Here is a 57671-nt window from a genome sequence, read left to right on the forward strand (position 1 = left end):
GATCGTTGCGCCGCCGAACCACGATGTCACTCCTCCGGCATCTGCTTCATCGAATCCGACACTCCATGAGGCGGCGGCGAGACCGCCGAAAACCCAGGCGGGGATGGCAATAGCTCCCGAGAACAGTGCTTGCTCGGCGCTAATGAAGCCCTTACGCAGAATGAGCGCTCCCGCCGCGATGCTCATCAGAAGGTCGCCCAAAAATTGGGCTCCGAAAAAGGCGCCTTGTGCCCAGGGGCCTCTAGCAACTCCGCCGAACCAGAGCACAACAACGGTGCTCAGGCTCAGTGCCAGTGCGGTCGAAGCGACGACGATAATCGCCGGTACCGTTGCTCGTTCCGCGAGCCCGTGTGCGCGCAACGACCACGCTTCTGCGCGAGAGGGGCGCGTGCGACCGCTGGCATCCGCATGCTCTTCTATGGTGTCGAGCATGAGTTGACCGTTGGTTTGCCGCCACGATGGGGGATACCAGCGCAGCAGTCGCTCATACTGCGAGCGGCGAGTTGCGCTCACGCTGTGACCGCCGACACTGATCCAGGAAGAATCGCTGCGCCGCGCGTGCGCGCAGGTTGGCTGGCCATGCTCGCTTGTGCCACCGCGGCGCGGTGAGCCAGGCGTTCTGCTTCTGTCTCGAGCTGTGCTCGCCCCTCATCGGTGATGTCGTAGTATCGCCGAGCTCGGCCATCGACCACTTCTTCACTCGTGATGCGGATGCGGGACTCACGTTCGAGGCGTTCAAGTGAGGCATACAGCGTGGTGACGCGCAGTACCATCACGCCATTGCTGAGCTCTTTCACATCGCTAAGGATGGCGTAGCCGTGACGAGTGCCCGCCGAGAGGGCAGTTAAGATCCAGAAAGCGGTTTCGGTCATATCGGGAGTATACCTACAGTGGGAATATGAAGCGCAAGTGGCACCCGAGAGCCTGCCAACGATTCTCATCTGCTGCGCTTGCCCCGCGGGCCCAGTCGATAGACTTGCGTGAGAAAACTTCACTCTGATGGGGGCGTCATGGCAGTGGTACGCGAGGAAGCGAAACCAGAGGCGGTCACACCGGCGGCAGCACAACCGATCGCGGTAATCGCCGGGGCGAGCGGCTTTGTCGGGCCAGCGATAGCGCAAGCCTTTCGTGACGACGGCTACGACGTTCGGTTCATCGGTCGTCACGCCGACATCACCTGGAGTGACCCTGAAGCCATCGCCCACGTCATTGACGGCTCAGCGATTGTCGTCAACCTGGCAGGCAAATCCGTGAACTGTCGCTACAACGACGCCAACCGAAACGAGATTCTGCGCTCGCGGGTCGAGACGACTCGGGCTCTGCGAGTTGCGATTGCCGCGGCATCCGCCCCGCCCGCCCTCTGGATGAATGCCTCGACCGCAACGATCTACCGGCACTCAACTGACCGCCCCAATAGCGATGACAACGGAGAGCTCGGCAAGGGCTTCTCGGTGGATGTTGCCCGCAACTGGGAGCGCGAATTCTTCGAAGGCGATCTGCCGCACACTCGCCGCGTCGCACTCCGCATGGCGATTGTGCTCGGTGATGGCCCGGCAACGAAACTGTTGTTCCGGTTGGCACGCGTCGGCCTCGGCGGGCCGCAGATCGACGGCTGGTGGTTCCCCCACAGCAGGTACCGCGGCATTGGACCAACTCCAACGGGCACTGGTCGAGCCGAAGGCCACAAGACGGGCGCGCGCCAAAAGTTCAGTTGGGTGCACCTCGACGACGTGGTCAGCGCGATTCGATTCCTGCGCGACACCGAGGCAATCTCGGGCCCCGTCAACGTCGCAAGCCCCAACCCCTCCGACAACCGCACTCTCATGCGCACACTGCGCCGGGCGGTCGGCGCACCAATCGGGCTGCCAGCCTGGCGATGGATGCTCGAGCCCGCCATGTGGGTGCTCAGAACCGAACCCGAACTCATCCTCAAAAGCCGCTGGGTCGTTCCCAGCACCCTCACCGAGGCGGGCTTCACATTCGAGCACCCTGATCTCGCGGATGCCATCGAAGACATCACGGCAAGCTAGAAACTCCCCAAAATAGGGAGGAGTCTACTGACTCGTCTAGCCCTACCAGTGGGGGGCAAAGTTTTTCGCGCAGGCCAACCGTGACGCCGCGAAGTCTTCTAGTGTGGATTTCAGGCTTCGTGAGTTCTGCTCCAGGAGTTCTGCTCCAGCGTGGCCTGTAATACCCGAAAATTCCTAAACCCGATTTCGCTAGCCCTGCATCGCCGAGACCCGACGGTAGCCAATTCGTTGCGCCTACCTCTCTGTCATGACGGTGCGACGTGAGGTGCCAACTGATGCTGACCCGACGCTCTCATTCGCGCGCGCGCAAGAATGCCGATGCTGGTTTTGCGCCACTGCGCAGAATCATTTCAGGCGGCACAGCGCTTCTCGTCGTCGCAGCGACGCTCATCCCGACTACCGCTGCATTCGCCTATGAGCCAGCGGCTGTTCGGAACGTGAAGTCGGCTAATGCGACTGTCGTCGGTCCTGGTGACACGTTCAACTGGATGATCGAAGTCGGTTGTTCCGTACTCACCGACGAGTGCGTTGATGCGGTCTTGACTGATGAAATACCAGCGGAATTCATCCTTCCCGATGCGTCAGAAATTCTCTTGACGCCGGCGCTCGCCGCCTCGGAGCGCACCATTACTGTGAGCGGGCAAACCGTCACTATTGCTTTTCTGCAGGACTTGTCCATGCCGAGCGGAAAAAAGGGGCTGACGAACGGCACCGTTACGGTGACCATTCCGGTGACTGTGCGTTCAGACTTGGATTACACGCCGAGCCCGCGAACTGTTGAAAATACTTCGCAAATGGTCGCCGAGAATGCTCCGATGAGGCCCAGTACGGCATCGGTTCAGCTCGTTGTCCCTCTGGAACTCGCGACCGAGTCTTCTAAGTCCTTCTCGCCGTCGACGAATATCGCGGTGCCCGGACTTGAAACTCAACTCACTGTCGGGGGCGAGAACGCCTCTAACGCCGCCGTTTCCTCGCTGACGATTCAGGATCCCGTCGACCCGACCGCTGCGGGAAACATCTTTAGCGCGGCGCTTGAAATGAAGAACCTTGACGCAGTGACGTGGCCAACGGGCGCGACCTCTGCCGTTGTATCCCTCTGGGACAGTTCTCTGCCGACCCCGGGCTGGGTGGACTCCGCACCGTTTGGTGTTGGCGACACTGTTGCGTTCCCAGTGGGAGTCGACCCCGTTGCTGCCACAGGAATCCGCATTGTGTTTTCATCGGGCACAACTGCTGAGATTCCTCGACTGGCTACCGCCAGCATGGTGCTTGATCTTGAGAACCGCGCCGGAATAACCGCGAAGACTTATCCGAACACTGCGCAGTCGACCGTCAAGCGCGACGCACTCTCGGCAACGAAGTCAGCAACAGCAAACTACGTAGTAACAGCGGCAACGAGTTCTGTTTCGGCGGGTAAATCGATCACTCCAGACCGCATGTCGACCGTTGCATTCGGTGAGAACGACCTCACGAGCGGCACCGTGACCTTGACCGGAAGCAACTCTGGCTCGGTTCCGCTCACATCGTTGACGATCTCTGAACCCGCTGACCCGACACTGCTTGATAGCACCAATCCGTTCGCGCCGGCGCACACTGGTGGTGGCCTGATCTTTGATGGGTTCACGTCGGGAGTCTCGTGGCCCGCCGGTGCAACAACGGCGACCATCACCTACTACTTTGCCGACGGCACAGTCAGTGAGGCCCTCGAGGCGACCGCACCCGGTCTTCCCGCGGCGGGATCAGCCAAGCGCATTACTGGGTTCAGCGCGACCTTTAACGGAACGATGGCTCAAGGGGTGTCGGCGAAGCTGCCGTTCACGATTTCCTCTAATCCTGTCCAGGCTTCTCCTGACCTCGCTGTGCTGTACACCAACCGAATTATGGTCAGTGCTGTCGATAAGTACAGCCAGGCGGTGCCGCCGAAGTACGCGTCGGATACTGTCACTGTGCTCGCGGAGCAGGTCAATCTAGAGACCTCTAAGTCGCTTTCTCGAGGGTCGTTGCGGGCAGCTCCAGGTCAGTCGACCACGGCGACGCTCACCACCCATGTGCTTGACTACCCCAGCTCCACTCGAGCGCTCGACATCATTGAGATGACGGACCCGTCGGACTCGACCGGTCTCACTGACTGGTACGAGAGCTTCAACGCGACTCGGCTAGTTGCGACTGCGGTTCCGGGGGATGCGACGCTGACCATCCTCTACCGCGACTCAGCGGGAAACTACACGCCTCTCACCGTTCTCGGTCCGGGCGTACAGAACTACGACATCCCCGCCGGCGTTCGTGACGACATCTACGGTCTGAAGTTTCAGTGGGAAAGCACTACGGGTTTCCAACCCGACCAGACGCTGATTGCCAATGTTGAGTACTCGCTTCGATCCACGCTGAGAGGCACCAGCACCGCGTTGCCGAATGCAGCGGCCGAGCTTGAGAACTGCAGCGCGACCTACGGAACGAGTGGCACCGGAACAACAGGTTTGACCTCCAACCGCGCAGTAGCTGACCCCTGCCCTACGGTGAAGTTGGTTCCCTATGACAGCTCGGGCAGCGGCACTGGTGCTGCCAACTTGCTCGATAAGAAGTTCATCACAACGAACAACACAACGAGCCAGGGTGTGATGAACACTCGTAACGGTGAAAGTACTCGGGCGCGACTCTCATGGTCGACCGACGGATACTCCGGTGTGGACTCCATGGTCGTGTACGACGGCGCAGTTGATTCCTCAGGAAACCCGGATCCCGCAGCCTGGGCTAAGGGCATGTACGACGCGTACAACCTCGTTCAGATTCCGCGCCTCAGCACAATCGACCCGCTGGTGAGGTACGACAAAGTTGCGATCGAGTTTTATAGTGCAGCGGCATCTGACTGGGTAACCATTTCTGGGTACTGCACGACGTCGGCACCGTGCGATGGCGGAAACGCTGCCGCCCGCACTCTGACCTCGGCTCAACAGGCTGATTTTGTCGCCATCCGGTTTACGTTCACCGAAGGAACCAACCGCCCAGGTCTAGCTCCAGCCCCCGGTAGCGGAGTCGCAGACTCGCTGGGTAACAACCGTGACATCGACCTCGTATTTCAGATGCGAGACACTCTGCGCAGCAACGCCGCAGCACCCGTTGTGGATGGTTATCGGTACAACGCCGATGTGACCTCCGCGACCCCGCCAGCACTCGGGCACAGCGTCATCCGGAATGATGCCTGGTCACAGGCGACCCTCGCAGTAGGCGGTCCCCTCACAGACCGCGCCTCCGACACCCTCCAGATTCAAAACCCACCACTTGCTGTTGCGGCCAGCAAGTCCTGGGCCGGTGGCCCAATTCCCATTCCGGATGCCTCGGTAACGGAACAGCCGTCAAGCCGAGTGACCTTGACTGCGGTCAATCAGACAGCCGCGAAGGTCGAGGGTCTGAGTATCAGTGAACCCAACACATCGATAGCGACACCGAATGATTCGCCCTTCGAAGACTGGAACCTCACCCGGTTCCAATCGATCACACACCCCTCGGGTGCTACGGGACTGACCGTCACCGTCGTTCGATCGGCTGGGGGAAATCTCACTGCCTCGGGAACAAACTTGGCGAACATCTCTTCGACAGTTCTGGGCTGGACTGCTGCGCAACTTGCCGATGCCACGGCTTTCACCTTCGACTACACCGGCCAGATTAAGGCCAGCAACGGCACAGCAACCATCGTGTTTGACTTGGGGCTGCGCTCAGAAAAACGAAGTGGTGGCGCGGTCGTTGCGGGTACGGACTACAACTCGACACAAGCGACCGTCACTGACACCCGATGGGATGCCTCTAGTCCCACCACCGCTCCAGTGTTCCGCGCTGAGTCGCTCTCTGCACGTAAGGGTGCCAACATCGTTCTCGTGGCGAGCACGATCGGCGTGAACACGACGAAGAAGTTCGCGAAAACGTCGGAGACTGAGCCGAACCGTAGCGCCTTCGCTCTCACTCTCGAAGCAACGCCGAGCGGCAGCGAGCGAGTGAGTTCGCTGACCATTACCGACGACCGTGCCACTTTCTGGAACTCTTTCGACTTTGTCGGGGTCTCGTCAGGCACGCCTACGTTGCCTGTGTTTAGCCCGACCTCCTCCGCTAGCGCGACAGTGATTCAGATCGAAGCGTGCGTGAGCGGTACGTGGACGGATGCTGACGTTGCCGATTCACCTGACGCCAGTTGTGAAGATCGCGGCGGTTCATGGGTCGGTGCGGGAACGTGGAAGACTGCCGCTCAAGCACAGTCCAGCTTCCTGCCTGCCGGTGTGACTGCTAGTGCAGTAGAAGGATTGCGGTTCACGGTGAAACGCCTCGACGGCTCCCAGTGGGAGAATCCGCAGGCGCCGAAGGTGAGTATTCCCGTTCTCGTGCAGCGGCGAGTCGACCTCCGCACGGGCGGACCGGTACTGAGCGATCTTCTGGGCAACGCGGCATCACCTGGTGAAGCGGATGCTGGCACGACAACGAACTCTCTTCGAGCCGACGTCATTGGTATCTGGGGCAAGAGCGCCACCGCGAGCAACTCGGCTAGCTACCAATTCCTTCACGCCACGACTGGGGTCAAGGTTCAAAAGCGCCCCGCGGGCGTCAAGGCACCCGGTCGACTGTTCGATTACACCCTTTCGGTGACTAACACGGGATCGTGGCCGATCATTAACCCGGTAATCACCGACTATCTCCCCAGTGATTCGACGGGTGCACAGCTAGTCTTCGATCCGGACAAGCCGTGGACATACAAGTACGCGCTCACTGGCGCAGCGCCTTCTCCTTCGAGCGGAGCATCGCTTCCGACAGGAACCAGCGGGCCGACTGTAGACGTCACCGCTGACTCCTACGGACCTACTGAAATCGAATTCACCTTCCCCGCTGGTTCAGTGCTGGAAGTTGGACAGGTCTACGTCATCACCATTCCGATGATGTTCCGCCCCGGCCTCAGCAATGATGCGAACGTAACCAACCGCTTCGGAATTACCGGCGATCGTGCCTTCGATACCTGCACGGCGCCCGCGGGTTTCACCGCCAGTTACGAAAGCGCGACGGGCGAATGCTCCACGGAGACCACCGTGCGGCCATCGGAGCAAGCAGCTCTGCGCGCCTTGATGACGGTGCGTGCGGAACTTGATGCCGATTTCCCTGTTGACCAGGGCTTCATCGGCGGAACGCTTGCCGACTGTACAGCGGCTAAGGACAGCGACGGTTTCTCACGCAATCCGTGCGTCCCCGTGACACTGCCTGGCCAGAAAGAAACATGGCGACTGACTGCCCAAAACACCGGCACGACCAACATGCCGCGACTGGTGTTGTCTACACGCCTTCCCGCTCTCGGCGATCAAACAATCCTTGACGCCTTCGTACGAGATTCGAGTTGGAACGCCAGCTTTGCCGATGAGATCACTTCAAAGATCGGGATGCCCGGCGCGACGCTGACCGCCTACTACACGACAGCAGAAACCCCGTGTAAGGCAGTTCTGCAGACGCCAGCCAATCTGGATGCCTGTGGCAGCGATCCCGCAACGGGATGGGCGGTGTGGACGGCAGGGGAACTCGCCGACTCAACCGTCATCACGGGACTTCAATTTGTTATTGACTTCCCTGACAGCGCACTGTTTAAGCCCGCAGACGTCGTGAGCATCGACATCATCACTCGTACTGCGGCGTTGTCAGCCACACCCGGAGCGAACACGACAGCGCGTAACTCTTTGTCGGCTTCAGCTATTACAAGGACGGGAGCGAGAGACACGGCCGTTACGGCACTGGACTACTCAGATGTTTCCGTTGCATTGGCAACAGGCAGCCTCCGTCTGGAGAAAGAGATCACCGGGCCCGCTGCATCGTTCATCCCCAACGGGCAGACCTTCGCAGGAAAGCTGGTGTGCACGTCGTTAGGCGAGACGATCGAGCGTGACTTCACGATGACTCTCGACACAACAACCACGCCGGCCACGGTTCCGGTTGTGACCTTTGATGACCTTCCCGGCGGCGCGAGCTGCACGGTCACCGAGACCGCTGCGAGCGGCCAGTCGAGCTATACCGCGACTACGGTCACGGTCGATCCGCAGATCACCGACCCCGCTTTGCTGCCCACAGTGACCTTGACCAATGACTATCAGCTGACTGGTTTGACGGTCTCGAAGACTGTGACGACAACAGCATCCGTCGTTCCCACGGAATTCGAGTTTGCAGTGAGCTGCACGTTCCTAGGCGTTGCGGTGCCTCTTGCAGCGGCGGATGCATCCTTCACTCTCGACGCCGATGAATCTCGCACGATCACTGGGTTGCCGGTCAACTCGAACTGTGTCGTTACCGAAACTGACCCGAAGAGTGCCGACACGACGATCATGACGGCGAGCACGGACTCCACGCGCACAGGAACGAGTGTCGCTGTGGATAACACAGCTCGCACGACTACCTTCACTCGGTTGAGCCCAAACACTGCCGCTGGTGTGGTGACGAACACGACTAATGCCAACAACCGATTCGATGCTCCCGCAGCGCTCATTGTCACCAAGAAACTGCTCGGTGATGGTGCTGCACAGTTCGGCGAGGACAAGACCTTCACCGTTGCTGTACTCTGCACGTTCGGCGCAACTACTCAATACGACGGTTCAGTGTCGCTCAATGAAGGCAACGCTTGGCAAGCTGTGCTTGAGAACATCATCGCTGACTCGGACTGCACCTTCAGTGAACCGAGCCTTCAGGGTGCGGATGCTGTAGTGATCACACCTAACGACGGCAGCGATACGACGCTGGGTCGGCTCACGGTTCCTGGACCCACTGTCGCCGAGCCTTCTCCGGTCGTCAATATTGACGTCACCAACTGGTACCTCACGGGTTCCGTCGAGGTCACGAAGACCTTCGCGGGAGACTCCGGTGCGATTGATAAGTTCGCTCGCAATCCCGTACCTGAGGTTGAGTTTGAATTCAGCCTTCAGTGTGTTCGGGATGGCGAAGACGTCAGCATTCCCGGTGGTGCCATTCGCACCGTGACGGCAGCGTCTCCTGTCGCCGACTACACGGGCATTGCCTCCGGAGCCGAGTGTGCGCTCTCAGAAACGCGAGACGGCGGAGCGAGCATGACACGGATCCTGGATGAGCGATCCGACGAGGTCGTGGATGGTGAGTTTACGATTTCTGTCGACAGCACCGTGCTTTCAGCGGATGATCAAGCGCAGCCTGATCTCTCCATCGAAAACACGTACCGCTTTGCAGAGGTCGTAGCGGCTAAGAAGGTCATTGACGGGGGATCGCAGGCCAGGGGACCGTTCGAACTGACACTCACCTGCACGCTTGACGACCGATCAATCAGTGCCGCGGAGGATTCCGCACGAGCGATTCGCGGCGGTGACACTGTTGTGTGGACAGAGCTGGCCGAAGGCGCAGATTGCACGATTGTCGAGACGAAAACGGGAGGGGCCACTCAGACGACGTCGACCCTGACGGCAGCAGACGGCAGTGCTGGCGCTTCTGTTATCGGCACGTCAGTGACCATGCTTCCATTGCGTTGGACTGGCGCGGATGCTGCGAACTCGATCACCTTCACGAACTCGTTCCGTCTTGCCTTCACTGGCGCGGCGTCTGGCTCGAACATTCTGCTTCTGCCCATCGGACTTATCGTGGTCGGAGGAATGCTGTTTGGATTCGTCGCTCTGAAGCGTCGTCGTCAGCGTCAATCGTGACAAACCGGTAGCGGCAGCCTCGGTGTCGAGGCTGCCGCTCTACTGCAGTCCATCGCGGAGATCTACTGATAGGTCTTAACCGTGTTGAGCCGTTGAAAAGTGCAGACGATACAGCGCAGGATGCGGCGCAACGCGGTGCTGTCGGAAGGTTTCAAGCACGAAGCTCGTGAAGCTCCGTTTGGCGATCAATGAGGGCACAACGTCGATCAGATGATCCCAGCGACAGTGGTTGACGAGAACAAATGGGGAATTGTTGCTGAGGTCGCCGAGCACGGTTGAGTTATCGAGGTTGGTCTCGTCTTGGAACCACCCCGCGGTGTATTGCCAGGCGTGAAGATTGTGTTCCTGATCGTCAGCGGTAAAGAAGTTGAACAAGAAAACTCCCTGCCGTTGGTGATTGACGTCAGCGATACGCCGCACGTTTCGGCCAGCTGTGGCAAGTACGTTGGGTACGCTTTCGGACACTTCTCGCACGCGCTCGTCGTCGAGGAGCGCCCGTGCTGCTTGCGGAGTCGATGTTCGCACCAACATCACGGCGTCATACTCGACAGGGCCGCTCCACTGCCCGGCAAGTGAACGGTTTCCGGGAGGTCGCAATGTTCCTTCGAAGACAGAACTCTCTTCAACTTCAGGCTGTGCTTCGAGAGCAATCGCGAGCTGGCGCAATTGAGCGAGAACCTTTCGGCGCCGCGGTCGGGGTAGGGCGGGCGGCACGCGCCACGGACCCGTGCTGATGGCCACAAGAAGGAAGCCGTCTGGTGTCGGCTCGATCAGTCGAACGGGCATCCACTTCGTTGCGGTGGCGGGGTTAGGGGTGTCCGATGATGTCATGGTGGGTCTCCTTTGGTTACGGAACGAGTGTGTTCTCTGACGCTGGCACTCGCCACCGTGAGGAATTTCTTGGAGGTTAGGCTGGCACGAGCGGTGAAAGGCAACGAGATCTCAATGAACCGAAAACCAGGTCGTCCCATCGGCGGCAGCAGCGAAGCACGCGGACGGATACTCACGGAAGCACGGACTCGATTTCACACACTGGGGTATGCGAAAACCACGATGCGGGGAATTGCCAACGCGAGTGACGTTGATCCCGCGTTGGTGCGTTATCACTTCGGTACGAAGAAGCAGTTGTTCGCACTTGTGCTTGGCCTCGCGGTTGCTCCGGCCGACGTGCTCGAGCGAGCATTAGATTCTGGATCGCCAGAGAGAATGCCGGAGCGCCTTGTCGCGCTCGTGATCCGCAGTTGGGAAAACCGCACCGCGATAGAACCATTGATGAACCTTGCGGGTGCAGCGCTGCGCGATGCGGAGACCATGACACTATTCCGTGGATACATTGACGAGGAAATAGTGGCCACGCTCGAGTCTCGACTGACCGGCCCCGGTCGAGCGGATCGCGCCGCTGCCGCAATCGAAGTCGTCGTCGGACTGGTCTTTTCTCGCTACATTCTGCAGATACCTTCCATCGCACAGGTCTCAGCGCAAGACGCCTACCGCAGAACCTTGCCGCCGATGCGTGCAGCTCTTCTCCATCGCCTGCCGAGGAGCTAGGGTTCCGGATGCCGAACCCTCGGCGGGCTAAAGGTGGTCGTCGAGAATAACCGCCCGCACTGGCGCACCGTCGGCATCGATGGGCAGTGGGAAGAAGCCGACGCGAACGCGCTCAGACAGGTCAGCGAGACCCGTGACGTTTTCGATGATGAGTCCGTCATTTCCCAATACGACCTCATGCACGGGGAACTCGGTTGAGCCTTCCCCCGTGGGGTCGGGGCTGAGGGTGTCGACGGCGAGCACGTGCATTCCGCGGCGCATCAGTTCTGCTGTGGCATCCGCATCAATGGCGGGATGATTTAACGCCTCGACTGATCCGAAGTGCTGAGCCCACCCAGTGTTGATGATCACGATGCTGGGCACGGCGATCGGAAGCTCGTCGGCGAGAGCGTCGATGATGTCATCGATGCCGTACACGGCGTTGGCTGCTTGCGGGGCGAGGTGCACAACGAGAGCATCACCGACGAGTTCGTCAAGAGCAATCGAGCCAGTGGTGCGGCCACCAGTGACGGTATGAGAGGGGGCATCGAGGTGGGTGCCCGTGTGTGACCCCAGGTGGAGCAGGCTGACGTCGACGCCATCCCGCTCCACGCTGAGTGCGCTTTCGACTGAGACCGCAGGGTCACCGGGGTAAACCTGCATTCCATTGGTGATGAGGTGACTCAGTTCGCGCATTGGGGTACCTGATTCCTGGTGAGGCTTAAGGCGAGTTAGGCAACGGGACTAGCCGCGTTGTCAGCACCGGCAGCATCGGCATCCGTAGAGTCCGCGAGGTGCTGGCTGCGAACGGCTTCGTGACGCTTTCGTTCGGGAAGCATGACTGCAAGATAGAGCACGAAGGTGAGAACGAATGCGGGAATCGTGGCACCGATCGGCAGCGGCCACACGTAGGCCCAGACGTACGACATGGTGGCGCCGATGACCCAGATGGCGACAGCAAACCAGTTGATGCCGGCCCTGTACCAGTAGCGACCGCCGCGGGCTTCGAGGATGTCCTTTGTGTAGGCGCCGCGCTTCACGATGTAGTAGTCGACAATCATGATCGCGAACACCGGAACGAAGAAGGCGCCGATGACGACAAGGAAGTCGGTGAATTGGTTGAGCAACTGCAGCCAGGTCGAGCCGATAATCGAGATGCCGCCCAGGATGAGCGCGGTCGGCAAGAACTTCGCCTTGCTGTTGACCTTGGCGTTGACGACCGAGGTCACCATTCCGTAGACAACCATCGTGTTTGTGGCCATCACCGAGAGGAAGATGATGATGGCGAGCGGTGCACCGAAGGCGCCGACAATCGTGGTGGGGTCGAACGCGGCCGCTTCGTCGCCTTTGAGAACCACGTAGACGAAGGCGGTGAGGCCGAGCGTCATCGCAACAACAGTCGAGACGGTGTAACCGATGCCCGAGCCGATCACGCCAGCCTTGGTGGTGCGAGCGAAACGGTTGAAGTCAGCGGACAGCACCGTCCAAGAGACGGCAGTGGCAATCACGATGTCGAGCACAATGATCGGCGTGAAGCCGAGGCTCTCATCAGGCGCAACAGTCTGGAAATCGCCAAGGTCGAACGCGGTGAATGCGGTGATGAAGACCCACGCAATGATGCCGAGGATCAGAACGGCAAGCCACGGCTCAATCTTGGAGATACCTTCGTGGCCCAAGATCGCGAGAATTACGACGATGCTCTGGCAGAGCACGGAGAAGAGGATGGGGTTGGAGTACCCCGTAGCGCTCTCCACCAAGAAGTTCACGGTGACGCCCGCCAACATCGCCTGCACCCAGCTCCAGCCCATGAGTACGATCACGTTGGCAGCGACGGGCAGCAGGCTGCCGCGCGTTCCGAAGGCGCCGCGGGTGATTGCCATGGTTGGCAATCCCGTGCGGGTGCCAATAGCGCCGATGGCGGTGAGCACGATGGCTCCACCGAGGGTTCCCAGCACGATCATGAGGAACGCGGTGGCGAAGTCGACGCCGGGAACGAAGAGCGTTCCCGTGAGCAGGGTCGTGACGACAAGGTTGGCTGCGAGCCAGATCATTCCGATACGCAGCAGTGAGTAGGTGCCCTTGACGGGCTTGCCGCCATCGGACTGATCTTGGGTGTGTTTGCTTAGACGGGAATAGAGCGACATTGCTGCAGTCTCCTCAGTAGGGTGCGGTTTGGGGTGCGTGATCGGGTAGTCAGTGAGCTATTCCGCGGCAGAGGCGGCGTCGTCGGGCACGGGCGACAAGTGCTCGTGCACGGCTACTAGCCGGTCGTTGTCGAGGCGGAACACGATGGTTTCGCGCTCGCGATAGGAGTCTTCGCCGTCGCCGGTGTCGACGCGAGTGAAAACGTTGTGGCTGAACACCGCGCCGCCGGGGAACGACTGCACTGCGGCATCCGAAGATTCGCACTCAAGCACTCTCCAGCCGCCCTCAACCCAGCTGGCCCACAGGCGCTCGTACTCGGCGCGGTCGTTCAGGCGAGCGGGTTCGGTGTGAAAAATGAAGGTCGCTTCGGGGGCAAAGCCGCGAAAATAGCGATCGCCGTCGGTGGCTGCGAAGGCATCGACGATGGCGGATGCTGCGCTGAGCACGTCATCCTCGTGCGGTGTTGTCATGCTCATGGTGTACTCCTCTAGCTCTCGGGCTGTTCGGTCGGCTGCTGATTGTCGCGGGGAACCATCGCGCTGAGCAGCTCGTACGCGACGTGGCTCGCGGCGACGGCGGTGAGCTGGGCGTGGTCGTAGGCGGGAGCGACTTCGACGACGTCGGCGCCCACAATGTTCTTGTCGGCCAGCGCGCGCAGCATCCGCAAGAGCTCACGGCTGGTGAGACCGCCGGCTTCGGGCGTGCCGGTGCCTGGCGCATGCGCGGGGTCGAGCACGTCAATGTCGATGGAGATGTACAGCGGCTTGTCGCCGATACGGTCGCGGATGCGTTCTATGGCGACGGCAACGCCTTCTTCTTCGATGTTCTCGCTCGTGACGACCGCGAAACCGAGGCGGCTGTCGTCGGTGAGGTCTTCTGCGCTGTAGAGCGGCCCACGGGTGCCGACGTGCATGCTTGCAGTGAGGTCGATGAGTCCCTCTTCGGATGCCCGGCGAAACGGTGTGCCGTGCGTGACGGGTGCGCCGAAGTAGGTGTCCCACGTGTCGAGGTGGGCATCGAAGTGGAGTACGGCGACGGGGCCGTGTTTTTTGGTGACGGCGCGCAAGAGGGGCAGTGCGATGGTGTGGTCGCCGCCGATGGTGAGGATGCGGTCAGCGCGGGTTGCGAGGTCGAGTGCAGCAGCTTCGATTTCGAGGATTGCGTCGTCGATGCTGAAGGGGTTTGCGGCGATGTCGCCCGCGTCGGAGACTTGCTGCGCGGCGAAGGGCGAGACATCTTGCGCCGGGTTGTAGGGGCGCAAGAGGCGCGAGGCTTCACGTACGTGGGACGGACCGAAGCGGGCTCCTGGGCGGTAGCTCACTCCGCTATCGAAGGGGATTCCCACGACGGCGATGTCGGTGTGTTCGACATCTTCGATGCGCGGCAGACGAGCGAATGTGGCGATACCGGCAAAGCGCGGGACAATACTTGCATCGATCGGCCCAACAATAGGTTTCGTCATAGTAAACTTTCGATATTCAGCAGTAAACGTGAACTCACAGTAAACCGGCTCATCCCAATCGGGGGTGTAGGAGTTGGGGTCTGAAGCCGCCGGTCTCGAGCAGGCTTCGGGCGATGTAGTTGGTCAGGTTGCGGAACCCGAGTGCGGAGCCGCGCAGGTGTTCGAGCCGTCCGTTGAGTGCCTCGGTCGGCCCGTTGCTGGTGCCGGGTCGTTCGAAGTAGGCGATCACGTCGGCGGCTCGCTTCTTCAGGGTCCGGCCCAGGGTGGTGAGCTCGGTGAGCACCTTGGGGACGCCGGCGCTGAGGTCGGTGATCAGCTTCTCCATGAGCTCGCGGCCACGTTGCCGGTCCTCGTGGCGATAGGCGGCGATCATCCGCTGGTAGACACCCCAGGTCGCCTCGACCTCGACGTGAGCGTCATCAACGAACAGCGCGCGTAGCCTGTCGCTCTGCTTGTCGGTGAGCAGGTCCGAGCCGGTGTGCAGCGTGCGCCGCGACTTGTAGAGCGGGTCGTCCCTGAACCCACGGTGCCCGTGGATCGCGAGTTGGACCCGGCGCCGGCACCTGTCGAGGGCGTCACCGGCCAGGCGCACGACGTGGAAGGGATCCATCACCGTGACCGCGTCCGGGATCTCCTCTGCAGCGGCGGTCTTGAACCCGGTGAAGCCGTCCATCGCGACCACCTCGACCGCGTCACGGAAGGCGTCGTCGCGGTCGGCGAGCCAGGTCTTGAACGCCGCCTTCGACCGGCCCTCGACCATGTCCAGCAGCCTTGCTGGGCCGGCGCCATCGCGGACCGGGGTGAGGTCAATGATCACGGTGACGTACTTGTCGCCACGCCTGGTGTGGCGCCAGACGTGCTCATCGACGCCAATCACCTTCACGCCCTCGAACCGCTTGGGGTCGTTGATCAGCAGCCGCTTGCCTTCGGCCAGGACCGCGTTGTTGGCGGTGTCCCACGCGACCCCGAGTCCCTCGGCGACACGGGCGACGGTGAGGTGTGCGACCACGATCCCTTCCAGCGCCCACCGCAGCCCGGTGCGCGAGAGCTTCGCGCGTGGCTCCGCCGCGGCGTTGGTGTCTTGGCGCCACACGTGTCCGCAGTCGGCACAGCGGTAGCGGCGCACTACAACTTCCAGCACGGTCGGTCGCCAGCCCAGCGGCTCGTGGGCCAACCGCCGGATCACGGTGTCACGAGCGGCGCCTTCGCTGCCGCACCGTCGGCACCACTGATCTGGTTCCACCACGCGGCACGCGAGGACCGCACGATCCGGTTCAAGTCGTTGCCCGATCACGCTCAGACCGAGGCCGTCGAGTCGAGCGAAGGCGGTCAGGTCAGGGCGGCCGAAGCCGGCCGGCGGGGTAGCGACGGACACGTCGAGGTCTTTCCGATGGATGGCGTAGGAGCCTCCATCGTCGGGAGATCTCGACGTCTATCTGCGGACCGACTCGGCGGGCCCGATCGTCTCGTGCGTTGGCGGACTACGGGAGCTTGGACGCGAGGACGTCGGCCGCCAGGATCTCGGGTGCTGCGCCGAGGAGGTGCTGGTTGGCCATCAGGGCTGCGACGATGGCGCCGTTGGCGTGGGCGTCGCGAGCGGCTTCGTCGGGGAATGCATCGAAGATCCAGAAGGTGTCGGCGTGGGTCCTGACCGCGAACCAGACAATCGTTCCTACTTCTTCGTTGGCGAGTGCGACAGCGCCGGCGAGCAGATCGGCGAGCGCGTCGTGCTGTCCATCGGCCGCGACGATCTTGGCGACGAAGGCATACGGAAGTGATGCGGGTGTGGACATGAGGGGTTCTCCTTGACGTCAGGGTTCTTCGTGGGACGAGTTCAGCGTATGACGAGCGAGGGCCGGTGGGTAGTGGCGTATACGGCAGTATTGCTATTGTTTACGTCATGCGTATTGGACTGATCGCGATCGACGGCTGCTTCGGTTCGGCTATCGCGTCGATCATCGACATCGTGCGGGTGGCCGACGGAGCCCGCGGCGATGTCGACCCGCGGATCGACCCGATCGAACTCGCCATCCTCGGACCGAAACGGCGAGTGACCACGACGGCATCGATGACCCTGTCGGTGGACCACCCGCTGCCGGAGTCCGGAGAGTTCGACGTGGTCGTCGTCCCTGCGCTTGGAACCCTCACGGCCGCCGCGACCCACGACGCCCTCCAGAGTCGAGATGCTCGTTCGGTCATCGCCTCACTCGGGCGCCTCGACGACGCGACCACCCGGATCGCCGCGGCGTGCACCGGCGTGTTCGCCGTCGCCGAGACAGGACGGATGCATCATCGGCGGGCGACGACCAGCTGGTTCCTGGGGCCGGAGTTCCGGAAGCGCTATCCGACCGTCGCCCTCGATCTCGACACCATGGTCGTGGTCGACGGGAACCTCATCACCGCCGGCGCCGCCTTCGCCCACATCGACCTCGCGCTCTCACTCGTGCGATCGATCAGCCCCGACCTGGCCCAACATGTCGCCAAGCTCCTCATCATCGACGAGCGCCCGTCGCAGGCGGCTTTCGTCGCCTACGAACATCTCCGGCACGAGGACCCGATCGTCGTCGAGTTCGAACGCTTCGTGCGCGCCCGCCTGGACGAACCGTTCAACGTCGCCTTCGTCGCGCAGTCGCTCGGCACCAGCCGGCGCACCCTCGAACGACGAGTCCGTGCGGCGCTCAACCTCACTCCGCTCGGCTTCGTCCAACGGCTTCGCACCGAACGAGCTCGACACCTCTCAGCAACCACGGACCTCACCTCCGCCGAGATCGCGCTACGGGTCGGCTACGCAAACGCCGAGACTCTGCGCTCCCTCCTGCGCAGGGAGCGACGCCGTTCCTGACCTATCGCCATGCCTGTAGCTTGTGTCCTAGCGCTCGGTTGGAACCACCTCTCAGCACGTCGCGTCGACGCTCCTGCGTCGCCCCTGGACTACCCACTCGACACGCCCGCGGCACAGCCCATGTGACGTGCCCCGGCTTCCCGGACGGTCGGGGTTGGGTGGCTGTGATGTCGCTGCGTTCTCGTCGAGAGGGTCAGCAGACCCGATCAGAGCCGATTGGGATGAGCCGCGAAGGCGGTTAGGTCAGGGCGGCCGAAGCCGGCCGGCGGGGTAGCGTCGGGCACGTCGAGGTCTTTCGGATGGATGGCGTAGGAACCTCCATCGTCGGGAGACCTCGACGTCTATCTGCGGACCGACTCGCCCGGCCGACCTACACCTTCATCTGGGAAGAGCCAGTAAACCCCGAGGTCCGCCTCGTCAACCCCGGTTAGTGATGGAGTAGAGCCATGAGACCGTTGTCGCCGTCACCCAGCGCAGAAGCGCTCGCTATCGGAGCGCGCATCCGCAGTGCTCGCAAAGCTCAAGGATTCACACTCGAGCAGATCGCGACATCCGCGGGGCTTACTAAGGGTTTTCTGAGTCGTCTTGAACGCGATGAGACCTCGCCGAGCGTCGCCACCCTGGTGCAACTCTGCCAAGTGCTATCGCTCGAAATCGGCTCGCTCTTCGCCGAACCCGAAGCAGTAAAAATTTCTTTAGCGGATGCTCCGCACATCAATCTCGGCGGCCAAGGAGTGGATGAGCGCCTCATCTCGCCGCGCAACGAATCTCGGGTTCAAGTCATTCGCACCCACATGCAGCCCGGCGCCAACGGTGGCGATGCGTTCTACACGATCAGTTGCGAAGTGGAAGTACTGCATGTCATTTCGGGCGCGGTCACCGCACGCTTCGTGGATCGCGAGATCCCTCTCGCGGCCGGTGACTCCCTCACGTTCCCGGGCCGAGAACCGCACAACTGGGAAGCGGATGCCGCGCTCGGCGCCGAAGTCATTTGGACGATCGTGCCGGCAACCTGGCGTGGAGAGTAGAACTCCTCATTAGAGCCCAAATGCGCCCGCGCCGATGGTGTTCCCCTATTGATCAGTCGACGAACTCAGTTTGAGTCGCGATGTAGTCGCGTTGGTCGTCGCTGAGGCGTCGAGGGGCGGTGAGCGAATCGCTGCCAGAAATGCCTGAGATCTCGTTGAGCACAGACGCACTGAGTTCGCCGCGGGGATCCCTGTAGATCGAGTGCTTTGCCGAGATGCTCAGCTCAGGCCACCAGCGTTCGATGGGAGGAAGGGTATTGGATGAATCCATGAGGGTTCCTTTCCGCTATCGGTGCCCACATTCTGCACAACCAAGTTGAGTCTTTCATGGTTGCGGGACTATTTGCCCGAGGGCTCAAACGCTGAAGTGTCAGTGGCTGTGGGTATATTTGAAGAAAGTTGGCCGACACGCCGAGACACTACATCTTGTGTAATGACATGGGTGTCATTACCCGTATATAGTGAAATCTCCGACAAACCGTCGGCAAACTTCGAGAAGACTTTTAAGGAGGATCGTATGGATAACGAAAACGACACTGTTGGCGGATACGCAATTCCCGTCGACCCAATGGATCTTCTGCAGTGCGACAGCTGCCAGTAAAAATTTACTGAGCTAACGCCTCACAAGATTCCTGAAGCCCCGGCAGACCACAGGTCACCGGGGCTTCACCCATTAACGTGCAGAACTCATAAGACTGCCTAAACTGGTACCCGTGCCAGTGAATCCAGAACTAGAAGGCCGGGTCTTCCCGCCCACCACCCCCTACCTCGTCGGGCGCGAAAAGGTACGCGAATTTGCTCGCGCCGTCTTCGCCCAAAGCCCCCTCAACCACGACCCCGAAGCGGCACGCGCCGCAGGCTACGCCGACGTCGTCGCACCGCCCACCTTCGCCGTCGTCATCCAAGAAGCAGGCCTCGCCCTCCTCCTTGCCGCCCCAGACACCGGCATCGACTTCTCCCGCATCGTGCACGGAGAACAAAAGTTCAGCTACACGCGGCCCATCGTCGCCGGAGACGAACTCACCGCCATCCTCACCGTCACCAGCATCAAATCCCTCGGCGGCAACGACATGATCACCGCCGAAACCGCTATCAGTGACGCCGAAGGCAACCACGTCGTCACCGCAACCTCCGTACTCGTCATGAGAGGCACAGAATGAGCGACCTTACCGTCGGACAAGAACTCATCACCGGCAAAGTCACCCTCACCCGTTTCTCCCTCGTGCGCTACGCCGGAGCATCCGGAGACTTCAACCCCATCCACTACCGCGACGACGTCGCACAGTCAGTAGGGCTGCCCGGCGTACTCGCCCACGGCATGCTCACCATGGGCCTCGCCGTTCAACCCGTCATCGACTGGATGGATGGCCGCGGTGAAGTCGTCGAATACGGCGTGCGCTTCACCCGCCCCGTTGTCGTCGACGGCAACGGCGGAATCACCGTCAGCGTCACAGCCAAAGTCGGTGCCATCGAAGATGACGTGACCCGCATCGACCTCACCGTCAGCGCCGCCAACCAAACCGTGCTCGGCAAATCACAAGTCAGGGTCAAGCTTTACAAATGACCGACACCGCCCCCAGCGACCGCGCAGCACCACAACACAACGTGATGCTCGCCGACCTCACCACCATCCGGGTAGGTGGGCCAGCACACACCCTGCTGCGCCCCACCACCGAGCAAGAACTCCTCGCGAGTGTGCATGATGTGTGGCAACGAGGCGACGAATGGCTGCTCATCGGGGGCGGCTCCAACATGGTTATCAGTGATGAAGGCTTCGACGGAACCGTCATCCACATCGCCACAAAGGGCATCCACGTCACTGACCAGAGTGACACCACTCTCAGCGTGCGCGTTCAAGCCGGAGAATCCTGGGATGGCCTTGTCGCGCGTCTCGTCGCGCGCGGTTGGGGAGGCCTCGAAGCGCTCAGTGGTATCCCCGGATCCGTGGGCGCAGCTCCCATCCAAAACATTGGCGCCTACGGTCAAGAAGTGGCCAGCGCGCTCACCGGCATCGACTTTCTTGACTACGACAGCGGCGAACTCGTTCATCTCACCACCGAAGAGCTCGAACTGGGCTACCGCAGCTCCGTCATCAAGAGTGGTCGCACCGGAGTCGTCGTCGCCGTGCACTTCACCCTCACCGCCTCACCCACCAGCACGGTTCAGTACCAACAGCTCGCTACCGCGCTGGGGGTAAACGTTGGGGACAACGTGCCCCTGCAGCAGATCCGCGACACCGTGCTCGCCCTCCGGGCATCCAAAGCTATGGTGCTCGACCCCAACGAGCCCGACTCCGCGAGCTGTGGCTCCTTCTTCACGAACCCCATCGTTCCCGAGCACATTGCTCGTGCTTTGCCGGCGGATGCCCCACGCTGGGTCATCGACGATGACCCCGTCGCCGACGTTGTCGTTCCCCTCGGCGAAACTCCCGCCCCGCCGCCACCGCCGAAACCACGCCTCGTCAAGCTCAGCGCCGCCTGGCTCATCGAACACTCGGGAGTGCACAAAGGCTTCCGCCTTCCCGGCTCCCGGGCAGCAGTCTCCACCAAGCACAGCCTCGCGATCGTGAACCGAACCGGAGCAGACGCCGCCGAAATTGCAGAACTTGCCCGCTACATCGGCGCGTGTGTGCTCAGCCGGTACGGCATCCACTTACAGCCGGAGCCGGTCAGCGTCGGAGTCGAACTCGCCTAAACCACGCAGTCGCGCAGTCGCGCGCTAGCGCGGAAGCAACCCCAGCTCCATTGCCTTCGTGACGGCACGAGTGCGGTCTCTCACGTCGAGTTTCTCGAACACGTGGATGAGATGCGTCTTCACGGTCGCCTCGCTCAGGAATAACGCAGCGGCAATCGCCCGGTTGCTATTGCCCTCAGCCACGAGAGCAAGCACCTGCGTTTCACGCTCGGTGAGCGAAACTTTCGCAGGCTCCCGCATCCGAGTCACGAGCAGCGCCGCAATCGAGGGTGCGAGTGCAACTTCGCCGCGCGCAACTGAGCGAAGCCCCGCCAAAATTTCGTCTTGCGGTGCCGCCTTCAGCAGATAGCCACTCGCGCCAGCCTCAATCGCGGTTAAAATGTTCTCGTCTGACTCATAGGTGGTGAGAATCAGCACGCGCACCTCAGGGCGTGCTGCTACCAGTTGCGCAGTCGCCTCAGCGCCTCCGAGGCCGGGCATACGCAAATCCATGAGAACCACGTCGGGGGAGAGCTGCGTGGCCAACGCAACAGCCTCAGCACCGTCGCTCGCTTCGCCGACGACTTCGATGTCATCCGCAGAACCCAACAGTCCTACGATTCCACTGCGAACGATCGGATGATCGTCGGCAACAACGACACGGATCATGCGAGAACTTCCTTCGGAATGGTGGCGCGCACGGTGGTTCCGGCGGCCGAACTGGCAACATCGAGGCGCCCATTCACGAGAGCGAGACGTTCGCTCATTCCCTCAAGCCCAAACCCCGTGTGAGTGATGTTCGGGTCGAATCCTACGCCGTCATCGGCAACCGTAATGCTGAGCCCAGAATCGTCAGTCGAGACGGTGATCGTCGCGCGCGTTGCCGACGCATGCTTACGCACATTCGCGAGGGCCTCTTGGGCGCAGCGCAGAACGACAACTTCGGTTTCGCGGGCAATTGTGGGCAGTGGTTCGGCATCCACCGTCACGGTCAAGTGGGTTTCGCGACTGTAGCGCTCCGCCAGCCGGGTCAGGGCACTCGTGATCCCGTCTCCCGTAAGCCCAACGGGAGCGGATGCCGTGACGAGTGCGCGCGCTTCTGCGAGTGCTGCGCGGGCACTGTCTTCGATCAGCTCGAGTTGTTCGGCTGCGGCAGCAGGGTGGTTGTTGTCGAGTTCGCGCTTAGCTCTTTGGGCTACGAGCACTAGCCCGGTGAGGTCTTGCGCGATGGTGTCGTGGATTTCGCGGGCGAGCCGCTCACGTTCGCTAGAAATTCCGGCATCCCGGCTGATAGCGGCGAGTTCGTCGCGCGTGGAGTGCAGTTCGAGCACAAGGTCGTGGCGTTGATTGCTGAGGGTGGAGATTTGGGTGATCCACAGCCCGAGGGCGAGGCTGAAAGCCAGTGACAGTGCCACGATCGTGCCATTGCTGAGCAGTGCTTCGGGGCTCGTGCCTGAGTCAGCGACGAAGCCGATGCCTACGGCGAGAGCGACGGCGACGTTGCCGATTATGGCGTTGCGAGTGCGCTCCGCGATCACCCACACGAGCGGGTAGGCGACTGACTGCAGGGTTGCCATTGTCGGCAAGAAGGCGACTCCGACCCCCAGCAACACGGCGAGCAGCGCGATGTAGCTGAAGGCGATTGTCTTGTTCGAGAATGCGCGGATGCCGAGAGTGAACCAGGCCAGCACGAAGACGGCGAGGGTAATCCAAGCCCCAATTCGGTTGCCCAGTTCGCTCCAGGTGGAGCTGAAGACGAGCGCCGCCAGCACGAGCGAGGTGACGACGACGGCGACGCTCATCCAGCGAATAAGACCCATTTAGCTATCCTTGCGGATCCAGCGGAAGGTGAGGCGCGTCACGATCAGGCCGAGCACAAGCCACAGGCCGGTCGCGAGGGCGACACCGGGGAGATTCCAGCTTTCTGATTGCTCCATCACTTCGAAACTTGCAGGCAGGAACACTTCGCGCATTCCCTGCGCCATCCATTTCAGGGGAAAGATGCTCGCAAAGTTCTGCAACCAGACGGGCAGCATCGAGAATCCGAGGTAGACGCCGGAGATGAACTGCAGCACGAGGGCGATGGGGATGACGACGGCGGTTGCACTCTTTCCGCTGCGGGGGAGCGCGCTGAGAGCAATACCGAGCACAGCGGATGTTGTGACACCGAGCGCAAAGACCCAAGCGAAGGTCAGCCACTTGCTGGGTTCGCTCGGCAGTTCAACGCCGAACGCGATGCTCGCGACCAGCATCACGAGGGCTGCTTGCAGCACTCCGGTCACAAAGACTTGACCAATTTTGCCGATGAAATAGCTCATGATCGGCAGGGGAGTTCCCGCGAAGCGTTTGAGGGTTCCGTCGCTGCGTTCCATGGCGATGTCGATGGCCATGTTCTGCAGACCGCTGAGAAGGAGGCCGGCGGCGAGCATCCCTGGCAGGTAGAACCCGGCAGCGGTGAGGGGTTCGTCGTCGGTTCCGAAGTTCTGTTCGCTAAAGGCGACCGAGAAGATCGTGAGCATGACGACGGGGAAGAGGAAGGTGAAGAAAACCGAGTCACCTTGACGGAAGTAGGCGCGCACTTCGTACTTGATGCGGCTGAATCCGAGGGTCAGATTGCGGCCGAGGCTCGACCCCAGGCTGCTTTTCGGCCCAGCCGTTGACGTTGTTACTGTCGCTGTTGATGGTGAGGTGCTCATCGTGCGTTCTCCACTTCGCGTGCATGCGCGTGGTCTGAGACCAACTGCAGGTAGATGTCTTCGAGGCTCGGGCGGATGACTTCCAGCCCGACAGGTTCATGGCCGTCTGCCATGAGGGCTGCGACGACAGCTCCGGGAGTGGGGGTGCGTTCTTCTCGATGGTCATCGCCTTCGCGCCAGCGCACTATCGGCACCCGCGCTTCGGTGCCGCCGAGCTCATCAATCGCGCCGATGTCGATCATCTTTCCGCCCGCAATTACTCCGGCACGGTCGCCGAGCTGCGCAGCCTCGTCAAGATAGTGAGTCGTGAGCAGGATGCTCGTCCCCTCCGCCTTGAGCGAGCGAATGAGCTGCCAGAACTGCTGACGTGCCTCGGGGTCAAAGCCCGTAGTGGGTTCGTCGAGGAAGAGCAGCTCGGGATTACCGATGATGCCGAGCGCGACATCCACTCGCCGACGCTGCCCGCCCGAGAGTTTGCGGATGAGCGTATTCGCTTTCTCCTCAAGCCCTACGGCCGCGATCACTTCGTCAACGTGGCGGGGGTTGGGGTAGTAACCGGCAAAGTGGGTGAGTTGTTCGCGCACGGTCACGTTGCCGCTTTCGCCGGTGGACTGCAGCACAATACCGAGGCGTGCCTTCCAGTCGAGGCCGCCTTTGCCGGGGTCAATGCCGAGCACGCTCGCATTGCCCCCGGTTCGATCACGGTACCCCTCAAGAATCTCGATCGTTGTCGACTTTCCTGCGCCGTTGGGGCCGAGCAGGGCGAAGGTTTCGCCGCGTTGGATCTCAAAACTGACCGAGTCGACAGCCGCAAAAGTTCCGTAGGTTTTGCGCAGATTCTCGACCTGCACGATGGGAGCGGTGGGGTTCATGCTTCTATCGTCGCTTGTCTAGACCCGCGGCGACAGGGTCGGATGGTTAGAGGTCTATCAACCGATCGGTTGATGCTCGCTCGGCGCTGCTTCTGCTGGAGCTTCTGGCGAACGCTTCTTTTGCTGAGAACGAATAACGGCGAGCAGCCCGACGATGAGCAGTATCGCACCCAGAATCATTGAGGCGGTGAGCATGGCTTGGCCGGCGGTCATTGTCAGAACCCAGTCGGCGAGTTCTTCGCGTCGACCGGGAGTGCCGAGCGCCGTCAGTAGGGAGATGCCCGCTGCCATGATGAGAAGTCCCCACACGATGGTGCCGAATCGGATTCGGGGGCGCGTCAGGGCTGATGTGCTGGTGGGGGCCTCTAAAGTCTCTGACGTGGACGTGGACGTGGACGTGGACGTGGACGTGTCGTTTTCGGCAGGAGTCTCGTTGTGAATAGTCATTTTTTAGTCCTCTAGCTTGTCGGCCGCGACAGGATTGTCGTTGAAGATCTCGACCTGTCCGGTTTGTTGCCACACGTGGATTGTTTTGCTCGGGGTGACAGCTGGATCGCCTACCGTTACAGTCCACTGGTTGAATTCGTCGGTGCGAGTCGTGGGTTCGATGCAGTCCCAGATCCCGGTGAAGCCCTCGCTGTTTTCGCTGCTCTGCAGTTCGGCGATGCAGACCGAACTCGAGGGGGACCGTACCTCTACTGTTACTGCGGTTCCTTGATCGACGAACACGCTGACTTCACCGACACCCTGCCAGAGGTCGCTCGAGGTGACTGCATCATTTCTGTCGTTGGTGTTGAGGTACGCATAACCGATGAGTTGCGCTGACCGGCCTTCGCCGAGTTCTGCGGATGCCGCCAGCAGTGTGCGGTTTGCCGGGAGTGCGAACGCCACGGCAGCGGCAAGCACTGTGACGCCGGCGACAAATCCCAAGAAGGCACTGCGGTGGCGCAGGGCCCCTCCGATCACAATTGCCGCACCAAAAACCAGCGCAGCTACCGACAGCCCGGTCGCAGCCGCGACTGTGGCTGAACCAGAGGGCGCACTGAATGCAGCGATTCCGCCGGCGAGAAGAGCGATGCCGCTCACGATGGCCATGACGCCTATCGAGAGCCTCGGGTTGAGCCTCCGGCGTTCACGACGTCGTTCTGCGGCGAGTGCTGCCGCCACACGGGATTGTTCGCGAAGTTCCGCTGCTCGCTGGCGGCGCACCTCTTTCGCCTCTATCTCCTGTTGAGACTTCCACTGCGCATTCTGGGCCTTCCAGATCTCGCGCTGCTCGCGCCAGGCCGCGACCTCTTCATCGCTTGCTTCGGACGACGGCTGCTCGGGAAGCAGGGGTGCCGAGACCGTTGCGTTGACTTGTTCCGCGCTCGCGATAGCGGAGTCTGCGGAGTTCTCGTGAGGATGGGGAATTGTCGTGGGGTCCGCGTCCGTCGTGGCGGGGACCGCAATGGGGTCACCGTTCGCCGAAGCTCGTGGGCTGCGAGCGAGACGCACTATCCACAGCACGAGCGCGACGAGTCCTGTAATTAACAACACCGTCCACAGCGCTCGTCCCAGTTCTGCTCCCCAACTCGCTGGGCCCGCGACGAATGAACCTATCTGCCAGAAGCCTTGAGTTGTAGGCAGCATCGAGAGCAGCAGCAGCGCGGCGATTGCGGCGTGTGCGCGTTCAAACTTCTTACGGAAGAAGTTCTCAAGATGAATCGAATCGTTGTGGTCGGGAATGAGAAGCCAGGCCACCGCGTACAACAGGATCGCTGGGCCCCCCAGTACGGCAACAACAACAAGGATGCCGCGCACGATGAGGGGGTCGATACCCAAGCGGGTTGCGATTCCTGCTGCGACTCCGCCAATCCAGCCGGGTTCGCGGCGCAGGTCGAGTTGGCGTAGCCAGTTCATGAACGGATGTTCGGTCGGGGGTGATGCGGGTGGTTTACGTGATGCCATGATTCGATCGTCGTCGGTGAGAAAGCGCTTCGCTATGAGGGATGACCCTGAACGTACCCTTACTGGTCACTATTCACGCGAAAAACCTGCTTGGATTCTTGAGTGACCACAGTAGCCATTCGACCGCCACTTCTGCGCCCGCGTGAAGCGGCCGTGAGCGGAGTGAGCGTAGCGCTCGCTACACATCTGGGGTGGAGCGTGGGGCGCGTTCGTTTTCTTGCTGTGCTGACCTCGCTATGCGGTGGCGCTGGACTGCTGCTGTATTTCTGGTTGTGGGCGCTTGTGCCTCTTGCGCCGAGCGACACCGAGAACCGGCGCGAGGTTCGCCGGCGAGTACCGATGGCGATGATGCTCGTCATCGCTTCAGGTATCGCAGCGGCGAGCGTGATTCTGGTGACCCTCGGCTCTGGGCCCAGCGGCAGCTCACCTTTCCTGTTTGCGGTCGCCCTGACGAGCGCTGCAGCGGTTGCCTGGAGTCTCGCGATTGACCGTCATGATCCCTCGCGGCTGCAGAGCTACGGAGTGTGGGTGCGCACCGTTGCGGCCGGCATCATCATCGCCTGTTCGATCGCCGTGTGGGCTCTGCGGCCGAGCCTCATCAATAGTCTGTTCGCGACGGTGCTGATCATCGCTGGCGTGGGATTGCTGGCGGCGCCACGAATTGTCGCGCTCTGGAGCGACCTGATTACGGAGCGCACGGCCCGGGTCCGGGAAGAGCACCGGGCGGAAGTCGCGGCTCACCTGCACGATTCTGTGCTTCAAACTCTCGCCCTCATCCAGAACCGTGCGGGCGCATCCAGCGAGGTCGCGCGCATCGCGCGAGCGCAAGAGCGAGAACTTCGTGAGTGGCTTTTCGAGGGCGATGTCGCACCAAGCACCGACAGCGTCGCTGAGATGCGTGCAATCGCGGCGGCGATCGAGCTCGACTTTGCGGTCAGATTCGATGTCGTGACAGTGGGTGAAGTGCCGGAGGGCGTGCCGGTAGCTCTGGTTGCCGCTGCTCGAGAAGCGATGTTGAACGCCGCTCGTCACGCTGGCGGAGACGTCTCCGTCTATATCGAGTCGTCACCTCACGACGTCAATGTCTACGTTCGCGATAGAGGGCCAGGGGTAGATCTCGATTCTTTGCCCGCTGACCGTCTCGGCATCCGTGAATCGATCATCGGTCGCATGGCGCGAGCGGGAGGAACCGCTACTGTTCGTCACGGCACTGGTGGCATTGGAACTGAAGTGCATCTACGAATTGAGGCCCTACCGTGAACGACTCCGCATCGCTCGATGTCGTGATTGTTGATGATCATTCGATCTTCAGGTCAGGACTTCGAGCCGACTTAGACGCGACAGTGCGCGTCGTGGGCGAGGCGGCGACGGTCGATGAAGCGGTGGAACTCATCGCCCAACTTCGACCGGCAGTGGTCTTGCTCGACGTTCACTTGCCCGGTGGCGCTGGCGGCGGCGGTGCCGAGGTTCTCAAGCGATCGAGTGGCTTGCTCGACTCGGTTCGATTCCTTGCGCTGAGCGTTTCGGATGCCGCTGAAGATGTCGTCGGAGTGATCCGTGCCGGCGCTCGCGGGTACATCACCAAAGGCAGTTCTGGCCGTGATGTCAGCGAGGCGGTGGTTGCTGTGGCCGGAGGCGATGCGGTGTTCTCGCCCAAGCTCGCTGGCTTTGTGCTCGACGCGTTCGGCGCCGTTGCCGGGGAACAGTCGGAGTCCAGCGATGAACTCGACAGGTTATCCGCTCGCGAGCAAGAAGTGATGAGGTACATCGCGCGAGGCTATGCCTATAAGGAGGTCGCGGCTGAGCTCTATATCTCCATCAAAACTGTAGAAACCCACGTGTCTGCAGTGTTGCGCAAGCTGCAACTCTCCTCGCGGCATGAGCTCACAGTGTGGGCGACGGCCAGAAAGCTACTGTGACGACAGCAACACAGCGAGTTCGGCATCGAAGAGGGCAGCATCAAAGCCCACATCGGGAGACTCGCGCATAATCAGAGTCGCGTGCGCATGAACCCGACGGGGCTCGTCTCCCTTCTCTGCGGCGTTCTCAAGCAGAGCAAGAACAGCAGCGTCTGAGAGCTCCATGAGCGCTCGACTCAGGCTGAGTCGAACATCGCGCTCGCCGCGACCGAGGTGGGCTACGAGCATGGTCGCGAGTTCAGCCTCTTCCGCTTCGGGCACGAGAACTGTTGCCACTCGCCACGCTGTGCGCGCGACGCTGTCGTCGGCGTCATTCAGCACTTCGGGGGTGATCGCAGCCCAACCGGCAGGATCCCGAATCTTCGAGAGAGTGTGCAGCGCTTGACTGCGGGCCTGATTCGTCGTCGACCCAGCTTCGTCAATGAGCAGTGGAACTGTGATGTGCGCCGGATGCCGCATCAACGCCCACGTGAGTGTCTCGCGAACATTGAGGTCGGGTTCGATCGCGCACCGCTCCACGAGCACCGCAACGTACTCATCCCGGGGGTGTGTTCCGGCAGACATTGCTGCTTGGAGTCGTTGTGAGGGTGTCGCTGCGCTGAGTGCAGCGCTCAATCGACCGGCGGCATCAAGCGGCGGTGTTGCATCCATAAAATCCTCCACCGCAACGGCGGCGGTTGTGGGCTTAGCTGAAGAGCTTCTGAAGGCGTTGCACACCTTCGAGGAGCGCATCGTCGCCGAGGGCATAAGAAAGGCGCAGGTAGCCGCTCGGGCCGAAGGCCTCTCCGGGGATGACCGCAACCTCAGCTTGCTCAAGGATGAGGTCTGCGAGTTCGAGGCTTGTTGTCGGAGTGACTCCGCCCCATTCGCGGTTGAGGAGCCCCGTGACATCCGGGTAGACGTAGAACGCGCCTTGCGGTGTCGGACAGTGCAGTCCCTCAATCTTGTTGAGTTCGGCAACGATCAGTTTGCGGCGGCGGTCGAAGGCCAGTCGCATTTCTTCGACGGCGTCTTGCGGGCCGGTGAGGGCTTCAATGGCCGCGCGCTGCGAGATGTTGGAGACGTTGCTCGTGAGGTGCGACTGCAGGTTCGCTGCGCCCTTCATCGCGTCAACCGGGCCGACCATCCAGCCAAGGCGCCAGCCGGTCATGGAGTAGCTCTTGGCAACACCGTTCACGAGAATCGTGGTGTCGGCGAGCGCGGGAACGGCCTCAACAATGGAGACGGCACGTACTCCGTCGTAGACCAAGTTTTGGTAAATGTCATCGCTGATGACCCAGATGCCGTGCTCGAGCGCCCATTCACCGATGGCCTTCGTCTGCTCAGGCGAGTAGACGGCGCCGGTGGGGTTTGATGGCGAAACGAAGAGCAGCACCTTGGTGTTCTCGGTGCGCGCCGCCTCAAGTTGCTCGACAGTGACGAGGTAGCCTTGATCGGCTCCGGCGAAAACCTCGATCGTGTTGCCGCCGGCGAGCTTGATTGCTTCCGGGTAGGTGGTCCAATACGGGGTCGGCACGAGAACGTCGTCGCCCTCGTCGACGAGAGTCGCGAATGCTTGGTAGACGGCTTGCTTGCCGCCGTTGGTGACAACGACCTGGTTGATCCCGACCTCAAGGCCACTGTCGCGCAGTGTCTTCGCGGCGATTGCTTCGCGCAGCTCGGGCAGTCCTGCCGCTGGAGTGTAGCGGTGGTTCCTGGGGTCGAGCACTGCAGCGGATGCCGCATCCACAATGTTCGCGGGTGTCGCGAAGTCGGGCTCGCCAGCCGCATAACTGATGATGGGCCGACCGGCCGCAAGAAGCGACTTGGCCTTGGCGTCCACCTTGAGGGTGGCTGACTCGGCGATAGCGGAAATTCTGGCAGAGAGGCGAGGTGAGGTCACCACTCAAGTCTATGGCTTTGGTGGCGAGTGTGCCCAAGGATTACGAAGGCTTCGCTGGTCGTCTCGTGGTACTAAAAAGCCCCCACCGCTGAGGCGGTGGGGGCTGAGGGAAGCGGCCGGAGTTCTCATCCTGGGGGGACTAGGAGCTCCGGCCGCTGTGGTTACCTCCGCAGTCCTAGAGCTCGGACTTGGGGTGTGTACGGAGGTAACCCTGACGCGCGAAGTAGGCACCCGCTGCCAACAACGCGACGATGAGGGCGATGAGTGTCGCTACGCCAGCACCGGTGTAGGCGAGTTGCCCGTTGAGGGCGAGAGTGGGAAGTTGAGGTCCGTCTGGTCCTCCGGGGAGGCAAATGCCCACGCAGGGATCTTCGGGGTCAACCGGGCCACAGTTCGTCGTGCATCCTGGGTCAACGACTGTCTGAACGTTCGGGCCGACGACTGCGCGAGCAACGTTGAGGGTGACGAGGCCGTCGTTGGTGAAGCTCGGGCCGCTGGCCGCCCGGCCGAGCACTCCACCCAACAGGCCGCTGCCGCTGGATGCCGTTGAGGAACCAACTCCGCTGCCTACGGTGACGCGAACGGCGGTTTCGCTGAACATGTCACCCTTGACGGCACCGGTGGAAGTCCACTGCTCTTGCACGTTGACCTTGATGGAGATCAGGCTGCGCAGCACGGTGGCCACGCTGGTGTCTCCAAGCAATCCCGTGACTGCGGGATTGACCAAGCCGCTGTTGAGGCTAGCGACGAGCGATGAAACCGCCCCATCGTGGGAGAAGAGTGACGTGTTGAGCGTCTTGCCGAGACTGCTGATCAGCGTGTCTACGTTGAGGCCGGTTGTGACTGTTCCGCCGAGAAGCGAGATGTTTGCTTTCGCTGAAACAGCGGTTCCGTTGATCAGGTCGTTCACGGTGCCGATGATGCTGACATCGACGGTGCTGCGAAGGTCGGGCAGAACTGAACTCACGAGTTCACAGACGGTGTCGGTGGTGTAGCCGATGATGCCCTGGGTCACACCCTGAGTTACGCCGTCGGTGATGCCGCCGGTGAGTCCACCGAGCAGCCCGCCGATCAGACCGCCGTCGGAAGATGAGTCGCCGCCAAGAACTTCACCGTTCAGAATGTCGCCGATGATGGGGACTTGGATGTCGCGGCACACGGTCTTCTGTGTAGGTTCTTGAGCGGTGAGCAGGTTGAGCTTTGCGGACACCTCTACTCGGGCATCACGTAGTGCGCGTTCGACGCGTTCGACGATATCGTCGGCGAGGTCAGCGACGGTCTCTGTGATTCCGTTGAGGATCTGATTGACCACAGCATCTGTCAAGAGTTCGGTGTTTGGCGGGAGATCGTTCAACTCACTGCCCAGCAAGGCTTCGAGATCAACGAGCACTGCTCCAGTTTCAAGGTTGAAACTGACTGCACCGTTGCCGTACTTGCCCACGAGCAAGGCATTCACGGCTTGCTGCAGGTCAGCATCGATGACGACTTTGACATCGGCGGAGGAGCCAACGACGCCGAGAACGGGGTCAAGGATGCCGTCGATCGAGTTACCTAGCGCGCCGTTGTCACTGCCCAGGCTGATCAGCTGATTGTCTACACCGTTCAACGCGGTAGTGACTTTCTTCGTCAGCTTGCTGATAGCTGGGCTGGAGAAGCTCAGCGTTGCATCTGCGAGGCTGTAGTCGCCGGACGCTGATGTCATATTCCCGTCAGCACGAGCTGCGACCGCGTTCAGATCGAGCTTGAGATCTGTGAGCACGGAAGCGAACTCGTTGGCGAGGAGGCTGTCGAGGTCGAGAGTGAGGTCGCCGGCGGCACCGGAGGCGACTGAGCCGACGCCGATTCCGCCGTCGTCGTGAATGGCACCGGTCGAAGCGAACGACTCGCCGTTCTTGTCGGCTTCAGCGTACTGATGCACGACTCCGGCATCCACAACGTCAAGAAGCGGAAGCTGTACACCACTTGGCTTGTTGATCACGCTGGCACCGAGCGCTTCTACGGTGAGCGGGTCGCGGTGGACCTGTCGCGATTGTGTGCCGTTGTTGGAAGCCACGACGTGACCAAGTCCAGCGACATTGCTGAGGTCGGTTCCGAGCACTTCGCCGGAAAGGAATTCGGCGTAGGCGTACGAGGCTCCGTTGGTCTCGTCCGCGCTGGCGGCAGCGGGTGCAATGAACGTAAGGCCCGAGACAAGGGCGATGGTTCCGAGTGTCGCTCCGAAGCGGACTCCTGCGGTGTGGTTGCTTTTCCCGACTGGCTTCCCAGTGCGCGGGATGTGTTGTGTGAACACGACTGGTACCTTCCTGATCCTGTGCGGAAAAGGAAGCTGACTCGACAGTGAGGTCAACGTAAGGGTTGGGTCACGAACTACTGCCTGATTTCAGCTTCGCTTGTCCATCTGGTGTTGGTGATCTTGAGTTGTGCTGCGAGGTGGTTAGCTCTCGTCTTGTGGGGTTGGTTAGGCCCGGTGTGCATTGGTGTTGCGTGAGATAAAGAAGGGTTGGTTCGCCCTGCTTGCATAGAGAGACTGCGATCTTCTGTGGTTATGACGCGGGTTTTTGTTTTTTCTTGAGAATTTTTTCAAGGAGCAGAACTCTGGCTTTTTCTTAGCGTTCACTGTGTTGATCGTCGTGGAGGGGAGCACGGACTGCGGGAGTCGTCAGGATGACGTACACTTGTCCAGTTAGTTGATAACTGCCATACTTTCGCGCGCCTGCTCCTGATTTCCCAATGTGGATGTCGCGGCGTGATTGTGCGAAGGTGTGAGTGAGGGATTTGCGTCCCTTGCAGAGGGTGGTGGCTCAATTGGTAGAGCAGCGGTCTCCAAAACCGCAGGTTGCAGGTTCGAGTCCTGTCCGCCCTGCAAGTCCCGGTCCGTCCGACACGGAATGGGTCGAGCAAGCCGAAGTATCGGAAGGTATCTAAGAGTGGCCAAGAAAGTCGTAGACGAGCCCAGCGAGGACGTCGTCGCCAAGGCGAAGAAGGAGAGCGCGCAACGTCGTGGACCCTTCGGTCGCATGGCACTCTTCATCCGCCAAGTAATTAACGAACTCAAGAAGGTTGTGACGCCGACCCGCCGGGAGCTGGTTAGCTTCACTCTCGTCGTTCTTGTCTTCGTCGTCATCATGATGGCTATCGTTTCCGGTCTCGACTTTGGGTTCAGCGCCTTGGTGAACTTCTTGTTCGGCGATCCCGAACTTGTGGTCTAGGCCCTTCACAAACCGCAGCGGCTACGGCCGCAATGCAGAGTAACGAAAAGAGATTTAGTGTCCGAGAACCACCGCGAAGACTCAGAGCTCGCTACGGCAGCAGAGCAGTCCTCCGAGGAGGATGAGGCGCAGACGGGTAACACCCTGGCTGAGGCAGAGCGTTCAGAAGACTCCGCCGAGCACCAGGCCATGCACATCGAAGACGGCTCAACTGATGTTGACGCTGATCTGGCGGGCCTCCTCGAGGCTCTGGATGCTGCAGCCGACCCCGAAGCTGACGCTGCGGTAGACAGCGCTCTTGACGTTCACACCGCGACCGACGCCGATGCATCCGTTGCAGCAACGGATGACGAAGCTGGAGAAGAAGCTGACGCTGAGGTTGATCCTTACGCTGAGTTCCGTATGGACCTGCGACTCCAGCCGGGCAAGTGGTACGTCATCCACTCCTACGCAGGCTTCGAGAAGCGCGTCAAGCACAACATCGAAAACCGCAAGGTTTCCATGGCGATGGAAGATTACGTCTTCCAGGTCGAGGTTCCGATGGAAGATGTTGTCGAGATCAAGAATGGCCAGCGCAAGCTCGTCAATCGTGTTCGCATCCCCGGCTACGTTTTGGTTCGCATGGACCTTAACGAAGACAGCTGGTCTGTTGTTCGTCACACTCCTGGTGTTACTGGCTTCGTGGGCAACGCTCACAATCCGGTTCCCCTGCGGTTCGAGGAAGCATTTAACATGCTGAAGAGCCTCGTAGAAATCGTTGAAGCTCCCGCTGCCAAGGGCTCGTCGCAGAAGAGCAAGACTGCTGCGCGCGCTATTCCCGCAGAGATCGACTTCGAGATCGGCGAGACCATCACGATCAAGGAGGGCTCGTTCGCGGGTCTGCCCGGTTCGATCAGCGAGATCAAGCCCGAGAGCGGAAAGCTCATCGTTCTCGTATCCCTCTTCGAGCGTGAGACTCCGGTCGAACTCAGCTTCGATCAGGTCACCAAGCTTTAAGGGTTCACGCCCGCACAAACCACCGCGCCCCGCTGGGGTGCGGGAGAGCTGGCCACACGGGTCAGTTCGTACCGAAAAGGAAACACAATGGCACCGAAAAAGAAGGTTACAGGTCTGATCAAGCTTCAGATCCAAGCCGGCGCCGCTAACCCCGCACCGCCCATCGGGCCTGCGCTGGGACAGCACGGCGTTAACATCATGGAGTTCTGCAAGGCGTACAACGCCGCGACTGAGGCACAGCGTGGAAACGTTATCCCGGTTGAGATCACCGTGTACGAGGACCGTTCGTTCACGTTCATCCTCAAGACCCCGCCAGCTGCAGAGCTCATCAAGAAGGCTGCTGGAGTTGCAAAGGGTTCGGGCACGCCGCACACCGTCAAGGTTGCGCAGCTCACCAAAGACCAGGTTCGTACGATCGCCGAGCAGAAGATGGCTGACCTCAACGCCAACGACATCGACGGCGCAATGAAGATCATCGCGGGCACCGCTCGCTCGATGGGAATCACGGTGGAGGCATAATGTCCAAGAATTCCAAGGCATACAAGGCCGCCGCTGAGAAGATCGAAGAGGGCAAGTTCTACACGCCCACCGAGGCTGTATCAGTTGCTCGCGAGACGGCTTCGAAGAAGTTCGATTCCACCGTTGAGGTTGCTCTTCGCTTGGGTGTAGACCCTCGCAAGGCTGACCAGATGGTTCGTGGCACCGTTATCCTGCCTCACGGCACGGGTAAGACTGCTCGCGTTATTGTTTTCGCAACCGGTCCCGCAGCAGAGGCAGCAATCGCTGCTGGCGCTGACGAGGTTGGTGGCTCGGAGCTCATCGAGAAGGTAGCCGCTGGTTACACCAACTTCGATGCTGCAGTTTCGACCCCCGAGCTCATGGGCCAGGTTGGTCGTTTGGGTAAGGTTCTTGGTCCCCGCGGCCTCATGCCGAACCCGAAGACCGGAACGGTTACCCCTGACACGGCAAAGGCTGTCTCGGAGATCAAGGGCGGAAAGATTGAATTCCGCGTCGACAAGCACTCCAACGTTCACTTCATCGTGGGCAAGGCTGGCTTCACCGCTGAGCAGCTCGACGAGAACATTAAGGCAGCGCTCGAAGAGGTTATTCGCGCCAAGCCCAGTTCTTCTAAGGGTCGCTACATCACGAAGGCTACGGTTTCGACCACCTTCGGTCCCGGCATTCCGGTCGACGTCAACTCGATCTAATACTGCTTAAAGAAACGGGGGTCGGCTAGCGCCGGCCCCCGTTTTGCGTCCCCGCCCGCTTCGCACGGAGTAGCGTGGGAGTAGCCATCGATTGCCACTTGGTGAAGGAGTCTGCCGTGCCCACCACTGTTCGCCATGCTGTCGAGGCGGATGCGCAGCTTCTTCACAACCTTGCGCGTCAGACGTTTCCGCTCGCGTGCCCTCCCGGCACAACGCCAGACGCCATTGCCGCATTCATCGCTGAGCACCTGTCAGCGGTGTCTTTTGAACGGTATCTGACAGAGCCATCTCGCGAGATCTTCATCGCCGAGGCCGAAGGAGAGCCCGCTGGTTATGTTCTCTTCTGTGCAGAAGAACCGACGGACCCCGATGTTGCGACGGCTCTCACGGTCCGCCCTACGCTTGAGTTGAGCAAGTGCTATGTCCTCAGCAACTTTCACGGCTCGGGTGCCGCATCCGCCCTTATCAGCGCTGGACTCGACTGGGCCCGTTCACACAATTTTGCTGGGGTGTGGCTCGGCGTAAACCAGGAGAATGCACGTGCGAATCGCTTCTACGAGAAAATGGGCTTTGAGCTCAAGGGAACCAAAAAGTTCCTTGTGGGCGGTCGCTGGGAAGATGACTATGTTCGTGAGCTCGCCTTCGAAGCTCGGGGCGTTTCCCCCTAGCAAGCGAGAGCATCCGTTGCTCTAAACTGGGGGGATGCTGGCACAACCTTTTTCGCGCTTAGTCGCGGTCAGCTGATGACGGCCGTTGCGCCGCAGCGGGTATCAACTCACACGGTAGAAGGTGTCGCGGCGATACTCGGAAGCTCAGCGGTGGCGATCGCCCTGATCCTTATTTGGGGATCTCGTTTGACGGTCACCCGCGAGCTCTACGTCAGCGAGCTCGGAGCCGAAGGGGAACCAACGGCGGCAGCATTCGAGATTGCGTTACTGCTCATCGTGATGGGTGGCTCTGCTGTCGCGTGGGCGGCACGACGCGTACGGGCATGGCCACCGCTGCTCTCGTGGGGGTCGCCGGCAGTGTCGCTGTGGGTCGGGTGCGGTTTCTTTCTGGTGGCGTCGCAAGTGACCTGTACATCCGGATGCCCGCTGCCCTATGGGCCGAGCTTTACGTGGCAAGACTTCACGCACACGCTCGCCGCCGTGCTTGCTTTTGCCGCTGCCTGTTGGGCGATGATTCAAACGTCATTCGCTCGAGAGCACCCGGTACTCGCGCGAATGTCAATCGTCACAGCGATTGCCGTTGCCGTCATTGCAGGTACCGGCGGCCTTTTCTCGCTGTTCCGATTTCAGGTTGTGCTGGGCAGCAGGCTCGAGTTCGTCGCTACGACCATTGCGATCGCGTGGCTCATGATGTTCGGCACCGTTATCGCGGTCCGTGCCTTTCGTCGAGCTGCGTCTGAGTAGCCAGAGCACCCATTTGCGTGGTTACGGCGCTCGCATGAGTTCGAGCAAGCGGTCTGCTAGCCCCACCAGCGTGTGAATCTGGTTCTCGTCGCGTTCGACCCACTGGCATTTCGGCGCGGCATGGGTTGGTACGAAATCGGTGTGTTGCTCCCAGACCACGAGAGTGCGGTCGGCCCCCAGCACATATTGTTGCCACCACACTTGGCGCAGGTAGGAACGTGGGATGCTCCGCCACGCTTTCGCCGTGGTCTTTATTTCAGATAATACGAGTGATCCATCGATCATTGAAACGCCGTCGGGCGTCGCCAAATGAAGCGGCTGATCGTGAGCATGGTAGAGCGCAGAACTCGATTGGATGCCGTGCTCGCCCAATACCCAGCGTGCGATCTCCGGTTCTCGAGCGCGGCCATGATCGGTGAACGCGTTGCCGGAGAATCCGGAGCCGAGAAGCTTGCTTTCCACGACCGCTCGCAACGATTGCTCGGTGGCGAGTCGGGCGGCATCCGTAGCTGTGACGCCGCGGCTACGGGCCCGCAGCCACGCGACTCTATCTTCGGCATGGGCGACAATGCGGTCGCGATGATTGGGGGCGATAGGTTCCCAAAGATCGAGTTCCGGCTGCGTAGTCACACCCCTATTCTCTCCCCTTCTCCGCAACTCTGGTCGCGAGCGCTGCCGCGTGTGCGATTCACAGTGGCGCAGTGACTGTGGGTAACGAGGGCGGGCGGGGATTGCCGGTGCGAACTGGCAGACTAGGCTCATGCACGCAGTCCACCCCTCACTGTCATCTCGTCGTCTCCGCCACACGTTGGCCGGGGCGGCGGCAGCGACGCTCGTCGCCATGATGATGTTGAGCCCCGCGGCGGCGGTTGCTTCGACAGGCTCCATCCCTCCCGATGTCGCGGCGTTTGCTTCAGCCGACGAGGGCCTGTTGCTCGAACTGGAAGAGTATTTCGGTCTCGACGAGCGCGGTAGTGGTCTTGATTTTTCTGACGGAATTGAGCTGGGAGCTATCGACCGCGTCTTCTTGTGGTCGCGGGATTATCACTCCGGAGTGGCAACCGAGACTCCGGTGCAATACGTCAACCGCTGGAAAGTTCCCGTACTGATTGGCGAAGAGCCGGTCGGTGTCGCCCTCATCGGATTCGATCCGGCAACAGTCGAACCAGAAATGATCGATTTCATTCGTAACCCCGGCACCGCGCTTGCCCTTGATGATGTGGACAACGATGCCACTCTGATTCACGAGCCAGAGACTGACGCCTGGTTTTCACTCATCGGTGACGTGATTACCCCACTTGTTCGCGGTTCGAGCGAGGTTGCGGGGGAGACGACGCTGGCAGAGTACCAATCGATCGTCTCAACGCGACTCGTTGAAGTTGTCGATGAGGAGCCTCAGCCCGATCAGGGCTCGGTGCAGTCTGTCGTGCTGATCGTTACGACAATCGGCGTCGTAGTGCTGGTTTTGCTCCTTCCTGCCGTTCTTGGCAAACTGCGAGCACGTCGCGAACGCAGTGCAGAAAACTCGGAGGCAACTGGCGGGGTAGAGGCAGATCATGAATCGGTCCCCCCTGCAGAAGAGGCAGTTGCGCCGCCCTCGATCGATGATGAAGCGACCGCTGCGGTTCCTCGTTCCGCCGCGAAGCGTTCTCCTCGCGCCAAGCCTGTGGCCTCCGAGGCGGCGACCTCCCATGTAGGCGACAGCAAGAAAGCTGCTTCGGCTAAGGCTGAGAACACCAGCGCCGCACTCAAAAAATCGAGCGCTAAAACCACGACGGCGAATACAACGCCAGCCGGGAAGTCCACCGCCGCTCCGAAAAAGTCGACGACGAAGGCCCAGCCCAAGTCACAGACCAAGACCCAGCCGAAAGCGCAGACGACGGCAACGAGCGCGACTGCTACGAAAAGGCCAGCCGCGAAGTCAACATCAACGAGCCGCACACCCCAGCCGCGCGTAACGAAGGCGCCCGCTGCCAAAAAACCTGTGGCCAAGAAGCCTGCAGCAACAAAGCCTGTAGCAAAAAAGCCTGCAGCGGCGGATTCCGACGCGACCGACAACCCGGCACCGCAGTAGGCCGTGGGAGTGTTTCGTTCGCCACTCGACCGCGATATTCGTCGGCTGGCAGTCCCCGCACTCGGCGCGCTCGTCGCGGAGCCGATTTTTCTCCTCACTGACACGGCGCTAGTGGGGCACCTCGGCAGTGCCCAGCTGGGCGGGCTGAGCGTGGCTAGTGCTGTGTTGCAAACGGCGGTGGGTTTGCTGATCTTCTTGGCGTACTCCACAACCCCGGCAGTAGCCCGCTGGCTCGGGGTCGGGAATCGGGCGCGCGCTGTGGCAGCGGGAGTCGACGGAGTGTGGCTAGCGGTGATGCTCGGCATCCTCCTCGTGGCGGTTGGAATTCCTGCAACTCCGTGGCTCATAGGCCTGTTTAACCCCGATGCCAGCATTGGGGGCTACGCCACGGAGTACCTCGCGATTTCGATCATTGGCTTGCCCGCGATGCTCATCACTTTTGCCGCCTCCGGCCTTTTGCGTGGTTTGCAAGACACCCGTACCCCGCTCATCGTTGCGGTCGCAGGGTTCATCTCAAACGCTCTTCTCAACACGCTTTTCATTTACGGTTTCGGCTGGGGTGTCGCCGGTTCAGCTATCGGCACGGTGGTGGCGAGCTGGGGCATGGCTGCCGCTTATCTTGCAATGCTTGTCACCTTTGCCCGCCGTGAGGGAACAAGCCTGCGACCACATCTCAGTGGGATGTTGTTGGCGGGACACGCAGGAGCCTGGTTACTACTGCGTACGGCATCGTTGCGCGCAGCCATGCTTGCCACCATCGTTATCGCGACAGGTATCGGGGTGCCTGAACTCGCTACCGTGCAGATAGCTTTGACAATCTTCGCGACTCTCGCATTCGTGCTGGATGCACTCGCAATCGCCGGGCAGGCCATGATCGGTAAAGAACTCGGTGCGAGCGACATCGTTCGAGCCCGTGCAATCACACGCCGACTGATCGAGCTAGGAATCGGCAGCGGAGTTGTGCTCGGAGTGCTTGTTCTCATCGCCTCGCCGTGGGCGGGATTCGCGTTCAGTTCCGACCCGGTAGTGCGCAACGGACTCGCCGCACTCCTGCCGGTGCTCGCCCTCGGCATCCCGATCGCGGGCTTCGTCTTTGTTCTCGATGGCGTACTGATTGGGGCCGGGGATGCGCGCTATCTGGCGCTCACCGGGCTCGTTAATCTTGCTGTCTATGTGCCTCTGCTGTGGTGGGTTGAGTCGGCAAACCTCAACGGCACCTCTGCCACCGTCGCCCTCTGGCTCGCGTTCGGCGTGGGGTACATCGGCGCCCGCGCGGTGACCTTAGGGATTCGCGCTCGCGGCGACCGCTGGCTCATTCCGGGGGCGACGCGCTAGGCCGTGCACGCCAAAGCGATCAGTGAGTCAGGCTAGTACTCCGCCACTCCGGCTCCCTTACTCAGAAAATTCATAGGAAACTCCGAATAACTAGAGGGCATGACGCCGTCACATCATCTGCCCGCAGTTCAGGCCCAGCCCCGACTCAGTCGCGCCGACGGAACCGCCATCCGGGCTGTCGTGGTTGACGATGAAGACTCTCTTACCGACCTTCTCTCCATGGCGCTTCGCTACGAAGGGTGGGATGTCCGGCTCGCGTCAGATGGCTCGCAGGCGCTGTCCACGATCCGCGAATTTGCGCCAGACATTGTGGTGCTCGACATCATGATGCCCGGCCTCGATGGGCTCTCGGTGCTTTCGCGGTTGCGAGCGGATGGCATCCAAACTCCCATCCTCTTTCTGACTGCGAAAGACTCGGTCGACGACCGCATTGCTGGTCTCACGGTCGGAGGGGACGACTACGTCACTAAACCGTTCAGTCTGGAGGAACTGGTGGCACGGCTGCGTGCGCTGTTGCGCCGGTCGACCCTCACTGTTGCGGGCGAGTCGAGCCCGATCATAGAAGTTGGCGATCTCACACTCGACGAAAGCACGTACGAGGTGAGCCGTGCTGGCACCCCTATCGAACTCACCGCTACCGAATTCGAGCTGCTGCGATATCTCATGCGGAACCCACGTCGAGTTCTCAGCAGGTTCCAAATTCTTGACCGCGTATGGAGCTATGACTTCGGGGGAAAGTCGAGCGTCGTTGAAATCTACATCTCCTACCTTCGCAAGAAAGTCGACGTTCTTGGCCCACCGATGATCCAGACCGTTCGCGGTGTTGGGTACATGCTGAGGGCGCCAGAGTGACCTCGCGGAGCGAGGAGCTACGCCCTGGCGAGATCGGTGGTCGCTCCTTGAGCTTACGCACGAGACTCGTATGGGGAAGCTCGGCACTAATCGCGCTCGCAGCAGTGGTCATCGGCGTGGTAAGTGTTCTCGCATTGCAGGGTTTTCTGGTCGGGAGACTCGATGCCCAGTTGCTCGCCGCTTCGAGCCGCTCCCAGGGAGCACTCGATGGACAGGGATACAACGTTCAACGAACTCCTGCCAGCGAATTCCTCGTGCTTCCGGGCCAGCGAGAAGGAACCGTCGCCGGACTGGTCAGCAGTTCGGACGGTATTACCGCCGGCGTGCTGAGCGACGAAGGAACGCTCGCCCTGTTGACTAACGAGCAATTGCGAACACTCTCCGCGCTAGATCAACTGGATAATCCCACGACCGTCACTCTCGGAGGAAACCTGGGGGAGTACCGGATGATCGTGACGAGCGATCCGTCCACGGCGGCGTATCTCATCGTGGGGCTCCCTCTCGCGGATGTTCACGCCACCGTTTTTCAACTGACCATGGTCGTCGTGGCCATCGGAGTCCTCACTATCGTGATCGCCGCCGTTGCCGGAGCGATTGCCGTGCGATTTGCGCTCCGCCCGCTTGAGCGAGTAGCGAGCACCGCGACTCGGGTGTCAGAGCTCCAACTTGACCGTGGAGCGGTGGCGCTCGCGGAACGTGTGGCGCTCGATGACGCCGACCCGCGCACGGAGGTTGGCCAGATGGGCTCGGCCCTCAACCGGTTGCTTGAGCACGTGGCATCCGCTCTTACTGCTCGTCAAGCCAGCGAAGACAAAGTGCGCTCTTTCGTTGCTGATGCGAGCCACGAACTCCGAACGCCCCTTGCCTCAATCCGTGGTTATGCAGAGCTGACGCGTCGCGGCGGTCATACGATTCCGGATGATGTTGCTCACGCTATTGGGCGGATCGAGGCCGAATCGGTGCGAATGACGGGGCTCGTCGAAAGCTTGTTGCTCTTGGCGCGACTCGATGAGTCGGCCCCGGTCGATTACGCCACTGTTGACCTGTCGCGACTAATGATTGACGCCGTCGGCGATGCGCATGTCGCTGGGCCGGACCACACGTGGGCGCTCGAACTGCCGGATGTTGCCGTTCTAGTGAATGGCAATAGTGCTCAGCTTCATCAGGTCGTCGGCAATGTGCTCGCCAACGCGCGAGTGCATACCCCTGCCGGCACCAGCGTGACGGCGAGCCTTGCGGCGGAGGGGGACCGCGCGGTAATCGAGGTTCGAGATACCGGACCAGGCATAGCGGATGACCTGCAAGCGACGGTTTTTGAGCGTTTTGTGCGGGGAGATAGCTCTCGGTCCCGCGCGGCGGGCAGTACCGGGCTGGGGCTAGCGATAGTTTCCGCTTTGGTCGCGTCGCACGGTGGAACGAGTGCGGTCTCAAGCGAGCCGGGCAACACTGTTTTCCGAATCGAGCTGCCGCTCGTTGTCGAGTCAGGGTCAACTGAGGGGGTGCGGTAGCCGTGGAGGAGTATGCGGCTGGCATCGGATTTGCGGCGACGCCCGCAATCACGTACTCTTACGGAAGCCAAAGACCGCCGGTCGTTTGCATGCGCGAAAGTGTGTGCGATCGAAGTTCGTGAAAACGAAGGCCAGCGCAGGTGTATGAAGTAGTTTTCCGGCCAATTCTGGCCGCAACTCAGCTCCGTGCCTCTGCGTCAGTGCAGAAGGGCCGGAGCTTTTTCGTTTAAGAGCCCCGAGCTCCTCCGATATCTTTACGCGGTTCTGCGGCAGACACACATCAACCAGTAGGGAGCACCATGGCGAACAAGGAAGCATCGGTCGCCGAGCTTACGGATCTTTTCCGCAACTCGACCGCCGTTCTGCTAACCGAGTATCGCGGACTCACTGTTGCCCAGCTCAAGACGCTGCGCAAGTCAATCAGTGAGCACGCAACATACGCCGTGGTGAAGAACACGCTGACAAAGATTGCAGCTAACGCAGCAGGCATTTCGTCGTTCGACGAAGAGCTCGTTGGTCCGTCTGCAATCGCATTCGTACACGGAGACCCTGTCACCGTTGCGAAGGCTATGCGTGACTTTGCCAAGGCAAACCCTCTTCTCGTAGTGAAGGGTGGTTACTTCGACGGTAACGCGCTCACTGCAGATGAGGTCAAGAAGCTGGCCGATCTGGAAAGCCGGGAGGTGCTCCTCGCGAAGTTTGCTGGAGCAGCCAAGGCTTCACTGTTCGGCGCCGCGTATCTGTTCAACGCACCGCTCGCTCAGGCCGTTCGCACGGTCGACGCGCTGCGCGAGAAGCAGGATTCCGCGCAGTAACGCGCGGGCTAGCTAGTTCAAGAAATATTAGGAGAAAATCATGGCGAAAATGTCAAGCGACGACCTCATCGAGGCGTTCAAGGAACTGACCCTCATCGAGCTCAGCGACTTCGTTAAGAAGTTCGAAGAGGTCTTCGAAGTTACCGCTGCTGCCCCGGTTGCTGTTGCAGCTGCTGGCGCACCTGCCGGTGCCGCTGAAGAAGTTGAAGAGAAGGACTCATTCGACGTCGTTCTCGAGGCTGCTGGCGACAAGAAGATCCAGGTCATCAAGGAGGTGCGCGCACTCACGAGCCTCGGTCTCGGAGAGGCGAAGGCAGTCGTTGACGGCGCTCCCAGCGTTGTGCTCGAGGGCGCAAACAAGGAAGCCGCGGAGAAGGCAAAGGCTGCTCTTGAAGAAGCCGGCGCAACCGTAACCCTTAAGTAGTCGATTCCTCTCACGAGGATCACGCCTCGCTAGAGGCATGCTTAGCCAGAATGGCGTCACCCTTCGAGGGTGGCGCCTTTCTGCGTTAACTCGCGCGGGAGGGCGCTACGCCGTTGGCTGGTCGCCGACGACTGTAGAGCCATCCGCACAAGTGGTTCGCGAGTGGACGCGATAGAGAACCGGATGAAGAAGAGGGGGTGGGGCGCTTGGTAACCAGCCGAGCGCCCCACCAACGTGCCGAATCCGTTGACACCAGGGATCAGGTTCCGGAGGCGGATGTTTCGGCACGAGACCGCTAGGCGCGCAAAGAAAGCGGGGCTAGCGGAAGTGGTCTACCTAATCTATCGACGCGACACGGATGCAGCAACTGCCTCGGGGGTGAATGGAGGGTTAGTCAAGGGTGATATCCACTTGGAGACCCAATTCGCGGGACTTGTGGATTGCTTCGACACGCGAAGTGACACCAAGCTTGCGATAGATGCTCTTGAGATGAGACTTCACGGTATTTACCGAAATGAACAATGTTTCTGCAATCTCCGCAGAATTGCGACCTCGCACGAGTTCGCGAGCAATCGCTCGTTCCCGGTCGCTCAGAGCGTGCGAGTCACGGGCGGGGAGCAGTACGGTAAGACCGTCAAGGCGTTTGATGAGTGCTCTCACCTCAGCGCCCTGACTCCGCGATGCTGCGCGGGTGAGCATGTCTTGCACTACCTCGCTGGGCACAAGCCTGAAAGGGCTGTGCATCCGGTTGCGCGCGACTAGGCGAAGCGCGCGATCGAACGCGACGTCTGATTGATCTTGGCTGCCGAGTGACAGGTGGGCCGCTCCTTTGAGGAGATAGACGTCGGCCAAGTTTCTGCTGGAATGCGCGTCACCGAGCAACTCGCACTCGCGTATCGCGTCGAGAGCGCCGCGCGCGTCGCCAGTGACGAACCGTAAGTGAGCAACCAGGCGGGCCGGGCAGACAGTGTGGTGTTGCGTGGGGGTGAACCCATCGAGGGTATCCCAAGCTGCGCCGCTATCGCCAAGCTGCACACAGGCGGCTGTTCTCAAACCGCGAATTTCTGAACTGACAAAGCCGGATGGTTGCCAGCCATCAAGAGCGAGCTGCGCCTGACGCAAGTGCTCAAGGCCTTCGTGAGGGCGCGCGTCAAAGAGCTCGACGAAGGCGTGGGCGTAGAGGCCGAGAGGCTCCCAGTCGCTATCGACCGTAGCGTCTTTGACTTTGCTGACTAGGGGTGCGAGGCCGTCGCTTCCGCGCTGGTTTATTCTCACCACCAGATCGGTGATGAGGGCGGGCGCATTGAAGCGGCTACCGCGCAGTGCGGGGCTCGCGCCAGTCGATTCGGCTCGCGCGACGTAGCTCAGGGCATGCTCAAAGTCACCCAGGAGCAGTTGGATGAGCGCGAGGCATCCGAAAACCTCAAGCTGGTTGGCGACGCTAAGGTTTGTTTCTGCCAACGAGCTGGCAAGGCGCAAGTCGATTTTTGCGCGATCGAAGTCTCCGGCGTGGAGTGAGATCGCGCCACGCTGTAGCGCTATTTCGGCGGTGAGTGGAATGCGGCGGGCGAGCGGGATCACGTCTTGGCTTTCGGCGATCAAGCTAGCGGTAACGATGGCGGCGAAAGCGTCGTTGAGGCGGCCGAGAGAGCGTAGCGCTGTCGCATAGCGCACGTACACGGTGGCGCGGACGAATGCCGGCGTCTCCGGTGAGAGGAGCGCCAGTGCTGCTTCGAAGTAAGGGAGGGCGGCCGTGCGGCTTGCGATGTCTGCTGAACGGAAGCTCGCTGCGTAGCACGTGATGAGCCAGGGGTCGCTGTGCCAAAGATCGTGGGGAGTCGAATCGAGCATCAGGCGGAGGGGTGCTCCTGAGGTGTCTACGAGGAGCGGCCAGACTTCGTGAAGTTCGTGCAGAGCGAGTGAGAAATTTTCGGTGGCGCGAGCGGCGTCAAAGGCACGTTGCAGCGCCCTCACGTCCGCTATCGCCATTGTTATGCTCCCCCTTCGAAACGCTCGTTTCGATGAAGTTCGTAGTTCTCGCCTATTCGGGTAGGTGGCGAGAGAGTCATAGACTACTCCCTCGCGCGTGGGGCTTGCACTCATTCATTAGCACCCCCCATAATGGGCACGTCGCATTCTTGACCCCCGAACGTGTGACACCACCCGATAGAGCTACCCGGAATCCCCCGCCGGCCCAACGCGTCCCCCAGCGCATTGGTTCGATCTGTTCCCGGTCGCTCGTTACCCGAGAGCGAAACCCGAAGTGAATAAGTTTTTGGTGCGTTGGCGCGCCGCAAATCGAAGCCCCCGATTCGATGAGATCACTGGACAACAGCGCAAGCGTTGGTCGTTGAGAGATACACGTGGCATTGCCGCCATGGTCGCACTTGCCCTTGTTGTGGGTTCGGGTTTGGCCGTCGCCTCAGTTTCCTCCGCGGCTGAGGCTCACACACCGAGCATCGAAGTTACCTGTGAAGGCGTCACCGTCACGGCTCTCTACTACGACGCAAGCGGTTCGGGCCAAGGCCAACAGAACCTCATTAAGTTCCAACTTGACGGCGGTGAACAGCAGGTAGTTCCGTTCAGCAAGAGCGGTTCGCAGTTCTTTGCTTTCCCCAATTCCACCGACGCCCACGCATTCACGGCGTCGGTTACGGCGTGGAACAACCCCAACCACCCCAGTTGGAACCGCACGTGGGCGAAGACTTCACAGCCGTGTTCGGCCCCAGTAATTACTGATGTTTCGGCAACCAGTTGTGAAGTTCCTGGTGGTTCTACTGACATTTCCGCGACTTTCGCTGGATTGGTCGCCGATCGTCAGTATGAGCTGACACTCGAGGATGGTGTGCGCGCGCCGCAGACAGTGACGTACACACCCACTCAAAGCGCTGGCAGTTATACCTGGAGCGGACTCGCTGCCGGGTTGACTTACACAGTGACGATTACCGACACCACGAACCGTGACTTGATGGCATGCAAGAGCGTCATCACAATTGCTTGCCCGGTCGTTGCCGGAATCGCAATTGTCGCGAATGAGTGCACTGTTCCCGGCGAAGGCGCATCCATTAAGGTCAATGTCAGTGACCTCGCTGTGGGACGGTCGTACCGCATTGATATTGTCAACGCGAGCTCACAAGCTGTCGTCGACAGCCACACCTTTACGGCAAACGCCGCGACCGGTTCCTACAACTCGCCTGCGACACCGTCTGCCAGCTACTATGCAACTGTCGTGGACACGAACGAGCCCCATGCTCAGCCTCTTCAGAGCGGCACGCACACTTTCTTGCCCTGCCCCGAAGTGATTCCTCAGCCAGTGCTCTCGGCGAGCGAGTGTAACGCCGTGTCGACGGATGCCGAAGGCCAGATTAGTATCGCTGTTGAGGGCCTCGTCCCGGGACGCAGCTACAACATTGCGATCGCCGATACGGAAATGAGGCCAGTGTTTAGTGAAAGTAGCTATCTCGCGACGACCGATCGCTTCGACGCGACTATGAAGGGCATGGCTCCGGGCGCTTACACCGCGACTGTTGCCGACGCTCTTCAGCCTGACTACGCGAGCGCCGCAACCGTCGTGCTTGTTCCGTGCGCGACCAGCGAGACCACCGTCGAGCTGGCAGCTGAGCAGTGCACGGCTCCTGGAGGAGCAGCATCGATTACCGCCGCGGTCTCCAACTACGCCGTTGGTCGTGAGTACACCGTGACGCTGCTGCAGGACAACGTGGCTGTTGGCGATGCTTACAGGCTCGACTCCACAACGGGCGACGCTCAGAAGTTCACGTTCGCTGATCTTGAAACCGAGCGCAACTATCGAGTTGTGGTGACGGACGCTAAGTCCGCTCCGGCCGTGACTGCCGCTGCGGATACGTACCTCGCGCCGTGCCCCGAGCAGCCGATCGTGATGATTATGCAGGCAGAGTGCAATCTCCTCGGAGCTTCCACAGTCGCGGTGTCGGCCAAAGACCTCGCAGTCGGCCAGACCTACACAGTCAGCATCGTTGAGAAGTCGACCGGCGCGGCACTCAACGCTGTGGCTCCGGTTACCTTCGAAGCTGATTTGCCAACTCGTGCCCTTGAATTCAAGAATGTGCCGAATGGTTCCTCATACACGGTGTCGATAGTGAATGCGGCAAAGACCTTGAGCGCCAGGGGAGAAGTCACTCTTGAACAGTGCGACCTGCCCACCTTCCCGCTTCCTCCGGAGGAGCCGCCGACGCCGACGCCGCCCACGGACCTGCCGACCCTCCCGCTTCTGCCTGAGGGGCCGCCCACCACTCCAGCCTCAATCGACCTGCCTACTTTGGCGTTCACAGGCTCGAGCACAATGGCTCCGACGCTCGCAGGACTCGGGTTCCTGCAGGTCGGATTGGTGCTCGTAGGGTTCAGCATTGCGCGACGACGTTCGGTAGCTCGCGACAGCTGATCCTGACCGTTCGGTGGGCAGCCTCGGCTGCCCACCGAACTCCTCAACGGTTTCTCGCACAGCGCATTCATGCGCTGTGCGATTGGCCGTTAACGAGGATATGGAGAACTATTCTCGAAGAATGAGCACAGTAGGCGGCGGCCCCCGGCGAGGAGGCCGAGTGAGTGGCGGCGATTACTCTGCCCAAAAAGCAGAAAATGCAGATGCACCAAAAATCCCCCACCTTCTTCGCCGCATCGCCCGACTATTTGAACCACACCGCGCAACACTTATCCTCACTGTCACGCTCGTGCTCATTGGCGCCGCGATAAGCGTGCTTCCCCCACTTCTCACGAAGCAAGCGTTCGATGAGGGTCTGTTCCCTCCATCAGGAACCCCCAACATCCCAGTGCTCACCCAGCTCGTGAGCATTATGGTCGGGCTCTGGATTGCCTCGGCGGCGCTCGGCGTGTGGCAGACCTATCTCACCGCCACGGTGGGAAACAAAGTCATGGGAGCACTACGCGTACGACTATTCGACCAGTTGCAGCGGATGGAGCTCGCATTCTTCACCCGCACTAAAACAGGCGTTATTCAGTCACGACTCCAGAATGATGTCGGTGGGGTTGCCGGTGTTCTCAACAACACCGTCTCGAGCGTGATCGGAAACACGGTTACGGTCATCGCTGCCTTCGTCAGCATGCTCGTCTTGAGCTGGCAGCTCACCATTGTGGCCATCATTGTGCTGCCGGGAATCGTGATTGCCCAGCGTCGCGTGGGCCAGATCCGCGCTCGGATAGCAACCAAGACTCAAGAGTCTTTGAGCAACATGACTGCGATCACGCAAGAGTCGTTAAGCGTCTCAGGAATCCTGCTCTCTAAGAGCTTCAACCAGCAAGAAGTGGAAACCAAGAGGTACTCTCACGAAAACCGGCAGCAAATTGGGCTGCAAGTTCGTCAACAGATGAGCGGTCAATGGTTCTTCGCCACGGTCAACATCTTTCTCTCCGTCATCCCTGCGATCGTCTACATTGTGGCCGCGTATCTGATTACCGGAGGTGTTGACGTGACCGCCGGCACAATAGTTGCGTTCACGACAGTTCAGGCGAGGCTCATGTTCCCGCTCCTCGGCCTCATGCGGGTCGCTCTCGATCTCCAAACTTCGTCGGCGCTCTTTGCGCGCATCTTTGAATACCTAGATCTCACGCCCGCTATCGTCGACAAAGTTGATGCGCACGAAGTGCGAGATGGTGCGCTCGGAGCTGTCGCTTTCGACAACGTGACCTTCCGCTACCCGGATGCCGACTCATCCACTAAACCCACGCTTGATTCTGTGAGCTTCGCGATTGAACCCGGACAGTATGCCGCGTTCGTTGGGCCATCCGGAGCTGGAAAGACGACCGTCTCCTACCTCATTCCGAGACTGCATGAAGCGAGCGGCGGCCGGGTACTGTTCGCCGGCGATGACGTACGTGATCTCACCCAGGACTCACTGATTCGCAACATCGGCATAGTCAGCCAAGAGACCTACCTCTTCCATGCGACGATCGCGGAGAACCTCTCGTATGCGCGACCCGACGCCACGACCGAGCAAGTCGAGGCGGCGGCGCGTGCCGCCAACATCCACGACACCATCATGTCGTTCCCTGCTGGTTATGACACTGTCGTGGGGGAGCGCGGCTACCGGCTTTCGGGTGGTGAAAAGCAGCGCATTGCGATCGCGCGGGTGTTGTTGAAAGACCCGAGTGTGCTGATTCTAGATGAGGCGACTAGCGCTCTGGATTCGATTTCGGAGCGCACTGTTCAGGGCGCACTGGATGCAGCATCCCGGGGACGCACAACGATTGCTGTAGCGCACCGGCTCTCGACCGTACGCTCGGCCGATGTGATTTTCGTCGTTCAGGCCGGGGCGATCGTCGAGCGCGGAACTCACAGCGAGTTGATTGCGGTCGATGGGGTCTATGCGCGACTTTATGCTGAGCAGAATCGCTCCGACTAATAATCCACAAGAGTCATTGCACAATAGTTCTTGTGTAGTTATTGTTGAGCTATGACCGCAGAAGACGCGAGCCCCCAAGCGAGTTCAATTCCCCTCGACAGCATCACGAGGATGCGAGCCCTCGCGCACCCTTTGCGCATGAAGCTCCTCGGCGAACTACGCGTGACAAGCCCCGCCACGGTGGGAATGCTCGCAGCCCAGTTCGGAGAATCTGCTGGCAGCGTGAGCTACCACTTGAAGGCGCTCGCCTCGGGAGGATTTATCGAGCGTGCTGAAGGTGAGTCGGACGACCGCCGTGAGACGTGGTGGCGCGCTAGCCACGAGTTCACGGAATTTGGCCATGCCAGTTCAGAGGCAACGCCTGAGTATCGAGATGCGAACAGTCAGTTGCGGCACCAGGCGATCGACGTCATGTCGGGAGAGTTGCATCTCGCGATAGAGCGCGAGCACGAGTTGTCTGCAGACTGGATCGACGCCGTCGGCTTCACCGATATGGTGGCCTTCCTCAGCTCAAGCGAACTGGCAGAGGCGCGGCAAGAAATCGATGCCGTGTTGACTAAGTGGCGCGCGCGAAGCGACCGCGAACGACCAGAGGCAGAGCCCGTGTACCTGATCTCACACGCCGTGAGACGACCGTGACCAGACCGCAACCCTCTGAACAGACACCCCTTGTCGAGCGGAGCCGGTTCGCTTCCTTTCCGCTGATCGTGCTTCTCGTCGCTCACGGGTTATCCCTCGTCGGCAACGCAGTGACAGTGATCGTGGTTCCGCTGTACGTTCTCGAGCTCACCGGGTCGGTAGCGGCAACTGGTGTGGCGGGCGCGTTCGCCACCGTTCCCATGATTATCGGAGGAGCACTCGGTGGCGTTCTTGTCGACCGTTTCGGATTCCGTCGTGCGGCAGTAGTGGCGGATCTCGCAAGCGGGGTAACAGTATTGGCAATCCCCGTTCTGGCGTTGACCTCGGGGATGCCCTTCGGGCTGCTCTTGCTCCTTGTCTTCCTCAGTGGGCTACTGGACACACCAGGACGGACGGCGAAAGAAGCTCTCGTCCCCGACTTCGCGCACGACGCTGGCATCGTCTTGACGCGAGCGACCGCGGTGAGCTCAGCGATCTCTCGATCCGCTACGCTTCTGGGTGCAGCGGGAGCATCCATTCTTCTGGTGTCAATTGGCGCGCTTAACTCGCTCTTTGTCGACGCCATCACGTTTGCAATTTCTGCGTTGTTGATCGGAGTTGTGCTCCCTCGCGCACGCGCGTCGGATGCCGTGTCGAGCGAAGTGAGCGGCCCGGCGAGCATGTGGGCACAGTTTCTTGACGGTATCGGCTACGTGGCGAAGACGCCGATCATTCGAAGCGTGGTTGCTCTCGTCGTCGTCACGAACCTCATCGACGCGGCAGGGTTCCTCGTGCTCTTCCCGGTATATTCACGTTCAGTGACGCCTGATGGATCATTTTTGGGTCTCATCATGGGCTGTTTCGCCGGTGGGGCACTCGCCGGGGCCTTGCTGTTTGCCCAGTTCGGTCATCGGCTACCTCGTCGTGCGCTTCTTGTTGGCGGCTTTCTTATTGCCGGGCCAGTTCCTTATCTGGCAATTCTCGCTGAGCTGCCACCGGTAGCAGTTCTCACGGCAATGCTCGCTGCGGGGCTCGCAGCGGGATCGCTCAATCCGCTTCTTTCTGCGACGCTCTATGAGATTGTGCCTCGTGCGATTCGGGCTCGGGTTCTCGGAACGCTGACTACCGGAGTCACAGCCGGAATGCCGCTCGGTAGCCTGCTTGCGGGTGCCACGGTGGAGGTCTGGGGTCTCACTCCCGTACTCATCGGCGCGGTAGTCGTCTACGTTATTGCAGCAGTTGCTCCACTGTTCGGAAAGTCCTGGCTTGCGCTCAAGGAGGCATAAGCTGGGTAGGCTCTCAAGGTCGCGGGCATCTTTTGTCGCGGCCCTCGGGCCTCTCTCTTAGCTAGGAATCGCTTGACTACCGTTGTTCACCCGGGTGACTCTCTTTCTGCGCGCCAGCGTCTTGTCTACGTACTGGTACTGGGAGCGCTAACCGCTCTTGGGCCATTTACGGTCGACCTTTATCTTCCAGCATTCCCGCTGATCGAGGCCGACCTTGATACGACGGCAGCAATCGTTCAGCTCACGCTGACGGCGACAACACTGGGTTTCGCCCTCGGACAGCTCATCGTAGGCCCGCTCAGTGATCGACTGGGTCGTCGCCTGCCGCTTATCGTGGCCACAACGGTTCACCTTCTGGCGAGCCTTGGGGTCGCCGTAGCCGCGAATGTCGAGCTCTTGTTTGTCTTCCGCCTCATTCAAGGCATGGGTGCTGCGGCGGGCGCGGTGGTCGCGATGGCGGTCGTGCGCGATCTCTTCGGCGGTTTGCCTCTGGTGAGGATGCTGTCTCGACTGGCTCTCGTTCAGGGGCTTGCCCCCATCCTCGCGCCACTTATCGGCTCACAGATTTTGTTGATCACACCCTGGCGCGGAATGTTCGTGTTTCTCGCGATTTATTCGACTCTCGTCTTGCTCGCCGCTTGGTTCTTCATCGTCGAAACGCTGCCTGCTGCGCGCCGCCGCGATCTTGGCCATGCCACTGCTCGCGAGCGCTACAAGTCGTTGTTCACCGACCGGGTGTTCGTGGGCACCGCAGTGATCGCGGGAATGACTTTCTCCGGACTCTTCGCCTATCTCGCATCATCGCCGTTCCTGCTTCAAAACGTGTATGGCCTTGATCCCCAAGCATTCGGGCTTGTCTTCGCGGTTAACTCAATTGGCGTCGTGATCGGCGTGCAGACGAGTGCGTTCCTCATGCGCTACATCGGACCACAATGGATCCTCGCGGGCTCAGGAGTCATGCTTTTGCTGTCGGCATCTACCATCGTGTTCCTCGACATCGTCAACGGCGGTCTCACCACGGTACTGATTCCACTCTTCTTCTTTGTGATGGCATGTGGCTTTTCGTTCCCGTGTACGCAAGTGCTCGCTCTCGCTAATCACGGGGGAGAAGCAGCCACCGCTGCTTCGGTTCTTGGTGCAGTGAACTTCGGCCTCGCCGGACTCACCTCGCCCATTGTTGGCGCCTTCGGAATCACCAACGCCATCCCGATGGGCATCGTGATGGGGAGCACAGCTATCGTTTCGATCGTGGTCATGTGGACGGTAGTGCGTCCGCGGACCGTGCCTGCACTCTCTCGCTAACGCAGAAACAGTTGAGTCTAAGCACCAGTCAGTAGGCGGAGCCCTGCGCGCTCACGGGACTCGCTGAGGTCGAGCCGCTAGCGTGATGGTGTGGAAAATGAGATCTCGCACGCGGATGCGCGCCGTATTACCACCCGGTGGCCGCTTATTAGTGGGATCAGCGCGGTAGTTCTCGCGGTGCTTCTCGGAGCGCTGATTGCTACCCGCAGCACCCCGCTCAGTCTCGACCAGCTTGTTCTCGACGACTTCCTCCGCATCCGAGCGGATGTGTTCACGGACCCGGCACTGGTAATGAACTTTCTAGGCGGTGGATGGTTCGGGGTGTTCGTTGTCCCTCTAGGGGGAGCGCTCGCGTTCTTCCTCGCTCAACGCCGCTGGGCAGCTGTGTACTTCTTGGCTGCTTCAGCTATTAGTGCGGGAGTGGTTCAACTGCTCAAGTCGCTCTTCAGTCGCGCACGCCCCGATCAGATTCTTGTCACTTCTGACTTCGGTTCATTCCCTTCGGGACATGTGGCCAATGCGGCCACGCTCTCGGTCGTGCTGATTCTGCTTCTGCAACGTAGGTGGGTCATCATTGTCGGCGTAATTTACACGATTCTGATGATTCTGAGTCGCACCTACTTGGGCGCTCACTGGCTCAGCGACACTATCGGTGGGGCACTCGTTGGAATCGGTATCGCCGTCATTCTGTGGGCACCTTTTGCCCGCACGCTGTCGGCAGAGACTGAAACCTAGTACACCTTCACATCCCCGAATCGATGGTTGTTGGGACGGCCAATCCGTAGGCTAGACGCATGACGGATGCCGCAGACCAAGTAGAGGCAGCAAAGAAGGCTTTGGCCGAGGCTCAGGCTGCGCTCGCGGCTGCTGAACTCGCTTCGGAGGAGGCCGCGCGTGCCGCCGAGCAAGCGCCTGCCGATGTGTCTGAGCCTGTATCCATGAGTTCCGGAGACGGTCCGTTGACCGCTGAAGAGGTCGCGAGGATTCGCGACGGCTATGCCTTCGAGGGCGAGGTTCTCGAAATGGGTGCTCTCGTTAATGGCGATGCGCTCGTGGATGTGCCGATTCGCATCCCGGTAGCGATGCTGAATCGTCATGGTCTCGTGGCGGGAGCGACAGGGACAGGCAAGACGAAGACGTTGCAGGTGCTGGCTGAGCAGCTTTCGGCTGCGGGGGTTCCCGTCTTTGCCGCCGACATCAAGGGCGATCTTTCCGGGATCGCTACGGCGGGAACGCCGAGTGAGAAGTTGCTTGAGCGCACCACGTCGATCGGTCAAGACTGGCAGGCTGTGGCATCTCCGACTGAGTATTTCACTCTGGGCGGGATGGGCACGGGCGTTCCTATCCGGGCAACTGTTTCGAGCTTCGGACCGCTCTTGTTGTCGAAGGTGTTGGGTCTTAATGACACTCAAGAGTCAAGCCTCGGGTTGATCTTTCATTACGCGGACACGGCGGGGTTGCCTCTGGTCGACTTGAGCGATCTTCGGGCGGTTGTGCAGTGGCTCCTGAGCGATGAAGGCAAGGCCGAACTCAAGAATCTTGGCGGCCTGTCTTCGGCGACTGCCGGTGTCATTCTGCGCGAACTGGTCGCTTTTGCCAACCAGGGCGCTGATGATTTCTTTGGCGAGCCAGAGATTGATACGTCGCTTTTCTTGCGCACGAACTCTAGCGGTGCGGGAATTGTGAGCTTGCTCGAGATTCCCGGAGTGAGCGACAAGCCTGCGCTCTTTTCGACATTCTTGATGTGGCTGCTGGCAGATCTCTTCAATGACTTGCCAGAGGTCGGCGATATCGACAAACCCAAACTGGTGTTCTTCTTCGATGAAGCACATTTGTTGTTCAACGACGCTTCGAAAGATTTCATCGCGTCTATTACGCAGACAGTGCGCTTGATTCGATCGAAGGGCGTCGGCGTGGTGTTTGTCACGCAAACACCCAAGGACGTTCCGAGTGACGTGCTTGCTCAGATTGGGTCTCGCTTCCAGCACCAGCTGCGCGCGCACACTCCAGATTCGGCTAAGGCTCTCAAAACCACGGTCTCGACGTATCCGACATCAAGCTACGACCTCGCTGAGGTGCTGACGACGCTCGCGACGGGAGAGGCGATCATCACGGTCATGAACGAGAAGGGTGCACCGACTCCGGTTGCCTGGACTCGATTGCGCGCACCGCAAGGGTCGATGTCTCCCACGGATGCCGCCGTCATGGAGGTCGCCGTCGCGGCATCCCCACTGATGGCCACTTATGGCACTGCGGTTGATCGTGAATCAGCTCGCGAGATTCTTGCAGCGAAAATGAATGCGGCAGCAGAAGCGGATGCGGCGGCCGAGTCCGCTAAGGACGCGGAAGATGCTGCGCAGCAAGCCGAGAAGGTCGCCCAAGCGCGGGCGAAAGAGCAAGCGAAGGTGCAAGCTGACTATGAGCGCGCTCTGAAGGACCTGAACAAGACGACGACCTCTTCGAGTTCCCGTCGCACGACATCCCGCACTCCAGCACGCAAAGATACGAACGTTCTCGGCGACGTCTTGGGTTCACGAACTGGACAGACCGTCGTGCGCGAAGTGCTTCGGGGTATTTTTTCCACTCTCAAACGACGCTAGTCGCGCGGCCGCTGTGGGCTCTTGCAATCGCCGCAGATTGGGCGAATCGTCACGCTAGTTCCCCGATTTTCCGGGCTTTTCTGGGGTGCATTCGGGATGAAGCCACCGATGACCATCCGCTCAATTCTTCGCTGTTGCCAAATCGTAACCAACAAATTCTTACGAAATCTGATGCGTTCACTTGTCAAACCCAAGGCCTAGGTACTTTACTGGTGGAGGTCCGATTCACTTCTTGAACGGAACAGCACTCACTTTCCAATGGAGGAACACAGAATGCGTAAGCCACTTTCCATTATCGCAGGGGCGGTGGCCTTAGGCCTCGTTCTTGCAGGCTGCTCAAGCGACACCGGCTCTGACCCGGAAAACGCAGACCAAGTTGAGGTATTTACTTGGTGGGCTTCAGGATCTGAAAAGGTCGGTCTCGACGCTCTCGTCAAGGTCTTCAACGAGCAGAACCCCGACATCGAGTTCATCAACGCGTCAGTTGCAGGCGGCGCCGGCTCGAACGCGAAGGCCGCTCTCGCATCGCGCCTCGAGTCGAATGACCCGCCGGACACGTTCCAGGCTCACGCCGGAGCAGAACTGACCGACTACATCAACGCCGGCCAGCTTCAAGACCTGAGCTCGTTCTACCAAGAGAACGGCCTCACCGACGTCTTCCCCGAGAGCCTGATCGAGCGCATCACCGTTGACGGCGCCATCTACTCCGTACCCAGCAACATCCACCGCGCGAACGTCGTCTGGGCCAACACCCAGGTGCTCAAGGATGCGGGCATCGACCCGATGGCCGCTCCCGCTGACATCGATGCCTGGCTCGCTGATCTGAAGAAGCTCAAGGATTCCGGAGTCGAGACTCCTCTCGCTCTCGGTACCGAGTGGACTCAGATGCAGCTCTTCGAAAACGTTCTCATCGCTGACCTTGGCGCAGA

Annotated in this window: 51 protein-coding genes and 1 tRNA gene (2 of these 52 running past the window's edge); 31 read left to right on the top strand and 21 right to left on the bottom strand. The window is 60.5% G+C overall.

The features are described from left to right. On the bottom strand, positions 1–513 hold the beginning of the coding sequence (locus AACZ26_RS08965; protein ID WP_339620847.1) for a hypothetical protein. It extends 822 nt beyond the left edge of the window; 513 of the gene's 1335 nt are visible here — the first part of the coding sequence; the start codon lies at positions 511–513; its stop codon lies beyond the left edge, outside the window. Further along, on the bottom strand, positions 510–872 hold the full coding sequence (locus tag AACZ26_RS08970) for a PadR family transcriptional regulator (protein WP_339620850.1): 363 nt from the start codon (positions 870–872) through the stop codon (positions 510–512). Before AACZ26_RS08970 ends, AACZ26_RS08965 begins: the two co-directional genes overlap by 4 nt. A 138-nt stretch (positions 873–1010) precedes the next feature. Between AACZ26_RS08970 and AACZ26_RS08975 the strand changes: the two genes are divergently transcribed. After that, a complete protein-coding gene (locus AACZ26_RS08975; protein WP_339620851.1) occupies positions 1011–2030 on the top strand; it encodes a DUF1731 domain-containing protein in 1020 nt (339 codons plus the stop codon). A 275-nt stretch (positions 2031–2305) separates the two neighbouring features. After that, positions 2306–9709, top strand: a complete 7404-nt coding sequence (locus AACZ26_RS08980; protein WP_339620852.1) for a DUF5979 domain-containing protein — start codon at positions 2306–2308, stop codon at positions 9707–9709. A gap of 75 nt (positions 9710–9784) precedes the next feature. Here the strand turns inward: AACZ26_RS08980 and AACZ26_RS08985 are convergent, their stop codons facing one another. Continuing rightward, complete coding sequence (locus AACZ26_RS08985; RefSeq protein WP_339620854.1) at positions 9785–10540, bottom strand: hypothetical protein; 756 nt, start codon at positions 10538–10540, stop codon at positions 9785–9787. Between the two features lie 114 nt (positions 10541–10654). Between AACZ26_RS08985 and AACZ26_RS08990 the strand changes: the two genes are divergently transcribed. Continuing rightward, entirely contained in the window at positions 10655–11257 is a 603-nt protein-coding gene (locus tag AACZ26_RS08990) for a TetR family transcriptional regulator (RefSeq protein WP_339620856.1), read from the top strand. Positions 11258–11284: 27 nt separating this feature from the next. Here the strand turns inward: AACZ26_RS08990 and AACZ26_RS08995 are convergent, their stop codons facing one another. From AACZ26_RS08995 to AACZ26_RS09020, 6 genes are all read right to left on the bottom strand, one after another. After that, positions 11285–11932 (bottom strand): cyclase family protein, encoded by a 648-nt coding sequence (locus tag AACZ26_RS08995; protein ID WP_339620857.1) that lies wholly within the window; start codon positions 11930–11932, stop codon positions 11285–11287. A 35-nt stretch (positions 11933–11967) separates the two neighbouring features. Further along, positions 11968–13380 carry a cytosine permease gene (locus tag AACZ26_RS09000; protein ID WP_339620859.1) on the bottom strand — a complete coding sequence of 471 codons (1413 nt, stop codon included), beginning with the start codon at positions 13378–13380 and terminating at the stop codon, positions 11968–11970. A 57-nt stretch (positions 13381–13437) separates the two neighbouring features. Beyond that, on the bottom strand, positions 13438–13857 hold the full coding sequence (locus tag AACZ26_RS09005) for a nuclear transport factor 2 family protein (RefSeq protein ID WP_339620860.1): 420 nt from the start codon (positions 13855–13857) through the stop codon (positions 13438–13440). Positions 13858–13868: 11 nt separating this feature from the next. Beyond that, a complete protein-coding gene (gene speB / locus AACZ26_RS09010; protein WP_339620862.1) occupies positions 13869–14843 on the bottom strand; it encodes an agmatinase in 975 nt (324 codons plus the stop codon). A 49-nt stretch (positions 14844–14892) separates the two neighbouring features. Further along, positions 14893–16218, bottom strand: a complete 1326-nt coding sequence (locus tag AACZ26_RS09015; protein WP_339620863.1) for an ISL3-like element ISPfr2 family transposase — start codon at positions 16216–16218, stop codon at positions 14893–14895. Positions 16219–16324: 106 nt separating this feature from the next. Further along, on the bottom strand, positions 16325–16636 hold the full coding sequence (locus AACZ26_RS09020) for a putative quinol monooxygenase (protein ID WP_003941073.1): 312 nt from the start codon (positions 16634–16636) through the stop codon (positions 16325–16327). Positions 16637–16743: 107 nt separating this feature from the next. Here AACZ26_RS09020 and AACZ26_RS09025 point away from each other — a divergent pair, with 107 nt between their 5' ends. Both AACZ26_RS09025 and AACZ26_RS09030 read left to right on the top strand, forming a co-directional pair. Continuing rightward, the gene (locus tag AACZ26_RS09025) at positions 16744–17685 is read left to right on the top strand and encodes a helix-turn-helix domain-containing protein (RefSeq protein WP_339620893.1); all 942 of its coding nucleotides are present in this window, start codon (positions 16744–16746) and stop codon (positions 17683–17685) included. A 446-nt stretch (positions 17686–18131) separates the two neighbouring features. Continuing rightward, the gene (locus AACZ26_RS09030; protein ID WP_339620894.1) at positions 18132–18713 is read left to right on the top strand and encodes a helix-turn-helix domain-containing protein; all 582 of its coding nucleotides are present in this window, start codon (positions 18132–18134) and stop codon (positions 18711–18713) included. Between the two features lie 52 nt (positions 18714–18765). Here AACZ26_RS09030 and AACZ26_RS09035 read toward each other — a convergent pair whose 3' ends face one another. Continuing rightward, on the bottom strand, positions 18766–18984 hold the full coding sequence (locus AACZ26_RS09035) for a hypothetical protein (protein WP_339620896.1): 219 nt from the start codon (positions 18982–18984) through the stop codon (positions 18766–18768). 442 nt (positions 18985–19426) lie between these two features. Between AACZ26_RS09035 and AACZ26_RS09040 the strand changes: the two genes are divergently transcribed. From AACZ26_RS09040 to AACZ26_RS09050, 3 genes are read left to right on the top strand one after another with little or no spacing between them, the layout of a single operon-like run. Next, entirely contained in the window at positions 19427–19873 is a 447-nt protein-coding gene (locus AACZ26_RS09040; RefSeq protein ID WP_339620898.1) for a MaoC family dehydratase N-terminal domain-containing protein, read from the top strand. Continuing rightward, positions 19870–20277 carry a MaoC/PaaZ C-terminal domain-containing protein gene (locus tag AACZ26_RS09045; RefSeq protein WP_339620899.1) on the top strand — a complete coding sequence of 136 codons (408 nt, stop codon included), beginning with the start codon at positions 19870–19872 and terminating at the stop codon, positions 20275–20277. Before AACZ26_RS09040 ends, AACZ26_RS09045 begins: the two co-directional genes overlap by 4 nt. Further along, the gene (locus AACZ26_RS09050; protein WP_339620900.1) at positions 20274–21407 is read left to right on the top strand and encodes a UDP-N-acetylmuramate dehydrogenase; all 1134 of its coding nucleotides are present in this window, start codon (positions 20274–20276) and stop codon (positions 21405–21407) included. Before AACZ26_RS09045 ends, AACZ26_RS09050 begins: the two co-directional genes overlap by 4 nt. A 24-nt stretch (positions 21408–21431) precedes the next feature. Here the strand turns inward: AACZ26_RS09050 and AACZ26_RS09055 are convergent, their stop codons facing one another. The 6 genes from AACZ26_RS09055 to AACZ26_RS09080 are packed head-to-tail and all read right to left on the bottom strand — an operon-like array spanning position 21432 to position 26856. Further along, positions 21432–22055, bottom strand: coding sequence for a response regulator transcription factor (locus AACZ26_RS09055; protein WP_339620901.1), 624 nt, complete (start codon positions 22053–22055; stop codon positions 21432–21434). Further along, positions 22052–23206: a sensor histidine kinase gene (locus AACZ26_RS09060; RefSeq protein WP_339620903.1), complete on the bottom strand. Its 1155-nt coding sequence runs from the start codon at positions 23204–23206 to the stop codon at positions 22052–22054. The genes AACZ26_RS09055 and AACZ26_RS09060 overlap by 4 nt, the downstream gene beginning before the upstream one ends. Continuing rightward, positions 23207–24082 (bottom strand): ABC transporter permease, encoded by an 876-nt coding sequence (locus AACZ26_RS09065; protein ID WP_339620905.1) that lies wholly within the window; start codon positions 24080–24082, stop codon positions 23207–23209. After that, complete coding sequence (locus AACZ26_RS09070; RefSeq protein WP_339620907.1) at positions 24079–24954, bottom strand: ABC transporter ATP-binding protein; 876 nt, start codon at positions 24952–24954, stop codon at positions 24079–24081. Before AACZ26_RS09070 ends, AACZ26_RS09065 begins: the two co-directional genes overlap by 4 nt. 57 nt (positions 24955–25011) lie before the next feature. After that, positions 25012–25401, bottom strand: coding sequence for a hypothetical protein (locus AACZ26_RS09075; protein ID WP_339620909.1), 390 nt, complete (start codon positions 25399–25401; stop codon positions 25012–25014). A 3-nt stretch (positions 25402–25404) separates the two neighbouring features. Continuing rightward, positions 25405–26856 carry a PspC domain-containing protein gene (locus AACZ26_RS09080; protein WP_339620911.1) on the bottom strand — a complete coding sequence of 484 codons (1452 nt, stop codon included), beginning with the start codon at positions 26854–26856 and terminating at the stop codon, positions 25405–25407. A gap of 150 nt (positions 26857–27006) precedes the next feature. Here AACZ26_RS09080 and AACZ26_RS09085 point away from each other — a divergent pair, with 150 nt between their 5' ends. Continuing rightward, positions 27007–28164 (top strand): PspC domain-containing protein, encoded by a 1158-nt coding sequence (locus AACZ26_RS09085; protein ID WP_339620913.1) that lies wholly within the window; start codon positions 27007–27009, stop codon positions 28162–28164. Next, positions 28161–28823 (top strand): response regulator transcription factor, encoded by a 663-nt coding sequence (locus AACZ26_RS09090; RefSeq protein ID WP_339620915.1) that lies wholly within the window; start codon positions 28161–28163, stop codon positions 28821–28823. Before AACZ26_RS09085 ends, AACZ26_RS09090 begins: the two co-directional genes overlap by 4 nt. Here AACZ26_RS09090 and AACZ26_RS09095 read toward each other — a convergent pair. The 3 genes from AACZ26_RS09095 to AACZ26_RS09105 form a co-directional block, all read right to left on the bottom strand. Then, positions 28815–29474: a HEAT repeat domain-containing protein gene (locus AACZ26_RS09095; RefSeq protein ID WP_339620917.1), complete on the bottom strand. Its 660-nt coding sequence runs from the start codon at positions 29472–29474 to the stop codon at positions 28815–28817. The genes AACZ26_RS09090 and AACZ26_RS09095 overlap by 9 nt on opposite strands. A gap of 34 nt (positions 29475–29508) precedes the next feature. Beyond that, positions 29509–30705, bottom strand: coding sequence for a pyridoxal phosphate-dependent aminotransferase (locus AACZ26_RS09100; RefSeq protein ID WP_339620918.1), 1197 nt, complete (start codon positions 30703–30705; stop codon positions 29509–29511). A 175-nt stretch (positions 30706–30880) separates the two neighbouring features. Beyond that, positions 30881–32995 (bottom strand): choice-of-anchor G family protein, encoded by a 2115-nt coding sequence (locus AACZ26_RS09105; RefSeq protein ID WP_339620920.1) that lies wholly within the window; start codon positions 32993–32995, stop codon positions 30881–30883. 500 nt (positions 32996–33495) lie between these two features. Here AACZ26_RS09105 and AACZ26_RS09110 point away from each other — a divergent pair. The 7 genes from AACZ26_RS09110 (at position 33496) to AACZ26_RS09140 (ending at position 37530) form a co-directional block, all read left to right on the top strand. Then, positions 33496–33568: transfer RNA gene (locus tag AACZ26_RS09110), tRNA-Trp, on the top strand. 64 nt (positions 33569–33632) lie between these two features. Beyond that, positions 33633–33914 (top strand): preprotein translocase subunit SecE, encoded by a 282-nt coding sequence (gene secE / locus AACZ26_RS09115; RefSeq protein ID WP_339620922.1) that lies wholly within the window; start codon positions 33633–33635, stop codon positions 33912–33914. Between the two features lie 57 nt (positions 33915–33971). Continuing rightward, positions 33972–34910 (top strand): transcription termination/antitermination protein NusG, encoded by a 939-nt coding sequence (gene nusG, locus AACZ26_RS09120; protein ID WP_339620924.1) that lies wholly within the window; start codon positions 33972–33974, stop codon positions 34908–34910. 87 nt (positions 34911–34997) lie between these two features. Then, positions 34998–35429 carry a 50S ribosomal protein L11 gene (gene rplK, locus AACZ26_RS09125; protein WP_100389473.1) on the top strand — a complete coding sequence of 144 codons (432 nt, stop codon included), beginning with the start codon at positions 34998–35000 and terminating at the stop codon, positions 35427–35429. Next, positions 35429–36118: a 50S ribosomal protein L1 gene (rplA, locus tag AACZ26_RS09130; protein ID WP_339620929.1), complete on the top strand. Its 690-nt coding sequence runs from the start codon at positions 35429–35431 to the stop codon at positions 36116–36118. The genes rplK and rplA overlap by 1 nt, the downstream gene beginning before the upstream one ends. Before the next feature lie 116 nt (positions 36119–36234). Continuing rightward, entirely contained in the window at positions 36235–36786 is a 552-nt protein-coding gene (locus AACZ26_RS09135) for a GNAT family N-acetyltransferase (RefSeq protein WP_339620930.1), read from the top strand. 75 nt (positions 36787–36861) lie between these two features. Further along, a complete protein-coding gene (locus tag AACZ26_RS09140; protein ID WP_339620931.1) occupies positions 36862–37530 on the top strand; it encodes a DUF998 domain-containing protein in 669 nt (222 codons plus the stop codon). A 21-nt stretch (positions 37531–37551) separates the two neighbouring features. On the opposite strand, the gene AACZ26_RS09145 is transcribed toward AACZ26_RS09140, so the two are convergent. Then, positions 37552–38160 (bottom strand): YqaJ viral recombinase family protein, encoded by a 609-nt coding sequence (locus AACZ26_RS09145; protein WP_339620933.1) that lies wholly within the window; start codon positions 38158–38160, stop codon positions 37552–37554. A gap of 130 nt (positions 38161–38290) precedes the next feature. Here AACZ26_RS09145 and AACZ26_RS09150 point away from each other — a divergent pair, with 130 nt between their 5' ends. The 6 genes from AACZ26_RS09150 to rplL all read left to right on the top strand — a co-directional run bounded on the left by AACZ26_RS09150 (position 38291) and on the right by rplL (position 44538). Beyond that, the gene (locus AACZ26_RS09150) at positions 38291–39604 is read left to right on the top strand and encodes a hypothetical protein (protein WP_339620934.1); all 1314 of its coding nucleotides are present in this window, start codon (positions 38291–38293) and stop codon (positions 39602–39604) included. 3 nt (positions 39605–39607) lie between these two features. Continuing rightward, positions 39608–40939 carry an MATE family efflux transporter gene (locus tag AACZ26_RS09155; RefSeq protein WP_339620936.1) on the top strand — a complete coding sequence of 444 codons (1332 nt, stop codon included), beginning with the start codon at positions 39608–39610 and terminating at the stop codon, positions 40937–40939. 99 nt (positions 40940–41038) lie between these two features. After that, complete coding sequence (locus AACZ26_RS09160; RefSeq protein ID WP_339620938.1) at positions 41039–41791, top strand: response regulator transcription factor; 753 nt, start codon at positions 41039–41041, stop codon at positions 41789–41791. After that, positions 41788–43299 (top strand): ATP-binding protein, encoded by a 1512-nt coding sequence (locus AACZ26_RS09165; protein WP_339620940.1) that lies wholly within the window; start codon positions 41788–41790, stop codon positions 43297–43299. The genes AACZ26_RS09160 and AACZ26_RS09165 overlap by 4 nt, the downstream gene beginning before the upstream one ends. A gap of 299 nt (positions 43300–43598) precedes the next feature. Continuing rightward, positions 43599–44114, top strand: coding sequence for a 50S ribosomal protein L10 (rplJ, locus tag AACZ26_RS09170; protein WP_100389485.1), 516 nt, complete (start codon positions 43599–43601; stop codon positions 44112–44114). Positions 44115–44154: 40 nt separating this feature from the next. Continuing rightward, entirely contained in the window at positions 44155–44538 is a 384-nt protein-coding gene (gene rplL, locus AACZ26_RS09175) for a 50S ribosomal protein L7/L12 (RefSeq protein ID WP_339620944.1), read from the top strand. Positions 44539–44928: 390 nt separating this feature from the next. On the opposite strand, the gene AACZ26_RS09180 is transcribed toward rplL, so the two are convergent. Continuing rightward, positions 44929–46527: a response regulator transcription factor gene (locus AACZ26_RS09180; protein ID WP_339620946.1), complete on the bottom strand. Its 1599-nt coding sequence runs from the start codon at positions 46525–46527 to the stop codon at positions 44929–44931. A 361-nt stretch (positions 46528–46888) separates the two neighbouring features. Here AACZ26_RS09180 and AACZ26_RS09185 point away from each other — a divergent pair, with 361 nt between their 5' ends. From AACZ26_RS09185 to AACZ26_RS09220, 8 genes are all read left to right on the top strand, one after another. Beyond that, positions 46889–48958, top strand: coding sequence for an RTX toxin (locus tag AACZ26_RS09185; protein ID WP_339620948.1), 2070 nt, complete (start codon positions 46889–46891; stop codon positions 48956–48958). Between the two features lie 121 nt (positions 48959–49079). Beyond that, positions 49080–50936, top strand: a complete 1857-nt coding sequence (locus AACZ26_RS09190) for an ABC transporter ATP-binding protein (protein ID WP_339620950.1) — start codon at positions 49080–49082, stop codon at positions 50934–50936. Positions 50937–50987: 51 nt separating this feature from the next. Continuing rightward, on the top strand, positions 50988–51575 hold the full coding sequence (locus AACZ26_RS09195; protein WP_339620952.1) for a helix-turn-helix domain-containing protein: 588 nt from the start codon (positions 50988–50990) through the stop codon (positions 51573–51575). Further along, complete coding sequence (locus AACZ26_RS09200; RefSeq protein ID WP_339620954.1) at positions 51572–52840, top strand: MFS transporter; 1269 nt, start codon at positions 51572–51574, stop codon at positions 52838–52840. The genes AACZ26_RS09195 and AACZ26_RS09200 overlap by 4 nt, the downstream gene beginning before the upstream one ends. Positions 52841–52912: 72 nt before the next feature. Continuing rightward, a complete protein-coding gene (locus tag AACZ26_RS09205) occupies positions 52913–54142 on the top strand; it encodes a multidrug effflux MFS transporter (protein ID WP_339620956.1) in 1230 nt (409 codons plus the stop codon). A gap of 90 nt (positions 54143–54232) precedes the next feature. Continuing rightward, positions 54233–54877, top strand: a complete 645-nt coding sequence (locus AACZ26_RS09210; RefSeq protein WP_339620958.1) for a phosphatase PAP2 family protein — start codon at positions 54233–54235, stop codon at positions 54875–54877. Positions 54878–54936: 59 nt separating this feature from the next. Continuing rightward, a complete protein-coding gene (locus tag AACZ26_RS09215; RefSeq protein ID WP_339620960.1) occupies positions 54937–56742 on the top strand; it encodes a helicase HerA-like domain-containing protein in 1806 nt (601 codons plus the stop codon). A 273-nt stretch (positions 56743–57015) separates the two neighbouring features. After that, positions 57016–57671: the 5' portion of an ABC transporter substrate-binding protein gene (locus AACZ26_RS09220; protein ID WP_339620962.1), read on the top strand. Its footprint extends 616 nt past the window's final position; only the first 656 of its 1272 coding nucleotides appear in the window; its start codon is at positions 57016–57018; the stop codon falls past the right edge of the window.

Source organism: uncultured Salinibacterium sp., from assembly GCF_963974405.1.
Classification (GTDB): Bacteria; Actinomycetota; Actinomycetes; order Actinomycetales; family Microbacteriaceae; genus Rhodoglobus.

Coding starts and splice junctions, on each gene's coding strand:
- AACZ26_RS09050 (WP_339620900.1), top strand. CDS start 20,274: ATGACCGACACCGCCCCCAGCGACCGCGCAGCACCACAACACAACGTG.
- AACZ26_RS09215 (WP_339620960.1), top strand. CDS start 54,937: ATGACGGATGCCGCAGACCAAGTAGAGGCAGCAAAGAAGGCTTTGGCC.
- AACZ26_RS09195 (WP_339620952.1), top strand. CDS start 50,988: ATGACCGCAGAAGACGCGAGCCCCCAAGCGAGTTCAATTCCCCTCGAC.
- AACZ26_RS08995 (WP_339620857.1), bottom strand. CDS start 11,932: ATGCGCGAACTGAGTCACCTCATCACCAATGGAATGCAGGTTTACCCC.
- rplL (WP_339620944.1), top strand. CDS start 44,155: ATGGCGAAAATGTCAAGCGACGACCTCATCGAGGCGTTCAAGGAACTG.
- AACZ26_RS09065 (WP_339620905.1), bottom strand. CDS start 24,082: ATGAGCACCTCACCATCAACAGCGACAGTAACAACGTCAACGGCTGGG.
- AACZ26_RS08975 (WP_339620851.1), top strand. CDS start 1,011: ATGGCAGTGGTACGCGAGGAAGCGAAACCAGAGGCGGTCACACCGGCG.
- AACZ26_RS09140 (WP_339620931.1), top strand. CDS start 36,862: ATGACGGCCGTTGCGCCGCAGCGGGTATCAACTCACACGGTAGAAGGT.
- AACZ26_RS09070 (WP_339620907.1), bottom strand. CDS start 24,954: ATGAACCCCACCGCTCCCATCGTGCAGGTCGAGAATCTGCGCAAAACC.
- AACZ26_RS09150 (WP_339620934.1), top strand. CDS start 38,291: ATGCACGCAGTCCACCCCTCACTGTCATCTCGTCGTCTCCGCCACACG.
- rplK (WP_100389473.1), top strand. CDS start 34,998: ATGGCACCGAAAAAGAAGGTTACAGGTCTGATCAAGCTTCAGATCCAA.
- AACZ26_RS09030 (WP_339620894.1), top strand. CDS start 18,132: ATGAGACCGTTGTCGCCGTCACCCAGCGCAGAAGCGCTCGCTATCGGA.
- speB (WP_339620862.1), bottom strand. CDS start 14,843: ATGACGAAACCTATTGTTGGGCCGATCGATGCAAGTATTGTCCCGCGC.
- AACZ26_RS09005 (WP_339620860.1), bottom strand. CDS start 13,857: ATGAGCATGACAACACCGCACGAGGATGACGTGCTCAGCGCAGCATCC.
- AACZ26_RS09060 (WP_339620903.1), bottom strand. CDS start 23,206: ATGGGTCTTATTCGCTGGATGAGCGTCGCCGTCGTCGTCACCTCGCTC.
- AACZ26_RS08980 (WP_339620852.1), top strand. CDS start 2,306: ATGCTGACCCGACGCTCTCATTCGCGCGCGCGCAAGAATGCCGATGCT.
- AACZ26_RS09075 (WP_339620909.1), bottom strand. CDS start 25,401: ATGACTATTCACAACGAGACTCCTGCCGAAAACGACACGTCCACGTCC.
- AACZ26_RS08990 (WP_339620856.1), top strand. CDS start 10,655: ATGAACCGAAAACCAGGTCGTCCCATCGGCGGCAGCAGCGAAGCACGC.
- rplJ (WP_100389485.1), top strand. CDS start 43,599: ATGGCGAACAAGGAAGCATCGGTCGCCGAGCTTACGGATCTTTTCCGC.
- AACZ26_RS09020 (WP_003941073.1), bottom strand. CDS start 16,636: ATGTCCACACCCGCATCACTTCCGTATGCCTTCGTCGCCAAGATCGTC.
- AACZ26_RS09000 (WP_339620859.1), bottom strand. CDS start 13,380: ATGTCGCTCTATTCCCGTCTAAGCAAACACACCCAAGATCAGTCCGAT.
- AACZ26_RS09045 (WP_339620899.1), top strand. CDS start 19,870: ATGAGCGACCTTACCGTCGGACAAGAACTCATCACCGGCAAAGTCACC.
- AACZ26_RS08985 (WP_339620854.1), bottom strand. CDS start 10,540: ATGACATCATCGGACACCCCTAACCCCGCCACCGCAACGAAGTGGATG.
- AACZ26_RS09190 (WP_339620950.1), top strand. CDS start 49,080: ATGAGCACAGTAGGCGGCGGCCCCCGGCGAGGAGGCCGAGTGAGTGGC.
- rplA (WP_339620929.1), top strand. CDS start 35,429: ATGTCCAAGAATTCCAAGGCATACAAGGCCGCCGCTGAGAAGATCGAA.
- AACZ26_RS09160 (WP_339620938.1), top strand. CDS start 41,039: ATGACGCCGTCACATCATCTGCCCGCAGTTCAGGCCCAGCCCCGACTC.
- AACZ26_RS09035 (WP_339620896.1), bottom strand. CDS start 18,984: ATGGATTCATCCAATACCCTTCCTCCCATCGAACGCTGGTGGCCTGAG.
- AACZ26_RS09080 (WP_339620911.1), bottom strand. CDS start 26,856: ATGAACTGGCTACGCCAACTCGACCTGCGCCGCGAACCCGGCTGGATT.
- AACZ26_RS09095 (WP_339620917.1), bottom strand. CDS start 29,474: ATGGATGCAACACCGCCGCTTGATGCCGCCGGTCGATTGAGCGCTGCA.
- AACZ26_RS09180 (WP_339620946.1), bottom strand. CDS start 46,527: ATGGCGATAGCGGACGTGAGGGCGCTGCAACGTGCCTTTGACGCCGCT.
- AACZ26_RS09055 (WP_339620901.1), bottom strand. CDS start 22,055: ATGATCCGTGTCGTTGTTGCCGACGATCATCCGATCGTTCGCAGTGGA.
- AACZ26_RS08970 (WP_339620850.1), bottom strand. CDS start 872: ATGACCGAAACCGCTTTCTGGATCTTAACTGCCCTCTCGGCGGGCACT.
- AACZ26_RS09025 (WP_339620893.1), top strand. CDS start 16,744: ATGCGTATTGGACTGATCGCGATCGACGGCTGCTTCGGTTCGGCTATC.